General features: G+C 74.7%; 53 protein-coding genes, 1 rRNA gene and 1 riboswitch (1 of these 55 cut by a window edge). Of the genes, 27 read left to right on the plus strand and 27 right to left on the minus strand.

Features of this window, described 5'->3' with window-relative positions; genetic code table 11:
- The first annotated feature begins 2 nt into the window (after window positions 1-2).
- From rrf to SNE206_RS34280, 12 genes are all read left to right on the plus strand, one after another.
- Window positions 3-119, plus strand: a 5S ribosomal RNA gene (gene rrf / locus SNE206_RS34225).
- 104 nt (window positions 120-223) lie between these two features.
- Window positions 224-832 carry a CDP-alcohol phosphatidyltransferase family protein gene (locus SNE206_RS34230; protein WP_407917459.1) on the plus strand — a complete coding sequence of 203 codons (609 nt, stop codon included), beginning with the start codon at window positions 224-226 and terminating at the stop codon, window positions 830-832.
- 133 nt (window positions 833-965) lie between these two features.
- Window positions 966-3,461 (plus strand): sugar phosphate nucleotidyltransferase, encoded by a 2,496-nt coding sequence (locus SNE206_RS34235; protein WP_407917460.1) that lies wholly within the window; start codon window positions 966-968, stop codon window positions 3,459-3,461.
- Between the two features lie 148 nt (window positions 3,462-3,609).
- A complete protein-coding gene (locus SNE206_RS34240; RefSeq protein WP_407917461.1) occupies window positions 3,610-4,635 on the plus strand; it encodes a DUF881 domain-containing protein in 1,026 nt (341 codons plus the stop codon).
- Window positions 4,632-4,964 carry a small basic family protein gene (locus SNE206_RS34245; protein WP_405014288.1) on the plus strand — a complete coding sequence of 111 codons (333 nt, stop codon included), beginning with the start codon at window positions 4,632-4,634 and terminating at the stop codon, window positions 4,962-4,964. The genes SNE206_RS34240 and SNE206_RS34245 overlap by 4 nt, the downstream gene beginning before the upstream one ends.
- Before the next feature lie 101 nt (window positions 4,965-5,065).
- Window positions 5,066-6,007 carry a DUF881 domain-containing protein gene (locus tag SNE206_RS34250; RefSeq protein ID WP_407917506.1) on the plus strand — a complete coding sequence of 314 codons (942 nt, stop codon included), beginning with the start codon at window positions 5,066-5,068 and terminating at the stop codon, window positions 6,005-6,007.
- A 202-nt stretch (window positions 6,008-6,209) separates the two neighbouring features.
- Entirely contained in the window at window positions 6,210-7,085 is an 876-nt protein-coding gene (locus tag SNE206_RS34255; protein WP_407917462.1) for an FHA domain-containing protein, read from the plus strand.
- A 62-nt stretch (window positions 7,086-7,147) separates the two neighbouring features.
- The gene (locus tag SNE206_RS34260) at window positions 7,148-7,894 is read left to right on the plus strand and encodes a MerR family transcriptional regulator (protein WP_407917507.1); all 747 of its coding nucleotides are present in this window, start codon (window positions 7,148-7,150) and stop codon (window positions 7,892-7,894) included.
- A 304-nt stretch (window positions 7,895-8,198) separates the two neighbouring features.
- Window positions 8,199-8,672 (plus strand): bifunctional nuclease family protein, encoded by a 474-nt coding sequence (locus SNE206_RS34265; protein ID WP_405014291.1) that lies wholly within the window; start codon window positions 8,199-8,201, stop codon window positions 8,670-8,672.
- A 302-nt stretch (window positions 8,673-8,974) separates the two neighbouring features.
- Complete coding sequence (locus tag SNE206_RS34270; protein WP_407917463.1) at window positions 8,975-9,652, plus strand: MerR family transcriptional regulator; 678 nt, start codon at window positions 8,975-8,977, stop codon at window positions 9,650-9,652.
- A gap of 195 nt (window positions 9,653-9,847) precedes the next feature.
- The gene (locus tag SNE206_RS34275) at window positions 9,848-10,546 is read left to right on the plus strand and encodes a vancomycin high temperature exclusion protein (protein WP_407917508.1); all 699 of its coding nucleotides are present in this window, start codon (window positions 9,848-9,850) and stop codon (window positions 10,544-10,546) included.
- Window positions 10,547-10,688: 142 nt separating this feature from the next.
- A complete protein-coding gene (locus SNE206_RS34280; protein ID WP_407917464.1) occupies window positions 10,689-12,065 on the plus strand; it encodes a DNA polymerase IV in 1,377 nt (458 codons plus the stop codon).
- Window positions 12,066-12,231: 166 nt separating this feature from the next.
- On the opposite strand, the gene SNE206_RS34285 is transcribed toward SNE206_RS34280, so the two are convergent.
- Entirely contained in the window at window positions 12,232-13,734 is a 1,503-nt protein-coding gene (locus tag SNE206_RS34285; RefSeq protein WP_407917465.1) for an MFS transporter, read from the minus strand.
- A 272-nt stretch (window positions 13,735-14,006) separates the two neighbouring features.
- Window positions 14,007-15,302 carry a DUF2382 domain-containing protein gene (locus SNE206_RS34290; protein ID WP_407917466.1) on the minus strand — a complete coding sequence of 432 codons (1,296 nt, stop codon included), beginning with the start codon at window positions 15,300-15,302 and terminating at the stop codon, window positions 14,007-14,009.
- Between the two features lie 175 nt (window positions 15,303-15,477).
- Window positions 15,478-15,581, plus strand: a riboswitch (glycine riboswitch).
- Window positions 15,582-15,804: 223 nt separating this feature from the next.
- On the opposite strand from SNE206_RS34290, the gene gcvP reads away from it, so the two are divergent.
- Window positions 15,805-18,678 carry an aminomethyl-transferring glycine dehydrogenase gene (gcvP, locus tag SNE206_RS34295; RefSeq protein ID WP_407917467.1) on the plus strand — a complete coding sequence of 958 codons (2,874 nt, stop codon included), beginning with the start codon at window positions 15,805-15,807 and terminating at the stop codon, window positions 18,676-18,678.
- A gap of 78 nt (window positions 18,679-18,756) precedes the next feature.
- Here gcvP and SNE206_RS34300 read toward each other — a convergent pair whose 3' ends face one another.
- The gene (locus SNE206_RS34300; protein WP_405014297.1) at window positions 18,757-18,948 is read right to left on the minus strand and encodes a DUF5999 family protein; all 192 of its coding nucleotides are present in this window, start codon (window positions 18,946-18,948) and stop codon (window positions 18,757-18,759) included.
- Between the two features lie 317 nt (window positions 18,949-19,265).
- Window positions 19,266-19,841, minus strand: a complete 576-nt coding sequence (locus SNE206_RS34305) for a hypothetical protein (RefSeq protein WP_407917468.1) — start codon at window positions 19,839-19,841, stop codon at window positions 19,266-19,268.
- 337 nt (window positions 19,842-20,178) lie between these two features.
- Between SNE206_RS34305 and SNE206_RS34310 the strand changes: the two genes are divergently transcribed.
- Together SNE206_RS34310 and SNE206_RS34315 are read left to right on the plus strand one after the other, a co-directional pair.
- A complete protein-coding gene (locus SNE206_RS34310) occupies window positions 20,179-21,678 on the plus strand; it encodes a glutamate--cysteine ligase (RefSeq protein ID WP_407917469.1) in 1,500 nt (499 codons plus the stop codon).
- A gap of 121 nt (window positions 21,679-21,799) precedes the next feature.
- Window positions 21,800-22,588 carry a CPBP family intramembrane glutamic endopeptidase gene (locus tag SNE206_RS34315; protein ID WP_407917470.1) on the plus strand — a complete coding sequence of 263 codons (789 nt, stop codon included), beginning with the start codon at window positions 21,800-21,802 and terminating at the stop codon, window positions 22,586-22,588.
- A gap of 49 nt (window positions 22,589-22,637) precedes the next feature.
- Here SNE206_RS34315 and SNE206_RS34320 read toward each other — a convergent pair whose 3' ends face one another.
- The 9 genes from SNE206_RS34320 to SNE206_RS34360 all read right to left on the minus strand — a co-directional run bounded on the left by SNE206_RS34320 (window position 22,638) and on the right by SNE206_RS34360 (window position 32,363).
- The gene (locus SNE206_RS34320) at window positions 22,638-23,525 is read right to left on the minus strand and encodes a PhzF family phenazine biosynthesis protein (protein ID WP_407917471.1); all 888 of its coding nucleotides are present in this window, start codon (window positions 23,523-23,525) and stop codon (window positions 22,638-22,640) included.
- Window positions 23,526-23,591: 66 nt separating this feature from the next.
- Complete coding sequence (locus SNE206_RS34325; RefSeq protein ID WP_407917472.1) at window positions 23,592-24,104, minus strand: HAD domain-containing protein; 513 nt, start codon at window positions 24,102-24,104, stop codon at window positions 23,592-23,594.
- Between the two features lie 61 nt (window positions 24,105-24,165).
- Entirely contained in the window at window positions 24,166-25,464 is a 1,299-nt protein-coding gene (locus tag SNE206_RS34330; RefSeq protein ID WP_407917473.1) for an MFS transporter, read from the minus strand.
- 94 nt (window positions 25,465-25,558) lie between these two features.
- Complete coding sequence (locus tag SNE206_RS34335) at window positions 25,559-26,254, minus strand: dienelactone hydrolase family protein (RefSeq protein WP_407917474.1); 696 nt, start codon at window positions 26,252-26,254, stop codon at window positions 25,559-25,561.
- Between the two features lie 193 nt (window positions 26,255-26,447).
- Window positions 26,448-27,923, minus strand: coding sequence for a sugar porter family MFS transporter (locus tag SNE206_RS34340; protein WP_407917475.1), 1,476 nt, complete (start codon window positions 27,921-27,923; stop codon window positions 26,448-26,450).
- A gap of 64 nt (window positions 27,924-27,987) precedes the next feature.
- Complete coding sequence (locus SNE206_RS34345; protein ID WP_407917476.1) at window positions 27,988-28,611, minus strand: FMN-binding negative transcriptional regulator; 624 nt, start codon at window positions 28,609-28,611, stop codon at window positions 27,988-27,990.
- Window positions 28,605-29,276: a pyridoxamine 5'-phosphate oxidase family protein gene (locus SNE206_RS34350; RefSeq protein ID WP_407917477.1), complete on the minus strand. Its 672-nt coding sequence runs from the start codon at window positions 29,274-29,276 to the stop codon at window positions 28,605-28,607. Before SNE206_RS34350 ends, SNE206_RS34345 begins: the two co-directional genes overlap by 7 nt.
- A gap of 162 nt (window positions 29,277-29,438) precedes the next feature.
- A complete protein-coding gene (locus SNE206_RS34355; RefSeq protein ID WP_407917478.1) occupies window positions 29,439-30,854 on the minus strand; it encodes a glycoside hydrolase family 47 protein in 1,416 nt (471 codons plus the stop codon).
- 141 nt (window positions 30,855-30,995) lie between these two features.
- Window positions 30,996-32,363 carry an NAD(P)/FAD-dependent oxidoreductase gene (locus tag SNE206_RS34360; protein ID WP_407917479.1) on the minus strand — a complete coding sequence of 456 codons (1,368 nt, stop codon included), beginning with the start codon at window positions 32,361-32,363 and terminating at the stop codon, window positions 30,996-30,998.
- 126 nt (window positions 32,364-32,489) lie between these two features.
- Here SNE206_RS34360 and SNE206_RS34365 point away from each other — a divergent pair, with 126 nt between their 5' ends.
- The 4 genes from SNE206_RS34365 (at window position 32,490) to purB (ending at window position 35,675) form a co-directional block, all read left to right on the plus strand.
- On the plus strand, window positions 32,490-33,245 hold the full coding sequence (locus SNE206_RS34365; protein ID WP_407917480.1) for a HipA family kinase: 756 nt from the start codon (window positions 32,490-32,492) through the stop codon (window positions 33,243-33,245).
- Window positions 33,245-33,619, plus strand: coding sequence for a DUF3037 domain-containing protein (locus SNE206_RS34370; protein WP_407917481.1), 375 nt, complete (start codon window positions 33,245-33,247; stop codon window positions 33,617-33,619). Before SNE206_RS34365 ends, SNE206_RS34370 begins: the two co-directional genes overlap by 1 nt.
- Window positions 33,620-33,734: 115 nt before the next feature.
- On the plus strand, window positions 33,735-34,175 hold the full coding sequence (locus tag SNE206_RS34375) for a MarR family winged helix-turn-helix transcriptional regulator (RefSeq protein ID WP_407917482.1): 441 nt from the start codon (window positions 33,735-33,737) through the stop codon (window positions 34,173-34,175).
- A gap of 60 nt (window positions 34,176-34,235) precedes the next feature.
- Window positions 34,236-35,675, plus strand: a complete 1,440-nt coding sequence (gene purB, locus SNE206_RS34380) for an adenylosuccinate lyase (RefSeq protein WP_407917483.1) — start codon at window positions 34,236-34,238, stop codon at window positions 35,673-35,675.
- A gap of 86 nt (window positions 35,676-35,761) precedes the next feature.
- Here purB and SNE206_RS34385 read toward each other — a convergent pair whose 3' ends face one another.
- Window positions 35,762-37,270: an MFS transporter gene (locus SNE206_RS34385; protein ID WP_407917484.1), complete on the minus strand. Its 1,509-nt coding sequence runs from the start codon at window positions 37,268-37,270 to the stop codon at window positions 35,762-35,764.
- Window positions 37,271-37,494: 224 nt separating this feature from the next.
- Between SNE206_RS34385 and SNE206_RS34390 the strand changes: the two genes are divergently transcribed.
- The gene (locus tag SNE206_RS34390) at window positions 37,495-38,289 is read left to right on the plus strand and encodes a VIT1/CCC1 transporter family protein (RefSeq protein WP_407917485.1); all 795 of its coding nucleotides are present in this window, start codon (window positions 37,495-37,497) and stop codon (window positions 38,287-38,289) included.
- A 39-nt stretch (window positions 38,290-38,328) separates the two neighbouring features.
- On the opposite strand, the gene SNE206_RS34395 is transcribed toward SNE206_RS34390, so the two are convergent.
- The gene (locus SNE206_RS34395; RefSeq protein ID WP_407917486.1) at window positions 38,329-39,258 is read right to left on the minus strand and encodes an AurF N-oxygenase family protein; all 930 of its coding nucleotides are present in this window, start codon (window positions 39,256-39,258) and stop codon (window positions 38,329-38,331) included.
- 128 nt (window positions 39,259-39,386) lie between these two features.
- Between SNE206_RS34395 and SNE206_RS34400 the strand changes: the two genes are divergently transcribed.
- A complete protein-coding gene (locus SNE206_RS34400) occupies window positions 39,387-40,382 on the plus strand; it encodes a PHP domain-containing protein (RefSeq protein WP_407917487.1) in 996 nt (331 codons plus the stop codon).
- Window positions 40,383-40,416: 34 nt separating this feature from the next.
- On the opposite strand, the gene SNE206_RS34405 is transcribed toward SNE206_RS34400, so the two are convergent.
- On the minus strand, window positions 40,417-41,211 hold the full coding sequence (locus SNE206_RS34405; protein ID WP_407917488.1) for a tyrosine-protein phosphatase: 795 nt from the start codon (window positions 41,209-41,211) through the stop codon (window positions 40,417-40,419).
- A gap of 253 nt (window positions 41,212-41,464) precedes the next feature.
- Between SNE206_RS34405 and SNE206_RS34410 the strand changes: the two genes are divergently transcribed.
- Window positions 41,465-42,031: a DJ-1/PfpI family protein gene (locus SNE206_RS34410; protein ID WP_407917489.1), complete on the plus strand. Its 567-nt coding sequence runs from the start codon at window positions 41,465-41,467 to the stop codon at window positions 42,029-42,031.
- A gap of 25 nt (window positions 42,032-42,056) precedes the next feature.
- Here SNE206_RS34410 and SNE206_RS34415 read toward each other — a convergent pair whose 3' ends face one another.
- The gene (locus tag SNE206_RS34415; RefSeq protein WP_407917509.1) at window positions 42,057-43,037 is read right to left on the minus strand and encodes a carbohydrate kinase family protein; all 981 of its coding nucleotides are present in this window, start codon (window positions 43,035-43,037) and stop codon (window positions 42,057-42,059) included.
- Between the two features lie 87 nt (window positions 43,038-43,124).
- On the opposite strand from SNE206_RS34415, the gene SNE206_RS34420 reads away from it, so the two are divergent.
- Window positions 43,125-43,739, plus strand: coding sequence for a TIGR03086 family metal-binding protein (locus SNE206_RS34420; RefSeq protein WP_407917490.1), 615 nt, complete (start codon window positions 43,125-43,127; stop codon window positions 43,737-43,739).
- Between the two features lie 87 nt (window positions 43,740-43,826).
- The gene (locus tag SNE206_RS34425; RefSeq protein WP_407917491.1) at window positions 43,827-44,093 is read left to right on the plus strand and encodes a DUF2630 family protein; all 267 of its coding nucleotides are present in this window, start codon (window positions 43,827-43,829) and stop codon (window positions 44,091-44,093) included.
- Between the two features lie 93 nt (window positions 44,094-44,186).
- Here SNE206_RS34425 and SNE206_RS34430 read toward each other — a convergent pair whose 3' ends face one another.
- The 6 genes from SNE206_RS34430 to SNE206_RS34455 all read right to left on the minus strand — a co-directional run bounded on the left by SNE206_RS34430 (window position 44,187) and on the right by SNE206_RS34455 (window position 49,019).
- A complete protein-coding gene (locus SNE206_RS34430) occupies window positions 44,187-44,735 on the minus strand; it encodes a ferritin-like domain-containing protein (protein WP_407917492.1) in 549 nt (182 codons plus the stop codon).
- Window positions 44,736-44,901: 166 nt separating this feature from the next.
- Window positions 44,902-45,684 (minus strand): SGNH/GDSL hydrolase family protein, encoded by a 783-nt coding sequence (locus tag SNE206_RS34435; protein ID WP_407917493.1) that lies wholly within the window; start codon window positions 45,682-45,684, stop codon window positions 44,902-44,904.
- Window positions 45,685-45,797: 113 nt separating this feature from the next.
- Window positions 45,798-46,649 carry an alpha/beta fold hydrolase gene (locus SNE206_RS34440; protein ID WP_407917494.1) on the minus strand — a complete coding sequence of 284 codons (852 nt, stop codon included), beginning with the start codon at window positions 46,647-46,649 and terminating at the stop codon, window positions 45,798-45,800.
- Window positions 46,650-46,789: 140 nt separating this feature from the next.
- Complete coding sequence (locus SNE206_RS34445) at window positions 46,790-47,707, minus strand: DUF2797 domain-containing protein (protein ID WP_407917495.1); 918 nt, start codon at window positions 47,705-47,707, stop codon at window positions 46,790-46,792.
- Between the two features lie 95 nt (window positions 47,708-47,802).
- Window positions 47,803-48,492 carry a LysE family translocator gene (locus SNE206_RS34450; protein WP_407917496.1) on the minus strand — a complete coding sequence of 230 codons (690 nt, stop codon included), beginning with the start codon at window positions 48,490-48,492 and terminating at the stop codon, window positions 47,803-47,805.
- 50 nt (window positions 48,493-48,542) lie between these two features.
- Entirely contained in the window at window positions 48,543-49,019 is a 477-nt protein-coding gene (locus tag SNE206_RS34455; protein WP_407917510.1) for a MarR family winged helix-turn-helix transcriptional regulator, read from the minus strand.
- A 235-nt stretch (window positions 49,020-49,254) separates the two neighbouring features.
- Between SNE206_RS34455 and SNE206_RS34460 the strand changes: the two genes are divergently transcribed.
- Entirely contained in the window at window positions 49,255-50,940 is a 1,686-nt protein-coding gene (locus SNE206_RS34460) for an FUSC family protein (protein ID WP_407917497.1), read from the plus strand.
- A complete protein-coding gene (locus tag SNE206_RS34465) occupies window positions 50,937-51,446 on the plus strand; it encodes a MarR family winged helix-turn-helix transcriptional regulator (protein ID WP_407917498.1) in 510 nt (169 codons plus the stop codon). The genes SNE206_RS34460 and SNE206_RS34465 overlap by 4 nt, the downstream gene beginning before the upstream one ends.
- 132 nt (window positions 51,447-51,578) lie before the next feature.
- On the opposite strand, the gene SNE206_RS34470 is transcribed toward SNE206_RS34465, so the two are convergent.
- The 4 genes from SNE206_RS34470 to SNE206_RS34485 all read right to left on the minus strand — a co-directional run bounded on the left by SNE206_RS34470 (window position 51,579) and on the right by SNE206_RS34485 (window position 55,278).
- Complete coding sequence (locus SNE206_RS34470; RefSeq protein ID WP_407917499.1) at window positions 51,579-52,769, minus strand: globin domain-containing protein; 1,191 nt, start codon at window positions 52,767-52,769, stop codon at window positions 51,579-51,581.
- Between the two features lie 137 nt (window positions 52,770-52,906).
- Window positions 52,907-53,350 (minus strand): RrF2 family transcriptional regulator, encoded by a 444-nt coding sequence (locus SNE206_RS34475; protein WP_407917500.1) that lies wholly within the window; start codon window positions 53,348-53,350, stop codon window positions 52,907-52,909.
- A 37-nt stretch (window positions 53,351-53,387) separates the two neighbouring features.
- On the minus strand, window positions 53,388-54,476 hold the full coding sequence (locus SNE206_RS34480; RefSeq protein WP_407917501.1) for a 2-dehydropantoate 2-reductase: 1,089 nt from the start codon (window positions 54,474-54,476) through the stop codon (window positions 53,388-53,390).
- A 178-nt stretch (window positions 54,477-54,654) separates the two neighbouring features.
- On the minus strand, window positions 54,655-55,278 hold the full coding sequence (locus SNE206_RS34485; protein ID WP_407917502.1) for a TetR/AcrR family transcriptional regulator: 624 nt from the start codon (window positions 55,276-55,278) through the stop codon (window positions 54,655-54,657).
- A 224-nt stretch (window positions 55,279-55,502) separates the two neighbouring features.
- Here SNE206_RS34485 and SNE206_RS34490 point away from each other — a divergent pair, with 224 nt between their 5' ends.
- Window positions 55,503-55,969, plus strand: the start of a protein-coding gene (locus tag SNE206_RS34490; protein ID WP_407917503.1) for an aldehyde dehydrogenase family protein. Its footprint extends 952 nt past the window's final position; the window shows 467 of its 1,419 coding nt (coding positions 1-467); it begins with the start codon at window positions 55,503-55,505; its stop codon lies off the right edge, out of view.

Here is a 55,969-nt window from a genome sequence, read left to right on the forward strand (position 1 = left end):
GTTTCGGTGGTCATAGCGTGAGGGAAACGCCCGGTTACATTCCGAACCCGGAAGCTAAGCCTCGTAGCGCCGATGGTACTGCAGGGGGGACCCTGTGGGAGAGTAGGACGCCGCCGAACAATTCTTCATGGCAAAGCCCCCACCCGCTCGGGTGGGGGCTTTGTTGTTGTAAGGTCATGCCGCACACAGTCGCAGCGCGGTACAGGTATCAGGAGGGCCCTCGGTGGAGGTTCAGGAGACGCGCGTACAGACCGACCGCGTCCTCACCATCCCCAACCTGTTGAGCATGGGCCGGCTGGTCGGAGTGCCGATCTTCCTCTGGCTGATCCTCTGGCCGGTGTTCGGCGGGCCCGAGAACGACGGGTGGGCCATCCTCGTCCTGATGCTGAGCGGCATCAGCGATTACCTCGACGGAAAGCTGGCCCGGCGGTGGGGCCAGATCAGCCGGCTCGGCCAGATCCTCGACCCGGCGGCGGACCGGCTGTACGTCCTGTCGACGCTCGTCGGTCTGACCTGGCGCGAGATTCTGCCGTGGTGGGTGACGGCTCTGCTGCTGGCCCGCGAGGTCTTCCTGGCGCTGCTTCTTCCCATTCTGAGTCGGCACGGTTACGGGCCGTTGCAGGTGAGTTTCCTGGGCAAGGCGGCGACCTTCAATCTGATGTACGCCTTTCCGCTTCTGCTGTTGGGCAGCGGTGACGGATGGCTCGCCACGGTTGCCGAACCGGTCAGCTGGGCATTCATCTGGTGGGGCACGACCCTCTACTGGTGGGCGGGCATCCTGTATGCCCTCCAGGCTCGTCAGCTTGTGAAGGCGGACCGCATCGCGGTTTGAGCGCTGCTGACAAGATCTCCACGTCCGATTCGCCGTCCCTCGGTGAGTCGGACGTTTTTATCCGGGTAGAGAAGCCCTGGAACGGTTTGATGGATCTGCAGGGTTCACCACCGCGAAGGAGGACGCACCCGAAATGAAAGCCGTTGTGATGGCGGGCGGCGAGGGCACCAGGCTCCGTCCGATGACGTCGAGCATGCCCAAGCCGCTGCTGCCGGTGGCCAACAGGCCGATCATGGAACACGTACTGCGGCTGCTACGGCGGCACGGTCTCACGGACACCGTGGTGACCGTCCAGTTCCTCGCTTCCCTCGTGAAGAACTACTTCGGGGACGGCGAAGAGCTGGGGATGCACCTCACCTATGCCAACGAAGAGACCCCGCTCGGTACCGCGGGCAGTGTGAAGAACGCCGAGGACGCGCTCAAGGACGACTCGTTTCTCGTGATCTCCGGTGACGCGCTCACCGACTTCGACCTGTCCGAGCTGGTGGCCTTCCACCGGGAGAAGGGCGCCCTGGTCACCGTCTGTCTGACGCGGGTGCCGAACCCGCTCGAGTTCGGGATCACGATCACGGACGACGAGGGCAAGGTCGAACGGTTCCTGGAGAAGCCGACCTGGGGACAGGTCTTCTCGGACACCGTGAACACCGGCATCTACGTGATGGAGCCGGAGGTCTTCGCCTACGTCGCGGCCGGCGAGTCCGTCGACTGGTCCAGCGACGTCTTCCCGCAGCTGCTCAAGGAGGGCAAGCCGGTCTACGGCTACATTGCCGAGGGCTACTGGGAGGACGTGGGCACCCACGAGAGCTACCTCAAGGCGCAGGCCGACGTCCTGGAGGGCAAGGTCGACGTCGAGCTCGACGGGTTCGAGATCTCGCCGGGCGTCTGGGTGGCCGAGGGCGCCGAGGTGGATCCGGAGGCCGTCCTGCGCGGCCCCCTCTACATCGGCGACTACGCCAAGGTCGAGGCCGGCGTGGAGATCCGCGAGCACACCGTGCTGGGCAGCAACGTCGTCGTCAAGCGCGGGGCGTTCCTGCACAAGGCCGTGATCCACGACAACGTGTACGTGGGGCCGCAGAGCAACCTCCGCGGCTGCGTCATCGGCAAGAACACGGACGTCATGCGGGCCGCGCGGATCGAAGAGGGCGCGGTGATCGGCGACGAGTGCCTGATCGGCGAGGAGTCGCTGCTCGCGGGCAACGTGCGGGTGTACCCGTTCAAGACCATCGAGGCCGGCGCGGTCGTCAACACCTCGGTGATCTGGGAGTCCCGCGGGCAGGAGCACCTGTTCGGCGTCCGCGGCGTCTCGGGCATCCTCAACGTGGAGATCACGCCGGAGCTCGCCGTCCGGCTGGCCGGGGCCTACGCCACCACGTTGAAGAAGGGGGCGACCGTCACCATCGCGCGTGACCACTCCCGTGGTGCCCGTGCACTCAAACGAGCGATGATCTCGGCGCTGCAGACGAGCGCCATCGACGTGCGCGACCTGGAGAACGTCCCGATGCCGGTCGCCCGGCAGAACACCGCGCGGGGCAGTGCCGGCGGGATCTTCCTCCGGACCACCCCCGGTGTGCCGGACTCGCTGGACATCCTCTTCTTCGACGAGACCGGCGCGGACCTCTCGCAGGCCGGGCAGCGCAAGCTGGACCGGGTCTACGCCCGCCAGGAGTTCCGCAGGGCCTTCCCGGGCGAGATCGGCGACCTGCTGCACCCGTCGAGCGTCTTCGACTCGTACGCGCGCAACCTGCTGCGTTCCATCGACATCTCGGGGGTCCGCGAGGCGGGCCTCAAGGTCGTGGTCGACGCCGCGCACGGCAGCGCCGGGCTCGTGCTGCCCAGCATCCTCGGCCGCCTCGGCGTCGAGGCGCTCACGGTCGACAGCGGTCTCGACGAGGCCCGGCCGACGGAGGACGCCGACGAACGGCGCGCGGCGCTCGCCAGGCTCGGCGAGCTCGTGTCGTCCTCGCGCGCGGCCTTCGGCGTGCGCTTCGACCCCGTCGGCGAGCGGGTCTCGTTCGTCGACGAGCTGGGCCGGGTGATCCAGGACGACCGGGCACTGCTCGTGCTGCTCGACCTGGTCGCCGCCGAGCGCCGCAGCGGCCAGGTGGCCCTCCCGGTGACGACCACCCGCATCGCGGAGCAGGTCGCGGCGTACCACGGGACGCAGGTCACCTGGACGACCACCTCGCCGGACGACCTGGCGAAGGCCTCGGCTGCCGAGGGCACCGTCTTCGGCGGTGACGGGCGGGGCGGCTACGTGGTGCCGGAGTTCAGCGGTGTGCTGGACGGCCCGGCCGCGTTCGTACGGCTGGTGGGCCTGGTGGCCCGTACGCAGCTCACGCTGAGCCAGATCGATGCGCGGATCCCGCAGGCGCACATCCAGCGCCGGGACATCGCCACCCCGTGGGCGGCCAAGGGCATGGTCATGCGCTCGGTCGTCGAGGCGGCCGGCAGCCGGAAGCTGGACACCACGGACGGCGTGCGTGTGGTCGAGCCGGACGGCCGCTGGACGCTGGTGCTGCCCGACCCGGCCGAAGCCGTCACGCACCTGTGGGCGGAGGGGCCGGACGAGCAGGCCACGGAGCAGCTCCTGGACGAGTGGGCGGCCGTGGTGGACTCGGCCGGCCGCTAGGCCGGAGGGCGCCGCGGGGATCCCGCCCGTCGACGGGCCGGGGTGAGGTGGCAGCAGCCGCCCCGCCCCGGCCCGTGCTGCGTTCTGATGGTCACCCGGACGGGTGATTGCGGGGGCTGTGCGTACGCCGCCGCAGCGACGTGCGACGATGTCCGGCATGCCAGCAACTCCGACACCGAGCAACCGGAGCGGGCGGTTCGACCGTCCGGACGCCTCGATGTCCCTGCTGACCAACGTGATGGACCACAGCCTGGACGAGGGCTACGCGGAGGCCGCGCGCGGCGCCGACGGGCCGCGGAGGCTGCCGACCACCCAGCGGGGCCGGCTGGTCCTCGCACTCGGGCTCGCGCTGGCCGCGACCGTGGTCACCGTGGGCGGGGTGAACGCCTCCAAGGCGGAACCGACCCTCGCCAAGGAGCGCGACGCCCTCGTGCACCGGGTCGGCGATTCGACGCGTACGGCCGACGACCTGCAACGACAGGTCGAGCAGCTGCGGCAGGAGGTCGACCGGACGCAGCAGCAGGCGCTTCCCGCGGACGGCGACGGCGGGCTCGCCCAGCTCCAGGCCCGGACGGGCACGGGAGCCGTCACCGGTCACGGTCTGAAGCTCGTCCTCGACGACGCGGCGGACACCGCCGCGGGCGGCTCGGCGAACAAGCCGCGCGAGGCCGAGGGCTTCAGCGACACCGGCCGACTGCGCGACCGCGACCTGCAGCTCATCGTGAACGGGCTGTGGTTCGCCGGTGCCGAGGCGGTGTCGATCAGCGGGCAGCGGCTGACCACGCTGTCCGCGATCCGCGCGGCCGGTGACGCCGTACTGGTGGACAACCGTCCGCTGGTGCCGCCGTACACGGTGCTGGCGATCGGTGACGGGGAGCGGTTCAAGCAGGCCTTCGAGGCGAGCTGGGCCGGCCGGTACCTGGGGCTGATCGGGGACAGCTACGGGATCAGGTCGACCCTGTCGGTGCAGAACAAGCTGACGCTGCCCGCCGCGGTCGGCGTGACCCTGCGCACCGCCCGGCCCGGCAGTGCGGAGCCCTCGCCGAGTCCCTCGCCCAGTTCTTCGTCCAGCCCCGCGCCGAGCGGTGGGGCCCCGGGCAGCCCCACACCGCGTCGCACCGCCGCCACGGCCGACAAGTCGTCCGCCACCAGGACAGGAGTACCTTCACCGTGATTGCCGTTCTGGGCCTTGTGATCGGCGTCGTCGTCGGTCTGTTCGTCCAGCCCGAGGTGCCCGATGCCGTGGTGCCGTACCTGCCGATCGCGGTGGTCGCGGCGCTGGACGCGGTGTTCGGTGGGGTCAGGGCCATGCTGGACGGGATCTTCGACGACAAGGTCTTCGTCGTCTCGTTCCTCTCCAACGTGGTCGTCGCGGCGCTCATCGTCTTCCTCGGCGACCAGCTCGGCGTGGGGGCGCAGCTCTCGACGGGCGTCGTCGTGGTGCTCGGCATCCGGATCTTCTCCAACGCTGCCGCGATCCGGCGGCACGTGTTCAGGGCGTGAGGGGAACAGGCGTGGAACAGCACGACAGCGCCGCGGGCGGACCGGAACCGCGGGAGCCGCTCGGCGGCCCGGCGGAGCAGCCTTCCCCGGCCCGGGAGCCGATGCCGGAGGTGCCCGCGGAGGTGCCCCGCCCCGGGCTGCCCGGCCTGCCGCCCCCGGTGGGTGAGCCCCGGGAGCCGGCCGGACGTGCCGGATCCGGGCCCGCCGTGCCCTCCGAGCCGGTGGCGGCCGGGGCCGCGGATCCCGGTGCCGAGGACGTCGAGGACGTCCAGGATGTCGAGGCCGTGCCTGTCGGGCACGGAGCCGCCGAGGACGACGGTTTCGACGCACGAAGGAGGCTCCGTGCGGCCCTGTGGCCGCTGCGGGTGTCCCGCGGCCAGCTGGTCGTGGCGGTGCTGCTCTTCGCGCTGGGCCTCGGCCTCGCCATCCAGGTGCGCTCCACCAACGACCACAACCAGCTGCGCGGCGCCCGCCAGGAGGATCTCGTCCGCATCCTCGACGAACTGGACAGCCGCCAGCAGCGTCTCCAGCAGGAGAAGACGCAGCTGGAGCAGTCCCTGATCCAGTTGGAGAACAGCTCCAACCAGGCCAGGGAGGCCAAGGAGCAGACCCTGAGGAAGGTGGCGGAGTTGGGCGTGCTGGCGGGCACCGAGCAGGCGACCGGACCGGGCATCGTCCTGACGATCAATGATCCCCGGGGGCAGGTGAAGGCGGATATGCTGCTGGACACCCTGCAGGAACTCCGAGCGGCGGGAGCGGAGGCGATTCAGATCAACGACGTGCGCGTGGTGGCCGGTACCTACTTCACCGACGGCGCCATCAGCGGTGTCCAGATCGACGGCAAGGACGTCGCCCAGCCGTTCCGCTTCACCGTCGTGGGCAACCCGCAGGACCTGACGCCCGCGCTCAACATCCCGGGCGGTGTCGTCCGGACCCTGGAGAAGCAGCAGGCGACCGCCGTCATCACGCAGCAGCAGAAGGTCGTCGTCGACGCGCTGGCCTCGCCGGCGCCGCTGCAGTACGGCAAGCCGGCGGCGAAGTGACGGGCCGACCTCCTCACATGCCGTCAGGTCTGCGCCGCCCCCGGTTGCCCGTCCTCACCGGGCCTGATGCACACTGGGACGTTCCACCCCGGCGGTACGCCCCGCCGGCTGCTCGGGCCCGGCCGGATGCCGGGCACGCTGTCTGTCCGAGCCTGTCACCCTGCCCCGCGGGCGGGTCTGTCACACGCAAGGGGATTCGCCCGTGAGTCTGTTCTCGAAACTGTTCGGCCGCAACAACCGCCAGGGCGCCGCGGAGGCGCCCACCGCCCGCCACCGTGCGGGCGACGAGGCGGCCGTGCCCGGCATGCGGCCCGCCCCCGAGGCGGACCGGTACGCCGAACGCCCGACGTACCTCGACGGCCGGGCCGCGGCTCCGTACGAGGGGAATGCGCCGGGCTACGGCGCGTCGGTTGAAACCGGTGGCGCGCCGCGCATAGGTTTCCCGGCAGCACCCTCAACCCCTGGTGGAGGGTTTTCCCCGGACCCCTACGCGGGGCACGTCCAGCAGGGTGTGCCGAGCCAGGAGGCTGTGACGATGGCCGGCACCTTCCCGTGTCCGCACTGTGGCAACCAGAGCCCGGTCACGGCCCGGTTCTGCTCGAACTGCGGGTCGGCGCTGCGTACCGCGCCGCTGCCCGAGGGTGCGGCCGAGACCACCTCGACCATCTCGATCTCCGGCATCGAGTCGTACGACCCCAACGCCACGTCGACCGGCGCAACCCCCGCGCTGTCCGCCGAGGTGCTGGCGGCGATCGACGCGCTGCCGATGGGTTCGGCGCTGCTGATCGTGCAGCGCGGGCCCAACTCCGGCAGCCGCTTCCTGCTGGACTCCGACGTCACCACGGCGGGCCGGCACCCGCAGGGCGACATCTTCCTGGACGACGTGACGGTCTCCCGTCGGCACGTGGAGTTCCGGCGCCTGCCCGGCGGCGGCTTCTCGGTCGCGGACGTGGGCAGCCTCAACGGCACGTACGTCAACCGGGAGCGGATCGACGAGGTGACGCTCAGCAACGGTGACGAGGTGCAGATCGGCAAGTACCGGCTGGTGTTCTTCGCCGGCCACGTCCGGGGGTACTGAATCCGACTTCGGCAGGAGCCCGAGTGACCGCGAATCCTCCCACCACTCTCGGGGCCTCCCCCGTGCCCGCCACACGCCGTGCGGCCGAGGTGCGGGGGAGGGGTGACGAACTGCTCTCGATCGGGGCCGTCCTGGCCTTCCTGCGGGACGACTTCCCCGAGGTCACGATCTCCAAGATCCGTTTCCTGGAGGCCGAGGGCCTGGTCGATCCGCAGCGCACGCCCTCGGGCTACCGCAAGTTCAGTGCCGGTGACGTGGAGCGGCTGGCGTACGTGCTGCGCATGCAGCGTGACCACTACCTGCCGCTGCGGGTCATCCGGGAGCACCTGGACGCCATCGAGCGCGGTGAGGCGCCGCCCGCGCTGCCCGCACCGGAGGCCCGTCCGGGCCCGCTGGAGGAGGCCGACCGGGAGCTGGTCGCCGCCGCGGGCAACGCCACCGGGGTCCGGCTGGGACGGGCCGAGCTGCTCGCCGCCGCCGAGGCCGGGGAGACCGAGCTCGGCGAGTGGGAGGCGTACGGCCTGGTCATGCCGGGTCCGGACGGCGGCTACGACGGCGAGACCCTGCAGATCGCCCGGCTGGTCGCCGAACTCGGGCGGTACGGGCTGGAGCCGCGGCACCTGCGCGCGATGAAGGCCGCGGCCGAGCGCGAGGTGGCCCTGGTCGACCAGGTGGTCGCCCCGCTGCGGCGGCACCGCAACCCGCAGACACGCGCGCACGCCGAGACGACGGCGCGGGAGCTGGCGACGCTCTCCGTGCGGCTGCACGCCGCGATGGTGCAGGCGGGGCTGCGCGCCCGCCCGAGCTGAGCCGTCCGGCGCCGGCCGCTGCCGCAGACGCCGACGACGCCGTTCGCGGCCGGACCGGACACCTCCGGACCGGGCACCCGGACCGGACACTGCCGGCGGGTCGCTGTGCGGTCCGTCGTCGTCCCCGTCCGTCGTCACCCCCGTCCGCCGGGTCGCCCGTCGGGCGGCCCGGGGCGGTGCGGTGCCCGGCCGACTCCGCCGGGTGGTGCGTACCTGAGGCTGCGACACCCCCGGGACGCGGCCCTGACCAGCGGGTGAGGGGCTGCGCTTTCCTATCGGCGGCGTGAGCCATAGGGTTGCGAGTGTGAATGAGCTCGACGTCGTGGGTGTCCGGGTGGAGATGCCTTCCAACCAGCCGATCGTGTTGCTCCGGGAGGTCGGGGGCGACCGGTACCTGCCGATCTGGATCGGCCCCGGCGAGGCGACGGCGATCGCCTTCGCCCAGCAGGGCATGACCCCGGTCCGACCGCTCACGCACGACCTCTTCAAGGACGTGCTCGACGCACTCGGCCAGCAGCTCACCGAGGTGCGCATCAGCGACCTGCGGGACGGGGTGTTCTACGCGGAGCTCGTCTTCTCCGGCGGCGTCGAGGTCAGCGCCCGCCCGTCGGACGCCATAGCGCTCGCCCTGCGGACCGGCACCCCGATCTTCGGCAGCGAGGACGTGCTCGCGGAGGCGGGGATCGCCATCCCGGACGAGCAGGAGGACGAGGTCGAGAAGTTCCGCGAGTTCCTCGACCAGGTCTCGCCGGAGGACTTCGGCGGCGGCCAGCAGTAGCGGGGACGGCAGCTGCCAGGGGACGGCAGGGGCGGCGCCGGGCCCTGCGGAACGGCGAGGACGGCGGAGGGCTCCCGGCATCGTCCGGATCGGATGACGCCGAGCGCGCCGCTTTGCAAAAGCGTTGTTCCATATCCACACTAAGGGCACGAAAAACCACTCTCCGGAGTGACTTTCAGCGGGAGCCGCGGCGTGGCGATCGTTGACGGGCCATGGGTGACTGCCTACCGTCAAGGGTGACTGGGGTCGAAAAGCGCCGTTCGGCGCCCGGAGACCCGCAGGCCGAGTGGACGGAGGAAGGCATGAGCGGTACGGGCGACGACGCTGCCGCCGGGGCCCTGTGCGCCGTGCACCTGCCGCGGGCCGCCCGCAGCGGTCGCGTCTGGGAGGCCCCGGCCGAGCCCGTCGAGAGGGACCTGCCCCGGGTCGGCCGTTTCCCGGCCGTCCAGGCGGGCCAGCCGGCGATCGAGCGCATCCCTCCGACCTCCGCGCTCGTCGGCTTCCGCGGCCCGACCGCCTGCGCGGCGGCCGGCATCACGTACCGTCAGCTCGACTACTGGGCGCGGACGGGCCTGCTGGAGCCGAGCGTGCGCACCGCGTACCCGGCCGGTGCGCAGCGGCTGTACAGCTTCCGCGACATCCTCCTGCTGAAGATCGTCAAGCGGCTGCTCGACGCCGGTGTCTCCCTGCAGAACATCCGGGTCGCGGTGGCCCATCTGCAGGCCGCCGAGCCCGGTGACCTGACCGGCCTCACACTGATGTGCGACGGTGCCACCGTCTACGAGTGCACCAGTCCGCAGCAGGTCGTCGATCTGCTCGGCGGCGGACAGGGCATGTTCGGCATCGCGGTCGGAGCGGTCTGGCAGGAGCTGGAGACCACGCTCGGACGGCTGCACGCCGAGCGGACCGACACCGGCGAGACACTGCCCGGCCACGACCCGGCCGACGAGCTGGCACAGCGCCGCAACCGGGCCGTCTGACCCCGGCGCCGCCCGCGACGACCGGCGCGACCTGCGCGACCGGCGTGACCGGGAACCGTACGGCAGGCCGTCGGCGTCCCGTCAGGTGTGTCGATCAAGGATGTGAAGGTGCTGCGCCGGGCGAAGCGTGCCGCCGCGGCGAGACTGCTGCGGAGGCCCGCGCCCCGGCGGGCGGTGCGGGTGCTGGCGGGACCTCTGCGGGCGCTGTCCGGTGCCCTGCGCGGCCTGCGGGTACCGGTGAGCCGTGCCGGCCGTCGGCGGTGGTTCCAGGCCGCGGTGCTGCTGACCGCGGTCGCCCTGCTGCCCAGCGCCTGGCTGTGGACCGGCTCCGACGACCGGGTGCGGACGGTCGCCGACGCGCCCGCGGCCCCCGTGGCGGTGGTGTTCGGAGCGGGCCTCTTCGACGGCGAGCCGTCGCCGTACCTCGCGCACCGGCTCGACGCGGCGCTGACGCTGTACCGGCAGCACAAGGTGCAGGCCATCCTCGTGACGGGCGACAACAGCCGCACCGACTACGACGAGACCGACGCCATGCGGGGCTACCTGACGGCCCGTGGTGTGCCGGAGGTGCGGGTCGTCGGCGACTACGCGGGCTTCGACACGTGGGACTCCTGCAGCCGGGCGCGGCGGATCTTCGGTGTGGACCGGGCGCTGCTGGTCAGTCAGGACTTCCATGTCCGCCGTGCCCTGGCGCTGTGCCGGGCCGCGGGCATCGACGCGTACGCGGTGGCGGTGGCCGAGGCCCACAACGTCACCTGGTACTACGGCGGCCTGCGGGAGATCCCGGGCGCCGGCAAGGCGCTGATGGACGCGGTGCTCCGTCCCGACCCGCAGTTCCTCGGTGTCCGCGAGACCGGGATCGGGCGGGCCCTGGCGGACGGGCCCACCGGCTGAGGCGGCCGGCTGGCCGGCCGCCGCGCTGCCGGGCGGCCGGATGGCATGGTTGCCGGATTCTCGTCCTGCCGTCCTGCCGTCCTGCCGCGGCGCGGCGGGTCGCCTCGAACGCATTGTCAGAGCCGTGCGCAATGATCGCCCTGTGCGGACTGTGCCGAGCATCATCCACCTCGACATGGACGCCTTCTTCGCGGCGGTGGAGCAGGCGGCCAAGCCCAGCCTGCGCGGCAAACCCGTCGTCGTGGGCGGCCTCGGCGGCCGCGGCGTCGTCTCCACCGCCTCCTACGAGGCCAGGGCCTTCGGGGTGCACTCGGCGCTCCCGATGGCCCAGGCACGCCGGCTCTGCCCGAACGCCGCCTTCCTGGCAGGCAGGTTCGCGGCCTACCGCGAGAACAGCGACATCGTGATGAGCCTGCTGCGCGAGCGTTCGCCGCTGGTCGAGCCGCTCAGCCTGGACGAGGCGTTCGTCGACCTGGAGGCCGGCCCGTACGCTCCCGCGCTCGCCGACGCGGGCCCGGCCGAGGGCGCGCAACTGGTGCTCGCGGTCGCGGAGGACCTGCGCGCCGACATCCTCGCCCGGACCGGCCTGACCGCGTCGGTCGGGGTGGCGGGCTCGAAGCTGATGGCCAAGATCGCCTCCGAGCAGGCGAAGCCGGACGGCCTCGTGCTGGTGGAGATCGGGTCGGAACGGGCCGTCCTGAGCCCGATGCCCGTGCGGGCGCTGCCGGGCATCGGTCCGGCGACCGAGCAGGCGCTGCGGCGGGCCGGTCTGACGACCGTGGCGGACCTGGCCGACGCGGGGGAGGCGGAACTCGTCCAGCTGCTCGGGCGCGCGCACGGCAGCGGTGTCCACCACATGGCTGTGGGGCTGGACGGGCGTCCCGTGGTGGCGGACCGGGACGCGAAGTCCGTCTCGGTCGAGGACACCTTCGAGGTGGACCTCGCCGACCGCGACCGCATCCTGCGGGAGATCGACCTGCTCGCGGCGCGGTGCGTGCGGCGGCTGCGCGCGGCGGGCCGCTCGGGGCGCACGGTTGTCCTGAAGGTCCGCCGCTTCGACTTCTCGACGCTCACCCGCTCGGAGACGCTGCGCGCGCCGACCGACGACGAGACGGTGATCGCGGACACGGCCCGCCGGCTGGCGCTCCAGGTGGACACGACGGGCGGGGTGCGGTTGCTCGGTGTGGGTGTGGCGCAGCTGGCCGACTACACGCAGGAGGACCTCTTCGCGCAGGCGGCGCACGCCGCCGGGGAGGCGGTGGAGGCCGAGGCGGGTCCGGCGGTGGAGGCCGAGCCGGTGCTCCCCCCGGCCGGGCCCGCGGCGGCGCGCCGCTGGCTGCCGGGGCAGGACGTGCTGCACGCGGAGCACGGGCCGGGCTGGGTGCAGGGCAGCGGGGTCGGCCGCGTCACCGTCCGCTTCGAGACGCCGTACGGGCCGCCGGGGCGGGTGCGGACCTTCGCGATCGAGGATCCCGCGCTGGAGCCCGCGGATCCGCTGCCGCTGCGCCCGCCGTCGTAGGGCGGGTCGTGGTGGTGCCGGGCGCGGAAAGGCCGAGTGGCCCCGCACCGTCCCTGGTGCGGGGCCACTCGGCGGGCCGGGCGGGTGCCGTGGGGGCGATGCCCACCGTCCCCACGGTGCCCCGGCCGTTCCCGCGCCCTGTCCCTGGGCGCGAGCGGGCGCCTCGTCAGGCGCCGGTCGTGGCGGGCTCGCCGACGGCGGCCGCGGTGCCGGCACCGTCGGGGGTGCCGGGGGTGGTGGTCTCCGCCGTGCCGGCCTTGATCCGCCGGATGCCGAACGGCACCAGACCTGCGACCAGGCACATGGCGGCGGCCGTCCAGTACGCGTGCTCGTACGCGGTGAGGGTGGGCAGGGAGACCGGGATCGGGAGCTTCATGGTGTCGCCGGTGAGGATCGCGGCCATGACGGCGGTGCCGATGGCGCCTCCGACGGTGCGCAGCACCGCGTTCATGCCGTTGGCGATGCCGCTCTGCTCGGCCGGGACGGCGCCGTTGATGTACGCGGGCATGGCGGCGTACGCGAGGCCGACACCGAGGCCGAAGACGGCGGACGCGAGGTAGAAGTCGATCTCGGCGCCGTGCCGGACGGCGAGGTAGACCATGCTCGCGCCGCCCAGGACGCCGCCGAGGACGAGCGGCAGGCGCGGCCCGCGGCGTGCGATGAGGAGGGCGCCGATCGGTGCGGCGGCCATCGAGCCGAGGGCGGACGGCAGCAGCATGACACCGGCGTGCAGCACGGTGGCGGTGAAGCCGTAGTGGGCGAGCTTCTCCGGGGTCTGCGCGAAGTTGCTGATGACCATGAAGGAGCCGTACATCCCGAAGCCCATGAGCAGGCCGGAGAGGTTGGTGAAGGCGACCGCGGGGCGCGCCATCATCTTCATGTCGACCAGCGGGTGCGCGACCCTGGCCTCGATGACGACCCAGACGAGTGCGATCACGGCGGCGACGGCGAAGAGGCCGAGGGTGCGGTTGGAGGTCCAGCCCCAGGCGTTGCCCTGGCTGACGGCGACCAGGAGTGCGGAGAGCCAGCCGGCGAGGGTGACGGCGCCCAGCGGGTCGGCGCCGCCGGCCTTGTCGACGACCGGGTCGGTGGGCACCCGCAGGGCGACCAGCAGGACGGCGAGCAGACCGAAGCCGAGGCCCATCCAGAAGATCGACTTGTAGCTCCAGTGCTCCAGCAGCACACCGGTCACGACCAGGCCGAGGCCGCTGCCGACGCCCATGGAGGCGCTGATGGCGGCGACGCCGCCGGTGACCTTGGCCTTGGGCAGCTCGTCGCGGACGATGCTGATCGCCAGCGGCAGCACGCCGCCGCCGGCGCCCTGCAGCACGCGGGCGATGACGAGCCAGGTGAAGGAGTGCGTGCTGACGGCGATCGCGGAGCCGGCGACGAGGCCGCCGAGGGCCACGAGCAGCATCGGCTTGCGACCGCGCAGGTCGCCGAAGCGGCCGAGCATCGGGGTGAGGACGGCTGCGGACAGCAGGTTGGCGGTCATCAGCCAGGTGACGCTGGAGCCGGAGACGTCGAGTTCCTCGGCCAGCGACGGCAGGATCGGGACGACCGCGGTCTGCACCACGCTGAAGGCCAGCATGGCGAGGACGAGCGCGGGGAGTACGCGCGCACTGCTCGGCCGGTGTGCCGTGGTGGCGGGCTGTGGGGCCTCACTCACGGTGGTTCCTCCTGTCGTGCTGCCCGGAGCCGACTGCTTCAGGCATGCGATAGTGAATCAGCTGAAGTAACGATGCAGGTAGATACTTCAGCCTGTCAAATATCGACTGGTCAATCTTTGGGAAACACCTCGGCCCCGGCCCGCAGAAGCGGACCGGGGCCGGGGCGGCGACCGAAGGCGGCGGCCGGAGAAGCCGCCGGAGAAGCGGCCGGAGAGACGACCGCGGGCTGCCGTGACGGCGGCCCGCGAGACGCTGCCGGGGGCGCGGCGGCTCAGGACGGGCGCAGCGGATCCGGCCGCACCGGGCCGGAGGCCGTCCGCGCCGCGATCGGCGTCGCGACCGGCCCGGCCGCCAGCCCCGCGGCCTGCCCGGCCATCGCCGCGCTGCGCATGCCGCCCGAGGCCTCCGCCGTGTTGACCTGCTGCGGTTCGGACGGCTGCTGCGCGGTGCCGTCGTGGACCTCGACCTGCTCGCGCCGCAGCTCCTCGCGGACGAGCTCCTCCTCGGTGTAGCGCTCGACCACCAGGCGGACGCGCTCGATCGGCGCCAGGTACTTGCGGATCACCGGACGCTCCTCCCGGAGCGTCACCTCCTCCATGGCCTCGGCGATCTCCTGCTCGCTCAGCGCGGCCCGCTCGGCGTCGCCGACCGGCACCCGCTCCACCCGGACGCGCTCGCGGACCACCGGCACCCGCCGCTCGACGGCCTCCGACGTCACGTACTTGCGCAGCCGCGCGGTGCCCAGCACGTGCCACTCGGTGCTGATGTCGAGGCGCTCCTCGCGGCAGGTGATCTCCACCGGGCCGCTCGGCCCCGCCTCGGCAGCCTGCTTCGGCGCGAGCTGCGCCGCCGACGGGCCGTGCTGTGCAGCGGACGGCTGGACCAGGCGGCGGACGTTGTTCGACACCGCCGGCGGGGTCGAGGCCGCCGGAGCCGAAGCCGGTGCCGTCGCCGCCCGCTCGCCGTCGCCGCGGTCATGGCGGTCGCCGCGGTCGTGGCGGTCGGTGTGCCCGCCGTCCCGGTCGGTCCGCCCGTGCGGGTGCGCGTGTGCGTCCGTGGCCGGGGCGGTGCGCGCCGCGCCGCCGGAGACCGCGCCGAAGTCGGCGTCGGCGGGTGCCGCGGCAGGTGTCGCGGCGGACGCTGCGGCGGTGGCCGCCGGAGCGGTCGGGCGGCCGGTGCCCGAGGTGTCGAGGCCGTAGTAGCGGTAGAGCTGGAGCTCCTGGGCGGGCGAGAGGTGCTGGCCCACCCCGAAGTCCGGGGACTCCTTGATCAGGGACTTGTCGTACGGGACCTTGAGCTCCTCGCCGGAGAACTCGCTGGTCGTCAGCGGGACGAAGGCGTCCCTGCCGAAGATGCCGGTGCGGACCGCGGCCCACTCGGGCTCACCGGTCGCGTCGTCGAGGTACACCTCGTCAACCGTGCCGATCTTGTCACCGTTCCGGTCGACCGCCTTGTGTCCGATCAGGTCTCGCGGATCGATATCGGTCTGCACGCTGTTCTCCTCCGGGGCGACTGCTCCTGCGGCGCTCGGTTCGGCGGACGGCTGGAGGAGCTGGCCAGACGCCATCTCACACGAAACGGTATGAACCGGACACCCGCGAGCCGGGGAGGGCCGTCCGGGCGGCGGATGGTCCGTCCGGCGGACGGCCGTCCGGACGGCAGCCCCGGCGGAAGCCCGTGCGACGGCCGTCACAGCGACCGTGATCCACGCCTCTCCCGCTGGTATCCTGGGCGGCGACCGCCGAGCCCGCGCGGGAGAGTCCCCGACCCCGCTGAGCTGGGAAAGGGGCGCCGAAGGAGCAACTCCTCCCCGGAATCTCTCAGGCATCCGTACCGCGTGGGATAGGTCACTCTGGAAAGCAGGGCAGGGCCGATGGCGCAGGAGCCGCCGGCACCACTCTCACCGACGGTGCAAGTCGACAGGATGCCCCCGGGCACCGATGCGGCGAAGCTCTCAGGTACCGATGACAGAGGGGGAGGCCTGACGGGCTCGTACGTCTCCGGCTCCCCATGGCGGCCGACCGGCGTGCGCGCCCCCGCCGGTCCGTGACCAGGAGGCCTCGACCCCCATGAACGCCCAGCCGAACCTCACCGAGCTCGAGCAGGCCAGCCCCTTCGAGACCCGCCACATCGGCCCCGACGCCGCCGCCCAGGAGAAGATGCTGGCCCACGTGGGCTACGCCTCCCTGGACGAGCTCTCCGACGCGGCCGTGCCCGAGGCCATCCGCAGCCTGGAGGCGCTCGGCCTGCCCGCCGGCCGCAGCGAGGCCCAGGTGCTCGCGGAGCTGCGCGACCTGGCCGACCGCAACGAGGTCCTCACCTCGATGATCGGCCTGGGCTACTACGGCACCTTCACGCCGCCGGTGATCCTGCGCAACGTGCTGGAGAGCCCCGCCTGGTACACCGCCTACACGCCGTACCAGCCGGAGATCTCGCAGGGCCGCCTGGAGGCGCTGCTCAACTTCCAGACCGTCGTCTCCGACCTGACGGGCCTGGCCACCTCCGGCTCCTCGCTCCTCGACGAGGGCACCGCCGCCGCCGAGGCGATGGCGCTGGCCCGGCGCGTCACCAAGGTCAAGGGCGGCGTCTTCCTGATCGACGCCGACACCCTGCCGCAGACCGTCGCGGTGATCGAGACCCGCGCCGTGCCGACCGGCGTCGAGGTCGTCGTCGCCGACCTGTCGGGCGGCATCCCCGCGGAGATCGCCGAGCGCGGCGTCTTCGGCGTGCTGCTCCAGTACCCGGGCGCCTCCGGCGCGGTCCGCGACCTCGCCCCCGTCGTCGAGCAGGCGCACGGCCTCGGCGCGGTCGTCGCCGTCGCGGCCGACCTGCTGGCCCTCACCCTCCTGAAGTCGCCCGGCGAGCTCGGCGCCGACATCGCCTGCGGCACCTCGCAGCGCTTCGGCGTGCCGATGGGCTTCGGCGGCCCGCACGCCGGCTACCTCGCCGTGCGCGCCGAGTACGCCCGCAACCTGCCCGGCCGCCTCGTCGGCGTCTCCGTCGACGCCGACGGCACCCGCGCCTACCGCCTCGCGCTGCAGACCCGCGAGCAGCACATCCGCCGCGAGAAGGCCACCAGCAACATCTGCACCGCCCAGGTGCTGCTCGCCGTGATGGCCTCCATGTACGCCGTCTACCACGGCCCGGACGGCCTCGCGGACATCGCCCGCCGCACCCACCGCTACGCCGCGGCGCTCGCCGAGGGCCTGCGGGCCGGCGGGGTCGAGGTCGTGCACGGCGCGTTCTTCGACACCGTCACCGCCCGGGTGCCGCAGCGCGCCGACGCGGTCGTCGGGGCGGCCCGCGCGGCCGGCGTCAACCTGTACCGGGTGGACGCCGACACCGTCTCCGTCTCCTGCGACGAGACCACCACCCGCGCGCACCTGGCCGCCGTCCTCGGCGCGTTCGGCGTCACCGGCACCGAGCTGGCCGAGACCGCCGACACGCTGCCCGCCGCGCTGCTCCGCGAGGACGAGTACCTCACCCACCCGGTCTTCCACAGCCACCGCTCGGAGACCGCCATGCTGCGCTACCTGCGCCGCCTGTCGGACCGCGACTACGCGCTGGACCGCGGCATGATCCCGCTGGGCTCCTGCACCATGAAGCTCAACGCCACCACCGAGATGGAGCCGGTGACCTGGCCGGAGTTCGGCCAGCTGCACCCGTTCGCCCCGGCCGACCAGGTGCAGGGCTACCTCAGCCTGATCCACGGCCTGGAGCAGCAGCTCGTCGAGGTGACCGGCTACGACGCCGTGTCGATCCAGCCGAACGCCGGCTCCCAGGGCGAGCTCGCCGGCCTGCTGGCCGTCCGCGCCTACCACCTGGCGAACGGCGACGGCCGGCGCGACGTCTGCCTCATCCCCTCCTCCGCGCACGGCACCAACGCCGCCTCCGCGGTGATGGCCGGCATGCGGGTCGTCGTGGTGAAGACCCTCACCGACGGCGACGTGGACGTCGAGGACCTCAAGGCCAAGATCGCCCAGCACCGCGACCAGCTCTCCGTGCTGATGGTCACCTACCCGTCGACCCACGGCGTGTTCGAGACCGAGATCACCGAGATCTGCGCCCTCGTCCACGAGGCCGGCGGCCAGGTCTACGTCGACGGCGCCAACCTCAACGCGCTGGTCGGCCTGGCCAAGCCGGGCAAGTTCGGCGCGGACGTCTCGCACCTCAACCTGCACAAGACCTTCTGCATCCCGCACGGCGGCGGCGGCCCCGGCGTCGGCCCGGTCGCGGTGCGCGCGCACCTCTCGCCGTACCTGCCGAACCACCCGCTGCAGCCGGAGGCCGGCCCGGCCACCGGCGTCGGCCCGATCTCGGCGGCGCCGTGGGGCTCCGCGGCGATCCTGCCGATCTCCTGGGCGTACGTCCGGCTGATGGGCGGCGAGGGCCTCAAGCGCGCCACCCAGGTGGCCGTGCTGAACGCCAACTACATCGCGAAGCGGCTCGCCCCGCACTTCCCGGTGCTCTACACCGGCCCCGGCGGCCTGGTCGCGCACGAGTGCATCATCGACCTGCGCCCGCTCACCAAGGAGACCGGCGTGACGGTGGACGACATCGCCAAGCGCCTGATCGACTACGGCTTCCACGCGCCGACCATGTCGTTCCCGGTGGCCGGCACGCTGATGATCGAGCCCACCGAGTCCGAGGACCTGCACGAGATCGACCGCTTCTGCGAGGCCATGATCGAGATCCGCGCGGAGATCGAGAAGGTCGGTTCCGGTGAGTGGCCGGCCGCGGACAACCCGCTGCGCAACGCGCCCCACACCGCGGCCCGCCTGACCGGCGACTGGGAGCACGCCTACACCCGGCAGGAGGCCGTCTTCCCGGCCGGCGTGAACCCGGCGGACAAGTACTGGCCGCCGGTCAGCCGGATCGACGGCGCGTACGGCGACCGCAACCTGGTCTGCTCCTGCCCGCCGCTCGACGAGTACGGCGTCTGACGCCCCCGCCCCGTACGGGGACGGCCCCGGAGGACCACTCCTCCGGGGCCGTCCCGCTGTCGGCCGGCGGTGCCGGCGTCAGGCCACGACGGCCAGCGGGCGCCGCGGCGCGATCACCCGGCCGTCGGGCAGCAGCTCGCCGGTGTCCTCGAAGAGCAGGACGCCGTTGCAGAGCAGGCTCCACCCCTGGTCGGGATGGCGCGCCACGGGGACGGCCGCCTCGCGGTCGGCGGATTCCGCCGAAGGGCATTCAGGATGGTGCTGGCACATGGCTCGTACCCTCGCTTCGCTTGCGATCCCGCCCCGCCGCACGGCACCTCACGGGCGTGCCGCCCTGCCGGCGGATCATCCTCTTCGCCGGCCCAGGTGTGAACCGACGCTCCAGTGGGTACGACATCCCCCCACTCGTGCTGGTTCCCAGTGTCGGTGTCCCAGGTCACTTCCGCAGCCGTTTCGTGACATGCGCCACAACCTGTCGGTCCGGACCACCCGTTCAGGCGGCACCGGGTCGGGCGGGCAGCCGGAAGGGCCACCGGCGGCCGACCCGAACGGGTCAGTGCCGATGGCCCTTCCGGCTGCCCGCCGTGTCAGCTGCGGCCGAGCGCCATCGCCGCCCCGCCGAGCGGCGGCCGCTCCAGCGCGGCCAGCAGCTCGGCGGCCTGGTAGGTGCGGTGGGCGGTGACGCCCAGCGGTGCGGGGGAGAGCGGGATCAGCAGGTCGTCCGCGGCGCCGGGGTCGCCGCCGCTGAGCCAGAGCGCCGTGGCGTAGTGGCCCGGCATCGACAGCAGCCGGGGCCGGCGCGGCGTGCGCGAGCCCTGGGCCAGCTGCCAGGCCTGCCGCAGGGCGTGGACGGTCGAGTCGAGGTAGGGGCCGGCGGCGAAGTGCGAGAAGACGTGGCCCTGGCCGGCCGCCTCGACGACGTCCGCGGCCGCGACGATGTCCGCCGGGCCGTGCTTGATCAGGAACCGCCAGCCGGTGCGGCGTGCGGTGGCGAGAGCGGACCCCTCCAGGACGTACACGGCCAGTGGGTGCGCGGGCAGCAGCGGGCCGGGGGCATGGCGCAGTGCCGCCGCTGCGGGCTTGCTCAGTGCGCTCTCGTCGTCGAGGGCGGCGAGCACGGCGCGCAGGGCGCTGGGCGGGGGCTGAGGGGTCTGCAGGGTCATGGTGGGTCGCCTCTCCATGCGAGATCGGCGTGCGAGTGCGGCATACCGGCGTGGCGTGACCTGGCCGTGTCCGGTTGGGCATGATCGCGGTGCGGGCGCGGTCCCACGCGACACGACGGAGCCGTGCGACGGGGAGACCGGGCATAAGCGCAGTGCGAATTCTACTCGAACAGGTGCGCAGGGTGACCTTCTTATCACGTTCGGTTCCGAGCGGCAAGTCGGATATCGGCTGAGGGACCGTCAGGATCCCGGCCCGTCGGCCCGTTCCGGTGCCGGGCTATCGATCTTCCGGATGGGCATGATGCTTGCACGGTCGACCTAGGGGAGGAGGACGCTCATGGGCGAGAAGGTCGTTGCCACGCGCGCTGAACTGTCCGACCGGCAGCTGTACCGGCGCAAGCTCCAGTCCTGTCTGGACGTGCTGGAGCGGATGCTGCGCGAGGACCGCTTCGACCGCCCGAGAGCGATGATGGGCCTGGAGATCGAGCTCAACCTGGCCGACGAGCAGGGCATGCCGGTCATGCGCAACGCCCAGGTGCTGCAGGCGATCGGCTCCACCGACTTCCAGACCGAGCTGGGCCGCTTCAACATCGAGATCAACGTCGCCCCGCGCCGGCTCGGCGGCCACGTGCTGGAGGAACTGCGCGAGGAGATCGACACCTGCCTGCGCTACGCCGACCGGCAGGCCGCCGAGGCGGGCGCCCGGATCGTCATGGTCGGCATCCTGCCGACCCTCGACATCGACCACACCGGCCTCGACAGCATGTCCCACAACAACCGCTACAGCCTGCTCAGCGACCAGATACTCGCCGCGCGCGGCGAGGACATCGCCCTCGACATCGAGGGCGTCGAGCACCTCGCCGTCGAGTCGGTGTCGATGGTCGCCGAGGCCGCCGCCACCTCGCTGCAACTCCACCTCCAGGTCACCCCCGAGCGGTTCGCCCCGGTCTGGAACGCCGCGCAGGCGATCTCCGCGAGCCAGGTCGCCCTGGGCGCCAACTCGCCGTTCCTGTTCGGCCGGGAGCTGTGGCGCGAGACCAGGCCGGTGCTGTTCCAGCAGGCCTGTGACACCCGTTCGGCGGAGCTCAAGGCGCAGGGCGTGCGCCCCATCACCTGGTTCGGGGAGCGCTGGGTCGACTCCGCGCTCGACCTCTTCGCCGAGAACCTCCGCTACTTCCCCGCCCTGCTGCCGATCTGCGACGACGAGGACCCGGTCAAGGTGCTCGCCTCCGGCGGCGTCCCCAAGCTCGCCGAGATGCGCCTGCACAACGGCACCGTCTACCGCTGGAACCGGCCGGTGTACGACATCGCCGACGGCATCGCCCACCTGCGCGTGGAGAACCGCTGCCTGCCGGCCGGCCCGACCGTCGCGGACACCCTCGCGAACGCCGCCTACTACTACGGCCTCGTCCGGGTGCTCGCCGAGCAGTCCCGCCCGGTCTGGACCCGGCTGCCGTTCGAACGCGCCGACGAGAACTTCCACACCGCCGCCCGCCACGGCATCGACGCCGTCCTCCACTGGCCCCGCCACGGACGCACCGGCCGCGGCACCGCCCCCGTCGCCGTCACCGACCTCGTCCTGGACGAACTGCTGCCGCTCGCCCACCAGGGCCTCGACGCCTGGGGCGTCGAGCCGGCCGACCGCGACCGCTACCTCGGCATCATCGAACAGCGCTGCCGCCGCCGCACCAACGGCGCCTCCTGGCAGGCCGCGACCGTCCACCGGCTGCGCGACCACTTCGGCATGGACCGCACCGCCGCCATCGCGGCCATGACCAGGAGGTACGTCGAGTACATGCGGACCGGCGAACCCGTCCACACCTGGCCGGTCGGCTGACCGGACCGTCGCGACGGCACCGCGGACGCGGTGTGGAAGGATGATCGGCCCGGAGCCGTTCCACGGCTCCGGGCCCCCGGCCGGCCGGCCGCGGGAGCACGGCCCGCGGGCGGGAGACCAGGTGACCACCGTTTCGACCGAGCCCGAGACCGGCACCCCGGCACGCCGCCTGCTCGGCGTCGAACTCCTCATCGTGCTGGGGCTCTCGCTCGGCGCGAGCGGCATCGGCGCGCTGATCAGCTTCGCCGACTCGCTCACCCAGCCCATGGCGCTCGGCCAGCAGGTCGCCACCCTCAACGGCTCGCGCGCCCCCGGCCGCCCCTGGATCGACCTCGCCTGGCAGCTCTACTACATCGCCCGCGGCCTCATGCCCGTCGTCCTGGTCGGCTACCTGCTCGTCCGCGAGGGCACCTCGCTGCGGGTGCTCGGCTTCGACCTGCGCGACAAGGCCCGCGACCTCGGCCGCGGTGCCGCCGTCGCCGCCCTGATCGGCGGCACCGGCCTCGGGCTGTACCTCGCCGCCCAGGCCGCCGGGTTCAACCTCACCGTGGCACCGTCCGGGCTGCCGGAGGTCTGGTGGCGCATCCCCGTCCTGATCTGCTCGGCCTGGCAGAACGCCATCCTGGAGGAGGTGGTCGTCCTCGCCTACCTGCTGCGCCGGCTCGGCCAGCTCGGCTGGTCGTGGCCCGCCGCGGTGGTCGCCAGCTCCGTGCTGCGCGGCTCGTACCACCTCTACCAGGGGGTCGGCGGCCTGGTCGGCAACATGGTGATGGGCCTGGTCTTCTGCCTGCTCTACCGCCGCTGGGGCCGGGTGATGCCGCTCGTCGCGGCCCACGCGCTGATCGACACCGTCGCCTTCGTCGGCTACGCGCTCCTGGCCGGCCACGTCGGCTGGCTGCCCACGGCCTGAGCCGCTCCACCTCCGCGGGCACGACCGGCAGCGGATGCCCCTGCAGGCGTCAGCCGAGCGCGGCGGCCTCCCCGACCAGCGTCCCGTCCAGCACGGTGACCGCCCGGCCGGACAGCAGCACCCGGTCACCCGCCACCTCGCACGCCACCACCCCGCCACGGGCGGACAGCTGGCGCCCGGTCACCACGGACCGGCCGAGCCGCTGCGCCCAGTACGGAGCCAGGGCGGTGTGGGCGCTCCCGGTGACCGGGTCCTCCGGGATGCCGATCGCCGGACCGAAGAAGCGCGAGACGAAGTCGTGGCCGTCACCGGCCCGTTCGGCCCGGCCGGGCTGTTCGGGGTGTTCGGGCCGGCCGGGCTGTTCGGGGTGCCGGGCGCCGGCGGTGACGATGACACCGGGCGCCTCCAGCCGGGCGACGGCTTCGAGGTCCGGGGCGAGCCCGCGGACGGCCTCCTCGTCGGCCAGCAGCACCAGCAGGTCGCCGAGCGCTCCCGTGTCGTACACGGCCACGACCGGTGCGCCGAGCGCCTCGGCGAGGCCGGGCGGCGCCCCGACCGGGACGGCCGGCGCGGCGGGGAGGTCGAGGGTGATCGTGCCGTCCGCCCCGACCGCGGCGGTGAGGACGCCGCTGCGGGTCGTGAAGCGGACCCGGCCCCCGGCGAGCAGGCCGTCCGCGTGCAGGGCGTGCGCGGTGGCGAGGGTGGCGTGGCCGCACAGGCCGACCTCGGCCGTCGGGGTGAACCACCGCAGGCCCCACGCAGGGTCGCCGCCCGGGCCGGGCGGGAGGGCGAAGGCCGTCTCGGAGAGGTTGAGTTCGCCGGCGATCCGCTGCATCGGGGTGTCCGCGGGCCAGTCCGGCCCGTCGAGGAGGCAGACCGCGGCCGGGTTGCCGGCGAACGGCCGGTCGGTGAAGGCGTCGACGGTCCTGATCCTCATGGGCCGACTGTAGGCGCGCCCGGCCCTGCGGGCACGCAGGCCGACCGGTGGCCGGTGGCCCGGTCGTCAGCGCCGCCGCCACCGCGGGGCGGGCGGGCGACGCAGCAGGCGGTCCACGTGGTGGCGCTCCAGCCCCTGGTGCGGATCGGTGCGGAGCAGCAGGCGGTCGCTGCGCAGCAGGGAGTTGCGGACCAGCCGCGGCGGGATCACGTCGTCGACCCAGGCGAACGGCCGGCCGGCGGCGTGGCGCAGGAGCGGCGCCCACTTGTGTCCGGAGATCAGTTCCGCGAGCCGGATCCGCGGGTCGCCCGCCTGCCGGGCGTAGCGGTTCACGGTGACCACCGGGAGTTCGGGCAGGCCGAGGAGCGGGCCGAGGTGCTCGTTGGCGGAGCCCTGCCAGGTGGTCGCCCAGCAGAGGTCGTACGTGTCCGCGAGTTCGCGCAGCCAGTCGCCGTGCACGGGGGAGAGCAGCACGTCGTGGCCGAGCAGGCGGTGGTGGCCGTAGCCGTCGGCGGGCCAGGGGTCGGCGGGGTTGAGCACGCCGTCGACGTCGACGAAGAGCAGCGGTCGTCCGGTCATGCGCGCCCCCGGCGTGTCGGTGTGCCCGGGGGGACGCCCGTGCGGCGGGCGGCGGTTGCCGTCAGGCGGCGGCGGGTTCGTCGACGGGGGCCGGCCCGGCGGTGGGTCCGGCAGTGGGCCCGGCGGTGGGCAGCGCGCGGGTGAGCCGGCGGACCTCCGGCACGACGAGGACGGCGGCGGCGAGCGCGAGGGTGCCGACGGCGCAGGTCCACAGGGCGCCGTCCAGTCCGAGGGCGTCGGCGGCCGGGCCGGCCAGGGCGGTGCCCAGCGGGGTGAGGGCGATCGAGCCGAGGTGGTCGTACGCGGAGACGCGCGAGAACATCTCGGCGGGCACCTCCTGCTGGAGGGCGACCATCCAGTTGACGCCGAAGACGGTGACGCCGGCGCCGGAGACGAACATGGCGGCGACGAGGACGGGCAGCCCCGCCCGCAGGGCGAGGGCGAGGGCGGGGAGGGCGAAGAGGAAGACGCCCCAGTTGCCGACGAGCAGGATCCGGCGGGGGTGCCGGCGGGCGGTCAGCACGCCGGAGACGAGCATGCCGATGCCGAACGCCGCCATGGCCGCGCCCCAGGCGCGGGCCCCGCCGAACCGCTGGGCGGCGACCACGGGCCCGTACACGGTCTCGACCGCGCTGATGCACGCGACGACGACGGAGAACTGCAGCACCACCGCCCAGAGCCACCGTCGGGATGCGAACTCCCGCCAGCCGAGCCGGAGTTCATGCACCATGCCGGGGCGGGCGGTGCCGTCGGTCCGCCGTTCGACGCGGAGGAGGACGCGGAGCGCGCCGGCGAGGGCGAAGCCGCCCGCGTCCAGGAGCAGCACCCAGCCCGGGCCGATCGTCGCGGTCAGTGCCCCGCCGAGGGCGGCGCCGCCGATCTGCGAGCCGTTCATCGCCATCCGGTACACGGAGAACGCCCGGCCCGCGTGCTCGGCGGCGACGCTCGTCATGATCATGCCTTCGGAGGCGGGCGCGTAGAAGGCCTGTCCGGCGCCGCCCGCCGCGGCGAGCGCGACCAGGGCCCACAGCGAGGTGCTGCCGGTCAGCACCAGCAGGGCGAGGACGGCCTGGGAGGCCGCGTTGAAGAGGTTGGCCGCGACCATCACGTGGTGGCGCGGCATGCGGTCGGCCAGTGCCCCGCCGACCAGCAGGAACACCACCAGCGGCACCGTGCGCGCCGCCGTGACGTAGCCGACGTCGGCGGTGGAGCCGCCCGCCTCCAGCACCGCGAACGCCGTGGCGATCGGTGCCGCCGCGTTGCCGAGGCCGCTCACCACGGTGGCGGCGGTCTGGATCCGGAAGTTGCGTCCGGCCCAGGCGAGCGGGCGGGGTGTGGCGGGGGCGGGGGCGGCGGTCACCCGGAGACTATGCGGGCTCGCTGCGGCGGTTGTCCATCCGGTTTCCGGACCCGGGTGTCCGATTCCGGCCCGGTCGGAAGGCGGGCGCGCCGCCTCACCCCAGGTGGCCCCGGAGGAAGCTGAGCGTGCGCTGCCAGGCGATCCGCGCCTGCAGCGGGTCGTACGTGCCGGTCGGGTTCTCGTCGTTCATGAAGGCGTGCCCGGCCGGGTAGAAGTGGATCTCCGGCCGCCGGTCGGTGGCCTCGCCGATGAGCATCGCCGCCTCGTCGACCCGCTGCTGGCCGATCGAGCGGTCCTCCTCGCCGTAGTGTCCGAGCACGTGCGCGGTGAGGCCGCCGTACGCGAAGCCGGGGATCTTCGGCAGGCCGTAGAAGGGCACCACCGCGGCGATCCGGTCGGCCTCCTGCGCGGCCAGGACGAGGGCGAGGCCGCCGCCCATACAGAAGCCGACGGCGCCGACGGCGTCGCCCACGACCTCGGGCCGGCCGAGCAGGTGGTCGACCGCGCCGTGCAGGTCGCGGGCGGCCCGGTCGGCGGGCAGCGCCGCGAGCATCCGGGCCGCCTCCTCGCGGTCGTGCGTGGTGGCGCCGCCGTACAGGTCGGGGGCGAGTGCGACGAAGCCCTCCGCGGCGAAGCGGTCCACCATCGACACGATGTGCGTGGTCAGGCCCCACCACTCCTGGACGACGATCAGGCCGGGGCCCGTTCCCTGCGGCGGGAGCGCGAGGTAGCCGTGCGCCGTGCCGCCGTTGCTGGGGAAGGTGACGTTCTGCGGGGAACTGCTGCCCATGGCCTCTCCGGGGGGCGGGCCGCGTGCGCGCGGCGGTCGGCCGGCGCGGATCGGGTGCGCCGGGCAGGTGCGGGAGCCGGGGCCGCGGGGCGGGGTCCGGTCACCCGGGAGCCCGGCCCTGCGGGGCCCGGCGGTGCAGTGGTGAGTGGTGGTGTGCAGTGATGCGGTGGTGGTGCGGTGCGGTAGTGGGCGGTCAGCCCATCTCCTCCAGGGCGCGCCCCTTGGTCTCCTTGATGCAGAACGCGACGAACGGGATCGACAGCAGGGCGAAGCAGGCGTAGATCACGTACGTCGCCGACAGGTTCCAGTCCGAGAGGTCGGGGAACGACACGGTGATCGCCCAGTTGGCGATCCACTGGGCGGAGGCGGCGACCGACAGCGCCAGGGCCCGGATCGCGTTGGGGAACATCTCGCCGAGCAGCACCCACACCACCACGCCCCAGGAGAAGGCGAAGCAGAAGACGAAGACGTGTGCGGCGACCAGTGCCACGGTGGCGTAGGTGTCGTCCAGGGTCGCGTTGTCGCCGGTGCCCTGCCGGAAGGAGAACGCCCACGCGGCGGTGCCGAGCGCGAGCGCCATGCCGGCGGAGCCCGCGAGGGCCAGCGGCTTGCGGCCGATCCGGTCGACCAGGGCCATCGCGACGACGGTGCCGACGACGTTGACGATCGAGGTGGAGAGGCTGATCAGCAGCGAGTTGGACTCGTCGATGCCGACCGACTGCCAGAGGAACGACGAGTAGTAGAAGATCACGTTGATGCCGACGAACTGCTGGAACACCGAGGCGCCGATGCCGACCCAGACGATCGGCAGCAGGCCGAACCGGCCGCCGGTGAGGTCCTTCAGCCGGGGCTTGTGCGCGGTGTGGAGGACGGCGCGGATCTCGGCGATCCGGGCGTCGAGGTCGATGCCCGGCCCCTCGACCTCCGCGAGCACCGCGCGTGCCTGGTCCTCGCGGCGGTCGGCGATCAGGAAGCGCGGCGACTCGGGGATGGAGAGCGCCATCAGCCCGTACACCAGGGCGGGGACCGTCTCCACGCCGAGCATCCACTGCCACGCCTGGATCCCGCCGAGGTGGTTGGTGGACTCGCCGCCGGCCGCCTGGTTGAGCCCCCAGTTGGCCAGCTGGGAGATGGTGATGCCGAGCACGATCGCCAGCTGCTGGAACGAGGCCAGGCGGCCGCGGTAGGCGGTCGGCGCGACCTCGGCGATGTACGTCGGCGCGATCACCGAGGCGATGCCGATCGCGACGCCGCCGACGACCCGCCAGAAGGCCAGCACGCCGATGCTCGGGGGGAACATCGAGCCGACGCCGCTGATCGCGAACAGCACGGCGGCGAGCAGCATCGTCCGCACCCGGCCGAGGTGGTCGGCGAGCCGGCCGGCGACGACGGCACCGGCGGCCGAGCCGAGCAGCGCGATCGCGACGACGAACGCGGTCTCGCTGTTCCCCACCTCGAAGTGCTTCTGGATGCCCGTCACGGCGCCGTTGATGACGGCGCTGTCGTATCCGAAGAGGAAGCCGCCCATCGCGGCAGCCGCCGAGATGAAGACGACGTGGCCGAGATGGTCCTCGGCGTGCGACGGGGAGGAGGTGGTCACGGTGAGCGGCTCCTCGCGGCTCGGGCCCGCCTGCTCGGCCGGTCGGACAGGGTACGTCCCACAGTCCATCAGCCCGTCCGGGGCTCCGCCCGCGGGGCGGGCCGACGGAGCGACAGGCCGCCCGGCGGCCGGGTCAGTCGCGGGTGCGCAGCGCGTTGCGGCGCAGCAGCTGGGCGCGGGCTCCGGCGTCGGGTGCCGCGCCGCGCCCGGCGAGACGGTCGGCGAGGGCGGCCTGTTCGGCGGCGGGCTTCTTGTCGTCGTACTTGAACTTCGCGCGGACCTCCTGCACCGTCAGCCGCAGCCCGCGGATCCCGCTCAGGAGCGGGCCGAAGGGCGCCTCGCCGGGGGTGACGGTCTGCGGGTCCTCCGGCTGGAGGCGGGCGAGCTGCCGGGTGAGGATCGCGGCCTTGCCGGCCGGGTCGTCGACGATCTCGGCGGTGCACGTGAAGTGCACGGACGCGTAGTAGCTGGTGGGGGTGCCGGGCGGGCCGCGCCAGCGTCCCGGTACGAAGGCGTGGTCGCCGGTGACGGCGAGGGTGGCGTGCGGGTCGGCGCGCAGGGCCGCCCAGACGGGGTTGGGGGCGGCGAGGTGCAGCAGGATCTCCCCGCGGTCGGCGTCGAGCAGGAAGTGCGTGGGCACCAGGACGGGGCCCCGGCCGCCGGTGCCGTTGGCGGCGAGCAGGCCGAAGTCCCGGCCTTCGGCCAGCCACTGCCGCCACTCGTCCTCGGTGCCGCGGTCCCAGGGGCGGATCAGCACGGCTGCTCCGTGCGGCCGAGCCGGGCGAGGTGGCCGGGGAGGGGGACGGTCGTGGAGGGGTGCGGCTCGGGGGCGCCGTAGGCGGTCCGCACCGGCACGACGCCCGACCAGAAGGGGAGGGCGAGGTCGGCCTCGTCGTCGTTCGCGCCGCCGGTCCGGGTCTTGACGGCCACCTCGTCGAGGTCGAGCCGGATGACGGCGGTGGCGGCGAGCTCCCTGGCGTTCGCCGGGCGGACGTCCGCCGAGCGGCCGGGCACCGCCTGGTCGACGATCGCGTCGAGGGCGACGGCCAGCTCGGCCTCGTCGGTGACCTGGTGGGCCGTGCCGTGGGCGACCACCGAGCGGTAGTTGACGGAGTGGTTGAACGCGGAGCGGGTGAGCACGAGGCCGTCGACGAGGGTGACGGTGACACAGACGGGCAGGCCGGCGTCGGCCCCGGCGGCGCGCAGCGGGCGGCTGCCGGTGGAGCCGTGCAGGTAGAGGCGGTCGCCGACCCGGGCGTAGACGGTGGGCAGGACGACGGGGGCGCCGTCGGCGACGAAGCCGAGGTGGCAGAGCCAGGTGGCGTCGAGGACGGCGTGCACGGCCTCCTTCTCCCAGCTCGCGCGGTCGCGGTAGCGGGTCGGGGTGGTCCGCGCGCTGCGGTGGTAGGCGGTCTCCGACATGGCGATCCTTTGAACTAGTGCATAATTTCTTTTGCGCTAGGATGGTATCGGATGCCTGTGCGGGCGGCCAAGGGGATTGCGGCGGCGCAGCGCGACGGCCGCCGCCCCGGGGGAGCGCCCGCCGGACGGCGGATCCCCGGGACGGCGGCCGTCGGCCCGCCGTCAGCGCACCGCGCCGCGCACCACCTTGCCCTCCGTCGACAGCAGGCCCGAGCGGTAGTCGAAGCGCGGCGCCGCCGCGAACATCAGGTAGAGGTACTTCGGGTTCTCGGCGAACCAGTACCCCGGCGTCAGGTCGCCGCGCTGCAGGGGCGACGCCGTGACGTCCTCGGCGACGGTGTAGCCGCCGGGCACCCGCAGGTGCTCGCGCAGCCCGGCGAAGTACGTGTACGCGGTCTCCTTGAAGCGCCGCTCCCCGGTGAGCATCCACAGGTCGTAGGCGGCGTTGACGTACTCGGGCCGCAGGTCGTTGCGGGCCGAGCGGACCGTCGCGCTGCCGTAGTCGATCGCCTCCGGCACCACCGGGTTGTTGGCGAGCAGCATCGACCAGGTGTCGTAGTAGGCGAGGGCGGCATCCAGGTCGCCGCCCTTGCCCAGCAGGCCCGGGTAGAAGGAGCCCAGCTCGGAGGCGGTGCGGCCGGTCGTGAGGCCGGTGGCGTAGTCGACCTGCCGGTACCAGGCGTACCCGCCCTGCACCTCCAGCTGGTGGCGGAGCACGGCATCGGTCAGCAGCCGGTACCAGTCGCCGAGTTCGCGGTCGCCGAAGAGCTCGGCACCGGCCCACAGGTACTCGTAGTACGAGTCGACCGGAGGGTTGGGGGCGCAGGAGGTGGTGTCCGTCCAGCGGCCGGTCTCGATGTCGAGCGTCGTGCCGAGCAGCCCGAGCGCCGAGCGCCGGTCGAAGACCGCCCGCATCGCCCGCTTCGCGGCGTCCCAGTACTTCTGATCGCCCGTCAGCTGCGAGAGCAGGCCGAACTCGACGATGTTGGAGCCGATCTCGGCGAGCGGGCTGGTGTGGCCGCCGACCGCCCCGCTGCGCAGGTTGACGTAGCGGTAGGGCATGCCGGTGGGGGAGCGGGTGAAGGCCGGCAGCAGCCGGTCCGCCAGCTCGCGGCAGCGGTCGAGCAGGGCGGTGCGCCCGGTGCACAGGTGGCCCGCGAGCAGTCCGCCGACCAGGCGGATGACGGCCTCGAAGACCTGGACGTCGGCGTCCTGCGCCGGGTCGAGGTGCTCCTCGATCCAGTCCGCGGAGAGGGCCACCTCGCCGTCCAGCTCCATCAGCCACAGGGTGTCGAGGGCCTCCACGATCGACAGCCCGAAGGTGCGGCCGCTCGCGAAGAAGTCGTTGCGGCCGCCGGAGACCGGGCGGACCTCGTCGTAGCCCCAGGCGGCCCGCTTGTACCCCTCCCAGCTGTGGACGAACTCCTCGCGGATCTCCCGGGCGGCCGTCGCGTCGCCGGGCAGGTCGAGGGCGGGTGCCGCGGCGGCGGCGGAGGGTCGGGCGAGCGCGGCTCCGGTGGTGGCCACGGCAGCGGCGGAGAGCACGGTACGGCGGCGTGGCAGGGAGAGTGATCGCATGCTGCCGGACGGTAGCGGCGGCGACGCCTGCGGTCCGACCATCACGGAATATGCGTGTCGGCGCTACCGCCCAGGTCAGGGCGGTAGCGCCGGGTGCCGGACGGCGGCGGGATCCACCCTGCGGGTGACCCCTGCGGTCCGTCAGGTGGCGGAGCCGCGGGCCAGCAGCGACCGGGCGTGCTCGCGCACCTGGTCCCGCGTCAGGTACGCGTCGGTGTACTCGAAGTCCTCCAGCCGGGCGGGCTGCCGGGCGAGGAAGCCGGTCCGTACGAAGTCGTCCCCGGCGGTCGCGTTGAGCAGCCAGTTCGCGCCGACCCGGAACTTCCCGGCGTTGGTGCGCATGGCCATCAGGTGGTAGCCGCGGGCCACCAGCTGCGCGGGCAGGCCGTGGAGTTCGACACCGATCGGCTTGGAGACGGCGTCCCGGCCGCCGAGGTCCACCACCAGGCCGAGGTCCTTGTGGTAGTACGGCTCCAGCGGCTGGTTGCGCATCGCGGCGACCACGTTGTCGGCGGCCGCCCGGCCCTGGCGGGCGGAGTGCTGGGCGGTCGGCGGGCAGACCGCGCCGTCGCCCTTGGCGAGGTCCGGCACGGCGGCCGCGTCGCCCAGGGCGAACACGCCGTCGAACTGCGGCACCCGCATCTCCGCGGTCACCGCGACCCGCCCGCGGACGGTCTCCGCGTCGAGCGTCGCGACGAGCGGGCTGGCCGTGACGCCCGCCGTCCAGATCAGGGTGCGGCTGGGCAGCACCCGGCCGTCGGTGAACTTCACGTTCTCCGCGCCGACCTCGGCCACCGACACGCCCAGCGACACCTCGACGCCGCGGCCCCGCAGGATCTCCAGCGCCGTCGTGCCGAGCTTGTCCCCGAGCTCGGGCATGAGCTTCGGCGCGATGTCGATCAGGTGCCACTTGATCAGGCCCGGGTCGAGCCGCGGGTAGCGGCGGATCGCCGCGGTGGTCAGGCGCTGCAGGCAGGCCGCCGTCTCGGTGCCCGCGTAGCCGCCGCCGACCACGACGAACTGCAGCCGCGACTCGCGTTCGCGCTGGTCGAGCGTGGTGGAGGCGAGGTCGAGCTGCGCGATCACGTGGTCGCGGATGTACGTCGCCTCGGCGAGCGTCTTCATGCCCCGCGCGTAGTCCTTCAGCCCGGGGATGTCGAACGTCCGGGTGACGCTGCCCGGCGCCAGCACCAGGTAGTCGTACTTCTCGGCGACCACCTCGTCGGTGATCTTGCGGACGACGATCACCTTGGACCGGGGGTCCACGCCGATCGCCCCGCCCGGCACGATGTGCGTCCGGCGCAGCGTCCGGCGCAGCGACACCGCGACCGACTGCGGGGTCAGCACCCCGGCGGCGACGTGCGGCAGCAGCGGCAGGTACAGCTGGTAGCTGAACGGTGTGACCAGCGAGATCTCCGCCTCCGCCGGCGCGAGCTTGCGCTCCAGACGGCGTGCGCACTCCAGGCCGGCGAAGCCGCCGCCCACGATGAGGATTCGGGGTCGCTCCATCGTCCATCCCTTACGTGCCGGTCCGTGGCGTGTCAGGACAACTGCCCCGCCACACTCGCACGGACCAACGGGGGCTGCCACCGCAGCGCGGCACGGCGGTCCCGGCGTCGTCGGTAGGCTGGCCGGATGCTCCCCGAGGTGACGGCGGTCCGGTACGTGACGCCACTGCGAGAAGGCGGCTCGATGCCGGGCCTGGTCGAGGCGGACGACCGCCGCCTGTACGTCCTGAAGTGGGTCGGCGCGGCCCAGGGACGCAAGGCGCTGGTCGCCGAGGTGCTGGCCGGCGAACTCGGGCGCGCCCTCGGACTGCCCGTGCCGGAACTCGTCCTGCTCGACCTCGACCCGGTGCTGGCCCGCAGCGAGCCGGACCCGCAGATCCAGGAGCAGATGCGGGCCAGCGGCGGCGCCAACCTCGGCATGGCCTTCGTCAGCGGCGCCCTCAACTTCGACCCGCTCTGCTTCGAGGTCGACCCGCTGCTCGCCGGCCGGGTGCTCTGGTTCGACGCGCTGATCGGCAACGTCGACCGCTCCTGGCGCAACCCCAACATGCTCGTCGCGGCCGGCGGGCTGCGGCTCGTCGACCACGGCGCCAGCCTGATCTTCCACCACGCCTGGTCCGGCGCCGCCGCCTGGATCACCCGCCCGTACGACGCGGCCGGCCACGCGCTGCTGCCCGCCGGGCCCGACCTCAAGGCCGCCGACGCCGAACTCGCCCCGCTGGCCGCGGAGGCCGTCGGGGCGGCTGTCGACGCGATCCCCGAGGTGTGGCTCACCGACGAGCCCGGCTTCGACTCCGCCGACGCGGTCCGCGCGGCGTACCGCACCCAGCTGACGGCCCGTCTGGCGGGCCCCCGCGCCTGGCTCCCGGAGGTGGCCGCCTGATGGACGACTACGAGTACGCGGTGATGCGGGCCGTCCCCCGCGTCGAGCGCGGGGAGTTCGTCAACGTCGGGGTGCTGCTCCACTGCCGGCGGAGCGGCTACCTGGGCGCCCGCACCCACCTCGACCAGAGCAGGCTGCTGGCGCTCGACCCGGTCGCCGACGTCGCCGGGGTGCGCCGCGCGCTGCACGGCGTGGAGGCGCTCTGCGGCGGCGGCGACGGGGCCGGCCCGGCGGCCGGCGACAGCCCCGGGCAGCGCTTCCGCTGGCTGACCGCGCCGCGCAGCGCCGTGCTGCAGCCGGGGCCCGTGCACACCGGGCTGACCGCCGACCCGGACGCCGAACTCCGCCACCTCTTCGGCCAGCTGGTGCTCTGACCGCCCGTGCCCGGCGGGCCCGCGGCGGGGCCTCCCACCGGCGCCGGGGAGGGCGCGCGACCCTTGCCGGGGTCGAAGCTTGAGCCGGTGAAGCATCCGGGCGTACCCTGCCCCCATGGGCACGACAGCGACCACCACCGCACCGTCTGCCGCCGACCTCATGGAGGCGGTGGCGGCCGTCGGCGCCGCGTACTTCCAGGACTTCGCGGCCGCGGCCGCGGGGCACGGGCTCAGCCCGTCCCAGGCGAAGGCGCTGAAGGCGGTGCAGGAGCCGGTGCCGATGCGTGCCCTGGCCGGCCGGCTCGGCTGCGACGCCTCCAACGTCACCGGCATCGTCGACCGGCTGGAGTCGCTCGGCCTGGCGCACCGGGAGGCGGCCGCCGGCGACCGCCGCGTGAAGATCGTCGGCATCACCGGGCAGGGACGCGAGGTGCTGGACCGCATCCGCGCCGACATGGTGCGCACCCGCGACGCCTTCGCCGGGCTCGACCCGGAGCAGCGGACCGCCCTGGCCGACCTCTGCCGCCGGGTGCTGCCCGTGCCGGCCGTCCGGTAGGCGGGACGGCCCGGGCTGCGCCCCGGCCGGGGACGGCCCGGCCGACCTGGACTGTTAGGCTTGCGAAGCGTGAGCGCGAAGCCCCAGATCCCCAATGTCCTGGCCTCCCGGTACGCCTCGGCGACCCTGGCCCAGCTGTGGTCCCCCGAGCACAAGGTGGTCCTTGAGCGCCACCTGTGGCTCGCCGTCCTGAAGGCCCAGCAGGACCTCGGCATCGAGGTGCCCGCCGGCGCCGTCGCCGACTACGAGCGCGTCGTCGACCAGGTCGACCTGGAGTCGATCGCCGCGCGTGAGCGCGTCACCCGGCACGACGTGAAGGCCCGGATCGAGGAGTTCAGCGACCTCGCCGGCCACGAGCAGATCCACAAGGGCATGACGTCCCGGGACCTCACGGAGAACGTCGAGCAGCTGCAGATCCGGCAGTCCCTGGAGCACGTGCGCGACCGCACCGTCTCCGTCCTCGTCCGCCTGGCCCGGCTCTCCGCGCAGTACGGCGAGCTGGTCATGGCCGGCCGCTCGCACAACGTCGCCGCGCAGGCGACCACCCTCGGCAAGCGGTTCGCCACCGTCGCCGACGAGCTCCTGGTGGCGTTCGCCCGCCTGGAGGAGCTGATCGCCCGCTACCCGCTGCGCGGCGTCAAGGGCCCGGTCGGCACCGCCCAGGACATGCTCGACCTGCTGGGCGGCGACGCCGACAAGCTCGCCGAGCTGGAGCGCCGGGTCGCCGGCCACCTCGGCTTCGACAACGTGTTCACCAGCGTCGGCCAGGTCTACCCGCGCTCGCTGGACTTCGAGGTCGTCACCGCCCTCGTCCAGCTCTCCGCGGCGCCGTCCAGCCTGGCCAAGACCATCCGCCTGATGGCCGGCCACGAGCTGGTCACCGAGGGCTTCAAGGCCGGCCAGGTCGGCTCGTCGGCGATGCCGCACAAGATGAACACCCGCTCCTGCGAGCGCGTCAACGGCCTCGCCGTCATCCTGCGCGGCTACGCGTCGATGACCGCCGAGCTCGGCGGCGACCAGTGGAACGAGGGCGACGTCTCCTGCTCGGTCGTCCGCCGGGTGGCCCTGCCGGACGCGTTCTTCGCGTTCGACGGCCTGCTGGAGACCTTCCTGACCGTGCTCGACGAGTTCGGCGCCTTCCCCGCCGTGATCGAGACCGAGCTCGACCGCTACCTGCCGTTCCTCGCCACCACCAAGGTGCTGATGGGCGCGGTGCGGGCCGGGGTCGGCCGCGAGACCGCGCACGAGGCCATCAAGGAGCACGCGGTGGCCTCCGCGCTCGCCATGCGCGAGGGCGCCCGCGAGAACGCGCTGCTCGGCCGCCTCGCCGACGACGCGCGCATCCCGCTCGACCGGGCCGCGCTGGAGGCGCTCCTCGCCGACCGCCTCTCCTTCACCGGTGCGGCGGGCGCCCAGGTCGCCGAGATCGTCCGCCGGGTCGAGGCCGTGGCCGACGCCCACCCCGAGGCCGCGAAGTACGCCCCGGGCGACATCCTGTAGGACCGGCCGGGCCGGTGCAGGGCTTGTGCCGGTACGGGGCTTGTACAGGGGGCGGTGCGCCGTGGCGCGCCGCCCCCCGTCGTTCCTCACGGCTCCGGGGTCTGCCGGTGGCCGGCCCGGTGGCCCGGGTCCATGGGCGGGGTGGTCGTGTCGCACCGCCACGTGCAGCTCGGTTCGGCGACCTCCCGCTCCGGCTCGGGCGCCAGCGCGTCGCCGCGGACGGTGGCCGCCGCCAGCAGGCCGCCCGCCGCCAGCAGGCCCGCGCAGATCAGCATCGCCGTCCCGAACGCGTCGTCGACCTCCGCGGGCACCCGGTACGCGTCGCCGCTCAGCCCCGCCAGGGCGGGCAGGGCCGCCACCGCGAGCAGCCCGGCCGCGCGGGCCGCGGCGTTGTTGACGCCGCTGGCGATGCCGGCCCGACGGACGTCCACCGCGGCGAGCACCGTCGCCGTCAGCGGGGCGACCAGCAGCGTCATGCCCGCGCCCAGCACCGTCACGGCCGGCAGCACGTCCGTCCAGTACGAGGCGCCCGGGCCGATGCGCAGCATCAGCAGCACCCCGCCCGCGCAGATCAGCGGGCCGAGGCTGAGCGGCAGCCGCGGGCCGATCGCCCGGCCGAGGCGTCCGGCGCGGGCCGAGAAGGCCAGCATCAGGACGGTGATCGGCACCAGGGCGACGCCCGCCGTCAGCGGGCTGAACCCGGAGACGACCTGGAGCTGCACGGTCAGCAGCAGGAAGATCCCGCTGAAGGCGCCGTAGACGCAGAGCGTCACCAGGTTGACCGAGGTGAACAGCCGCGAGGAGAAGAGCTCCAGCGGCAGCATCGGCGCCGCCGCCCGCCGTTCCACCAGCACGAACGCGACCGCGCACAGCACGCCCAGCACGGCCGCCGCGGGCGCGAGGGCGGCGGAGGCGTCGGTGAGCGCGTACGTCACGCCGGCCAGGGCCAGGGCCGCGAGGACGGCGCCCGGCACGTCGAACCCCTTCGGCCGGACCGGGTCACGGGTCTCCGGCACGTGGCGGGCCGCCACGGCCACCACCACGGCCGCCACCGGCACGTTGAGCAGGAAGATCCAGCGCCAGCCGGGCCCGTCGACCAGCCAGCCGCCGAGGAACGGTCCGATCGCCGCCGCGACACCGCCCAGCCCCGACCACGCACCCACCGCGCCGGCCCGGTCGTCGGGGTGGAAGACCGCCTGCAGCATCGCCAGCGACCCCGGTGTCAGCAGGGCCCCGCCGACGCCCTGCAGGGCGCGTGCGGCGATCAGCACCCCGATGGTCGGCGCGGCCGCGCAGACCGCGGAGGCCACGGCGAACCAGGCGACGCCGATCAGGAAGACCCGGCGCCGCCCGTACCGGTCGCCGAGCGAGCCGCCCAGCAGGATCAGCGAGGCGAGGGTCAGCAGGTAGGCGTTGACCGTCCACTGGAGGGCGGCCAGCGAGGCGTCGAGGTCCTCGCCGATCCGCGGCAGCGCCACGTTGACCACCGTGCCGTCCAGCATCGCCATGCCGGAGCCGAGGACCGTCGCCAGCAGCACCCAGCGCCCCCGCGCCGTGCCGAGGCGGATCGCCTGTGCCGTGCCGTCGCCGCTCATTCTTCGATCCTGCGCCGCCCCGGCCTCCCTCCGCACCCCGCCGGGCGGCGGGCGTCACCGCCGGACGCCGGCGAGCCGCTCCGTGCCGGAGGCGCCGGTGCCGCGGCTGCGGTTCGGGCCGCCCCGGCGGGGCGCCCCCGCTCGTCCTCGCCGGGCCCCGTCGGCGACACACCGCGATCGGTCCGTCCCCCGGCGTGACCGCCGCCCCGTCCTACGCTGGGCGCATGTCCCTCCCCGGCCCCGACTGGGCCCGCATCGCCCCGGGCTGGGATCCGGCCGCCCGCACCGACCGCGACGACGAGGCCGCGGAGGCCGGGCTCGACGCACTCGGCCGCACGGCCGACCGGGTCGCCGGCGGCGGCATCCGCGCCGCCGTCCTCGGCGTCAACGACGGACTCGTCACCAACCTCTGCTTCATCCTCGGCATCTCCGGCGCCTCGGTGGACGCCGCGACCGTGCGCCTCTCCGGCCTCGCCAGCCTCATCGCCGGGGCACTCTCGATGGCGGCCGGCGAATGGGTGTCCGTCCGCGGCCAGCGCGAGGTCGCCCAGGGCATGGAGGGCGCCCTCCAGGACGCCTGGCGGCGGTCGCCGCCGGTCGTCATGGCCCACCTCGCGCAGAGCATGCGTCGGCGCGGACTCGACGCCGAGACCGCCGCCCGCGCCACCCGCGGCGTGGTCTCGGCCGGCCGCACGGCCCGGCAGACCAGCCTGCGGATCCTCTTCGGCGTGAGCGCCCAGGACGCCGGCTCCCCGGCGGTGGCCGCGGTGAGCTCGCTGCTGCTCTTCGCGGTGGGCGCGCTCGTGCCGCTGGTGCCGTGGTTCGTCACCGAGGGGGCCGCCGCGGTGGCCGCCTCGGCCGTGGTGACCGCGCTGGCCTCGCTCGCCGTCGGCGGCGCGCTCGGCCGCGGCTCGGGCCGCAGCGCCGTCCGTACCGCGCTGCGCCAGCTGCTGATCGTCGCCGCCGCCTCGGCCGTCACCTACGGGCTGGGCACCCTGGCCGGCGACGCGGTGCTGTGAGCCGCCGCCGACGACGCGGTGCCGCGGGCCGCCGGTGCCTCAGCCGAGCAGGCCGGCCCGCCGCCAGCGCGGCGCCGTCCGGCGGTCGATCACCCCGAGCTCGGTGAAGAACTCCACGGCCTTGCGGGCCCAGTCGATCCGGGCCTGCCGCCAGTGCGGGTTCTCCGCGGCGGCCTGCCGGGCGGCCCGCGCGTCGAGCCCGGCGAGCGTGTAGACCCGCGGGTGGACGAGCTCCGCGACGGCCAGCCGGGCCAGCACCAGCAGGCCCCGCCGGAACACCGCCCGCCGGGCCGGGCCCATCGCCGCCCAGCGCCGCTCCAGCTCGGGCCTGGCGTAGCCGATGTGCCGGGCCTCCTCGATCACGTGGATCCGCGCCACCGCGCGGGCCAGCGGCTGCAGGGTCTCGTCGCGCACCATCTCGCGCTGCATCGCGTCGGTGAACTCCTCGACGAAGATCGCCCCGGCGAACGTCAGCGTGGTGTCGTTCAGCAGGAAGTGGAGCTTGCCGCGGCGGTGCGCCTGCGGTGTCGGCCGGGCCGACGGGTAGCCCGTCGCGGTGATGTAGCGCGCGAACATCGTCGAGTGGCGGCACTCGTCGGCGACCTCGGTGAGCGCGTACTGCGCGTGCCGGGTCGTCAGGTCGCCGTCGTACACGTGCCGGATCAGGCCCTCCATCAGCACCAGCTCGAACCAGATGCCGGCGGACGTCACCGAGGCCAGCTGGTGCACGCTCAGTTGCGCCTGTCGCCGGGCGTCGAGCGACTCCCACAGCGGTGTGCCGTAGAGGGCGACCCGATGGGCGGGCAGCGCGAAGAGGTCCGGGTCGATCGGGGCGTCCCAGTCGATCTCGGTCTCCGGGTCGAAGGAGTGGCGGGCGGAGGCGCGCAGCAGCCGGGCGGCGTTCTGCTCGCGGTCCAGGGTGCGGGCCGGGGCGCGCTCGCGGACCGGACGGGCGGGGGTGTCACGCATCGAGGGCTCCGGGTGGGGGCGAGGGGGCACCGACGGGAGCAGTGAACCAGTTAGACGAGATGTCAACAAGAGGCCCCGTCGCACCTTCCCGGGACGCGCGCCCCCGCCCGCGCGCCCACACTGGGCCCATGGAGCCGGTCGCCGCCCTCGAACGCATCGCCTTCCTCCTGGAGCGCGAGGACGCCTCGCCGTACCGGGTCAGGGCGTTCCGCACCGCGGCCGAGGCCGCGCGCAGCCTGCCCCCGGGCCCGGTCGACGCCGCGGCGGCCGCCCGGCTGCCCGGCGTCGGCCCCAGGACCGCGCAGGTCATCGCCGAGGCCTCGGCCGGGCGCACCCCCGGCTACCTCGCCGAGGCCGAGGACCGCGCCGGCCCGCTCGCGGAGGGCGGCGCGGAGCTGCGCGCCGCCCTCCGCGGCGACTGCCACCTGCACTCGGACTGGTCCGACGGCGGCAGCCCGATCGAGGCGATGGCCCGCACCGCCCGCGACCTCGGTCACGCGTGGGCCGTGCTCACCGACCACTCGCCCCGGCTCACCGTCGCCCGCGGCCTGAGCGCCGAACGCCTCCGCGAGCAACTCGCCGTCGTCGCCGGCCTCAATCGCACGCTCGCGCCGTTCCGGCTGCTCACGGGCATCGAGTGCGACATCCTCGGCGACGGCTCGCTCGACCAGGAGGACGGGCTGCTCGCCGAACTCGACCTCGTCGTCGCCTCGGTCCACTCCGGACTGCGGATGGAGCGCGCCGCGATGACCCGGCGCCTGCTCGCCGCCGTCCGCAACCCGCTCGTCGACGTGCTCGGCCACTGCACCGGCCGCCTGGTGACCGGCCGCACCCGCCCGGAGTCGCAGTTCGACGCCGGCGCGGTCTTCGCCGCCTGCGCGGAGTCCGCCACCGCCGTCGAGATCAACTGCCGCCCCGAGCGCCGCGACCCGCCGACCCGCCTGCTGCTGCAGGCCGTCGAGGCCGGCTGCGTCTTCAGCATCGACAGCGACGCCCACGCACCCGGCCAGCTCGACTGGCAGGCGTACGGCTGCGCGCGGGCCGCCGGGGCCGGGCTCGGCCCGGAGCGGATCGTCAACACCCGGTCGGCGGACGACCTGCTCGCCCGGGCCTTCGCGGCCTGAGTGCCCGCCCCGGGGCCACCGGTCCGGGGACGGATCAGGCGACGAGGTTCTCGCGCAGGTGGCCGATGGTCTCGTCCTTGAGGCCGAGGCCGGCGCGGGCGTAGCTCTCCACGTCGCCCCAGCCGTCCGCGACCGCCTGGAGCGCCGCCCGCAGGTAGGCCGGGCGGACCCCGACCACCGCGTCCGCGATCTCCGGGTCGCCGCCCGCGGCGGTGAAGGCCGCCACCAGGGCGGTGAACTCGGCGCGCACCGCCTCGTCGACCGCGAGGTACTCCGCGGTCACGGTGGACTCGTCCGCGCCGAGCAGCAGCAGGACGAGCGCCGCGCCCCAGCCCGTGCGGTCCTTGCCGGCGGTGCAGTGGAAGAGCACCGGACCGCCGTCGCGGTGCGCGAGCGCGGTGAGCAGGTGACGGTACGACTGCCGGGCCGACTCGGCCGTCACGAACGCGCGGTAGTCGGCCGCCATCGCCGCCGCCGCCCGCCCGTCGCCGAACTCCTGCTCGGCGAGCCGCGGGTCGGCCAGGGCGGCGGCGAGCCGGGCGACGGTGCCGGTGCCCGCCGGGTCGGCGAGGACGTCTGCCACCAGCAGGTGCGCGCCGCCGGGCATCCGGTCGGGCCGCACGGAGCGCTCGCGGGCGGTGCGCAGGTCGACGACGGTGCGGATGCCGAGTGCGGCGAACGCCGGGTCGGCGCGGGCGTCCAGCCGGTGGAGCCCGCCCGAACGGAAGGCCAGCCCGGGGCGGACGCGATCGCTGCCGGAGAGCGCGACACCGCCTAGATCGCGCAGGTTGGAGACGGTGCTGGAGCCCACGATCTGAGAGCACTGCATGGCTACCTCCAGGGCCGGGGACGCGACTCACCTGCACGCTAGGCGCTGCGGTGACCGGCCGCTCGCGGAGCGCGTCCGGGCGGCGCACCCGGAGGGGCGCGACCCGGCGCAGGGTTGCATAGGAGGCGCACAACGGCGCACCCGGCGCACGGGGTGCGTGCTTCGCGCGCCGCATTGTCCGACGGGCCGTCAGACGGCAGTGTGTGTCCGGGCTCACACCGGGTGGGCCGAACGAAGGGCGGTACCGCCGGACATGGCAGCCAAGATCCTCATCGTCACCGGTGACGCGGCGGAGTCGCTGGAGGTGTTCTACCCCTACCAGCGCCTGCGCGAGGAGGGCTACGAGGTGCACATCGCCGCCCCCACCAAGAAGACCCTGCAGTTCGTCGTGCACGACTTCGTCGACGGCTTCGACACCTACACCGAGAAGGCGGGCTACACCTGGCCGGCCGACCTCGCCGTCGCCGACGTCGACCCCGCCGACTACGTGGCGCTGGTCATCCCCGGCGGACGCGCACCCGAGTACCTGCGCAACAACGCCGACGTGCAGCGGATCACCGCGCACTTCTTCCAGGCCGACAAGCCGGTCGCGCAGATCTGCCACGGCCCGCTGATCACCCTGGTCGGCGGCACCCTGGCCGGCCGCACCACCGCCGCCTACCCCGCGCTGGAGCCCGACGTCACCTCCGGCGGCGCCTCCTTCGTCGACAGCGAGGCCGTCGTCGACGGCGTCGTGGTCTCCGCCCGCGCCTGGCCCGACCACCCGGCGTGGATGCGGGCCTTCGTCGAGGTGCTCCGCGAGAAGGCGCCCGTCGACTAGGACGCGCCGCCCGGCCCGCGCCGCGTCAGACCTGATCCGCCCAGGGCGGGTTCGGGCCCGGCGCGGCGCAGGTCAGCGCCGCCACCCGCACCGCGTACCGGCACGCCTCGGCGACCTCCGCCGGGGTGAGCCGGTCCGGCCGGCCGCCGAGCCGGCCGAGCCCCCCGAGATGGTGCAGCAGCCCCGCGGTGAAGGCGTCCCCCGCACCGACCGTGTCGACCACCGCGACCCGCCGGGCCGCCACGGTGATCCGCTCGCCGTTCAGCGACGCGAGCGCCCCGCCCGGGCCCAGGGTGACCACCACCAGCGGCACGCCGTCCGCGTGGAACCGGTCGACGACGGCCTCCACCGGCTCGCCCGGGAAGAGGTGCCCGACGTCGTCCGCACTCAGCCGCAGGACGTCCGCGAGCGCGCACCACCGCGGCAGCCGCGACCGGTACACGGCCGGATCCACCAGCAGCGGACGGACGTTGGGATCGATCGACACCGTCGCCGCGGCACCGGCCCGCGCCAGGTACGCCTCGATCGCCCGGCCGCCCGGCTCACGGGCCAGCGCCAGCGAACCGGTGTGCACACAGACCGACCCCGCCGGGTCCACCGCGTCCAGCTCCGCCGCCGACCACTGCCAGTCCGCCGTGCCCTCCGCATGGAACGAGTACGTCGCCCGGCCCTCCCCGTCGACCTGCGCGACCGCCAGCGTGCTCGGCTCCCCGGCGGCCACGCACCCCGACAGGTCGACCCCCGAACCCGCCAGCTGCGCCCGGAAGAGCCGCCCGAAGACGTCGTCCGCCAGCCGCCCCCGGAACCGCACCGGCGTGCCGAGCCGGGCCAGCGCCACCGCCGTGTTCGCCGGCCCGCCGCCCGGGTGCACCCGCAGGGCCAGCTCGCCGGGACCGCTGCGGGCGGCGTCGGTGAAGGCGTCGGCGACACACTCGCCGATGACGGTGACCGGGCTGTGCGGCACGGGGCAGGACCTCCTGGGTGCGCGGGGCGGAACGGCGTCCATCATGCCCGCCCGGCCGCCCGCCGGGCAGGGGCCCGCACCGACGGGCCCCGGGGTGCTGGGGCGGTCGATCGGGTGAAGGCTGGAGGCATGGCAGAGCGAACCGACACGCTGCTGCGGCTGCACGCCGCCGCGCAGGACGCATTCGGCCGCCACGTGCGGCGCGCCGCGGCCGACGGCAGCTGGCAGGCCGCCACCCCGTGCACCGAGTGGACCGTCCGCGACCTGGCCAACCACCTCGCCGCCGAACAGCTCTGGGTGCCGCCGCTGCTGGCGGGCCGGACGATCGCCGAGATCGGCGACCGCTTCGACGGCGACGTGCTCGGCGACGACCCGCCCGCCTCCTGGGCCTCGGCCGCCGCCGGTGCCCGCGCGGCGTTCGCCGCCCCCGGAGCCCTCGACGGCACCGTCGTGCTCTCCTACGGGGAGCGGCCCGCCCGCGACTACTGCAGCGAGATGACCGTCGACGCGATCGTCCACACCTGGGACCTCGCCGTCGGCGTCGGCGCGGACCCGGCCATGGACCCGGAGGCCGCCGCCTTCGCCCTCGCCGCCCTCGCCCCGTACGCCGACGAACTGGCCTCCTCCGGCGTCTTCGGCCCGCCCGTCCGCGTGCCCGACGGCGCCGGCGACCAGGCCAGGCTGCTCGGCCTGACCGGCCGCGACGCCGCCGACCCGCTGCGCGGCCGGCACCGCGCCGCCTGACACGGCGTCGGGACCGCGGCCGGCCCGCCCGGCAGCGGTCGCGCGCCGCTCCGCCCGTTCCTAGGCTGGGGAACGAGGAGGTGCCCGGTGGACACGCAGACGAGTGGGAGCACGGACCGGCGGATTCTCGACCGGATCGGCGAGATGGTGGCCGCCGAGCGGGAGCTGCGTGACCTGCTCGCGGACGGGCGGATCGACCCGGAGAGCGAGCATCGCCGCCTGCAGGAGCTGGAGGCCGAACTCGACCAGTGCTGGGACCTGCTGCGCCAGCGCCGGGCCCGGGCCGACGCCGGTGACGACCCCGACCTGGCGGCGGTGCGCAGCATCGAGGAGGTCTCGCGCTACGAGTCGTGACCGGCCGCCGTGGCGGGCGGGGTGGCAGGCGGGGCGGCGGGTCTTGGTGCCGCCGGTCGTTCAGGTGGGCGGCTCGTTCAGGCGTCCGGTCGTTCAGGTGGGCGGGACGGAGCGGTCGGCGAGCAGCGCGGCCAGGGCGTCGGTGGTGGCGCGGACGTCCTCCGCGAGCGACTCCAGCAGGGCCCGGCTCTCCGGGTCGCGCTCGCCCAGCCAGCCGGCGATCTCCTCGTACGAGGCGAGCACGATGTGCTCGGCCCGCAGGTTGCGGGCGATGGTCGCGTGGAGGGCCGCACCGCCCGGCACCGAGTAGTCGGTGTGCGCGCGCTGGGCGAGGGTGTCGGGGTCGAAGTTGGCGTGCCCGCCCAGCACCACGATGCGGTCCGCGGCGGACACGGCGTGGCGCATGCCCCGCTCGGCGCGGTCCGAGAGCAGCGCGGCGGCGCGCGTGTCGCCCGCGCCCCGGGCGGCGACCGCGTCGCGGGTGTAGCGCAGCCAGCCGACCACCTCGGTGGCGACGACGTCGTTGAGCACGCTGATCACGCGCTCCTCGTCGAGCCGGGGCGCGTCCGCGGCGTCCACGGCCATCGTGCGGTGGGCCTCGCGGCTGATGCGGGTCACGTCGACGGCGAAACTGTCGGCCATGGCTGCCTCCTGCGGACGGGGATCCGTACGACCGACCGTATGCCGCTCCGCGGCGCGCCGAAACCGGGCGGGCGTGCCGGGTGCCGTTTCCGGACGGACGGAGCGGGCCGCCTCCGGACGGGCCGAGCGGGCCGGCCCGGCGCGCGGGGGCGCCGGGCCGGTGCGCTCAGAGCGGCAGCAGGTCGGGGCGCTTGGCCTCGACGTGGTCGCCGGACGACTCGCCGCGCAGGCGGCGGCCGACCCACGGGATGAGGTGGGCGCGCGCCCACTGGAGGTTCTCGCGGCGCTGCTCGGCCGGGCTGGGCTCCGGGCGCTGCGGCCACGGGGCTTCCGGGTCGCCCTCGACGGGCAGGCCGAGTGCGCGGGCGGCGAGCAGGGCGACCCGCTGGTGCCCCTCGGGGGAGAGGTGCAGCCGGTCGTCGCTCCAGGCGCGGCGGTCGTGCACCGAGCGCAGCGACCACAGGTCGGCGACCTGCAGGCCGTGGCGGTCGGCGACGGCCCGCAGGTGGCCGTTGTACGTGGCGATCTTGCCGCGCAGGTGGCGCAGGACGGGCACGGTACGGGTGTCGAAGCCGGTGCAGACGAGCACCGTGCCGGCGTGCGCGAGCAGCTCCACCACGGCGGCCTCGAAGCGCTCGGCGACCTCGTCCGGGTCGCTGCCGGGGCGCAGGATGTCGTTGCCGCCCGCGCAGAAGGTCACCAGGTCGGGGCGGATGCGCCGGACCTCGGGCACCTGCTCGGCGACGACCTGGTCGAGCAGGCGGCCGCGTACCGCGAGGTTGGCGTAGCGGAACTCGCGGTCCGGGTGGCCTGCGGCGAGCATCCCGGCGAGGCGGTCGGCCCAGCCGGCGAACCGGCCGTCCGGGCCGGGGTCGTTGAGGCCCTCGGTGAACGAATCGCCGAGAGCGACGTAGGAGGTGGGGTCAAAGGGCTCCAGGAGATCAGGCATGTGGTGCATGTTTCACCCTGTGAAGTGACCTACGCCACCGTAGGTGAGCCGTCGCAGAGCGTGATTCTCGCCACCCGCGGAGCGGGAATGCGGCCGCGGTCGGGCGGGGGCGGTCAGGCGGGGGCGGCGGTGCCGGCCGCGCAGGTGTCGAGGATCACCCGGCCGACCAGCGCCGGATCGTCACTCATCGGCACGTGGCCGCAGCCGGGGAGCCGGACGAGCCGGGCGCCGGGCAGCCGCTCCAGCGCGCGGACGCCCTGCCGCCGCAGCAGGATGCGGTCGCGGGTGCCCCAGGCGATGGTGACGGGCACGCCCGCGAGGTCGCCGGACCAGTGCACGCGGCGCCCTGCGGCGAGGGTGGGGGCGAAGCCGGTGGCGCCGCGCAGCGCCCGGGTCTCCTCGGCGGCGCCCTCCGCGGAGCGGCGGCCCGGCCGGGCGTAGATGCTGCTGACGAGCAGTGCCCGGCCGGCGGCGGAGCGGGCGAGGCGTTCGACGGCGGGCTGCGGCAGGACCCGGGCGCCGAACCGCATGCCGCCGAGGACGGCGAAGGCGTAGCGGCGTTCGGCCTCGGACCAGAACCCGGCCGGGGCGAGCGCGGTGACCGAGCGGGCCAGCCCGGCGCGGCCGAGGCCGAGGGCCAGCAGGCCGCCGAGCGAGTTGCCGGCCACGTGCGGCCGGTCCAGTCCGAGGGCGGCGCACAGGGCGCCGAGGGCGGGGACGACCGCCTCCAGGTCGTACGGGACGCCGTCGGGCAGGGCGGGGGAGGTGCCGAAGCCGGGGAGGTCGACGGCGACGACGTCGTGCCGGGCGGCGAGGGCGGGCAGCACGGGCTGCCAGCCCTGCCAGTGGTGGCCGATGCCGTGCAGCAGCAGGAGCGGGCTGCCGGTGCCCTCGCGGTGGTAGCGCACGGTGGCGGTGCGCGGGCCGTGCGGGGCGGGGAGCGGGAAGGTGACCTCGGCGGGCATGCGGCTCCTTTGTCAGACGGTCTGTCAGCAAGCATTACCGAGCGGTAGCTTGCGGGCAAGGCCCTCGCCGCGGAGGCGCCTGTCCGTGGGGCCGCACCGCCCGGCCGCGGGCCGCAGCGTCCGCCTGCCGGGGCCGGCCGTCAGAACAGCGCGTGCTGGACGTCCGGTGCGGGCGGGCGCCGGTGCTCCCGCAGTTCGACGCCGCTGCACGGCCCGGGCGGGGCCGCCGCCAGGCCCCAGCCGGTCAGCCGGACGGCGTCCAGCAGCAGCGGTTCGCCGCCGTCCGGCGGGTCGAGGAAGAGCCGACGCCCGATCGGCGGCCGCAGCGTGCCGGAGACCGTCGCGCCGTCGGCCAGCGCCACCACCTCGCGGTACGCCGCCGGCGGCCCCGCCGTGAGGCCGAACAGCGCCACCTGGTCGACCACCGGCCCGTCGGCGAACGTCTCCACCGGGTGCCCGGCGAGCACCGCCAGCACCGCCGTCCGGGCCCCGGCGACCGTGGCGGCGCGTTCGGCCGCCGCGGGCAGGTGCCACCACTGCGCGGCCTTGGCGCGGGCCCCGAAGCGCTCCCGGGCGAGACCCGCCCCGGAGACCGTCAGCTCCGCGCGGCGGACGGCGGGCAGCGGCCCGCGCGCCACGAAGGTGAAGACCGGCGCGCCCTGCTCCAGGAGCCGGGCGCGGCCGCGGTGCTCGCCCGTCAGTCCGACCTTGAGCAGGTCGCCGCCGAACCACGCCAGGTACAGGAGGTAGGTCCGGCCGTCGTCGAGGACCTGGTCGCGGGCGAGGGCCAGGCCGCTGTCGACGGTCTGGCAGGGCGCGCACAGCACCGCGCCGCCCGCGGGCTCGATCTCGGCGCGGTGCGGGCACGGCCGGCGCTCCGGCTCACCGCTCAGCCACGGGCCGGAGCACAGGCGCGGCCCCCGTACCTGCCAGCTGACCGCCGTGCCGGCCTCGACCACCCGCTCGTGCCGGAGCGCGCCCCGTACGGCGCCGAGCACCGGCCGCCCGTCCTGCCACTGCAGCCCGGTGCACCGCCACGGTGCCCTGTGCGTGTCCATGTCCCCGGACCTCCCGACCGTCGTGCCCCGGACCATCCCATCAGGTGCCACCGACGGGCGGTCCCGGCCGCCGCCCGCCGCGGGCGGGACCGGTGTCAGTCGCCGACCGCCAGACGGACGCCGAACGCGGCGACGACCCCGCCGGTGATGCGGTCGAGCACCCGGCGGGCCCGGTCGCCGGCCAGCCAGTGCCGGACGGCCCGCGCGAACGCCACCAGCACCGCGGACCACGCCAGGCCGAGCGCGATGTGTTCGCAGGTCAGCAGCGTGCCGAAGGCCAGGTGCGGCGCGCCGGGCGGGATGAACTGCGGCAGCAGGGCCACGTAGAAGACGCCGACCTTGGGGTTGAGCAGGTTGGTGAGCGCTCCGCGGCGCCAGCCGGCGAGGAGGCCGTCACCGCTGTCGGCGGCCGGGCCCGGGCCGTCCGCCGCGGTGTCGGTGCCGGCCGCGGTGCCGGCCGCGAGGGCGGGGGCTGGGGCGGGGGCGGGGGAGCGGCGCCAGGAGTCGCGCAGCATCCGGCCGCCCATCCACACGAGGTACGCCGCGCCGGCCCACCGCAGCACCTCGTACGCCAGGTGGGAGGCGGTCAGGACGGCCGTCGCGCCGGCCGAGGCGAGCACGCCCCACGCCAGGGTGCCGGTCTGGATCCCGAGGACGACGCCCCACGCACGGCGGCGCCGGCCGAGGACGGCGGTGCGCAGGATCAGGGCGGTGTCGAGTCCCGGGGTGATCGTCAGCAGGCCCACGAGCAGGGCGAAACCCCACAGGGCGGTCGCGGTGTCCATGGGCGGCGAGCCTATCGCGCGGGCGTGTCGCGCAGGCCTGTCGCGCAGGCTTATCGCGCAGGCCGGAGGTCGCCGGTGGGGGCCGCGGCAGGGGCGGGCACGGGGGCGTCGGTGGGGCGCGGCCAGCTGCGGCCCTCGACGCGTTCGATGCTGGTGTTCAGACGGGTGAGGGCGCGGGCGAGGGCGGCGACCTCCTCGGCGGGCCAGTCGGCCATCACGGAGGCCAGGCCCGCGAGGGACCGGTCGCGGTCGTCGTGGAGGCGGCGCAGCCCGTCCTCGGTGATGCGGAGCTTGCGGGCGATGCCGCCGTCGGGGTCGGGGATGCGCTCCACGAGGCCGTTGCGCAGCATGGCGCCGGTCTGCCGGTTGACGGTCGAGGTGTCGAGCGCGAAGGCCTCGGCGAGCTGGCCGATCGACATCGGGCCCTCCGCCTCGATGCGGCTGAGCAGGGTGTAGGCGCTGCGCTCCAGACGGCCGGTGGGGACGGCGCGCAGTGCGCCGATGGCCTGGTGGCGGCCGACCAGCATGAGCTCGCGTTCGACGTCGGTGATCCCCTGGAGCACGGCTCTCCTCCCTCGTCCACGGATCGGAAGGGTCCAGTGAAGCGCATGTGCGTGGTGCATTCCATATGGGTGATGCACAGCGGCCGGGCCGGGCGCCCGCGGCGAACGCCCCGGCCTGGGGTCCGGCGAGGGGTCCGGCGGCGGTCGGCGGCGGTCCGTAAAATCTTTCACGAGTAAAACACTTGCTAAGCTTGTCTCCGTGAGCACCGCACCGACCCCCCTCGCAGCCTCCCGCATCCGGCCCCTCCCGGTCGTGGCGGCGCTCAGACTCGGCCGACCGTCCGACATCTGGTTCAAGCCCGCCCTCAGCGTCGTCGTCGCCACCGCCGTCCCCGACGGCGCGCTCCTCGCCGCAGGCCGCCTCGACCTCGCCACCGCCACCACGGCGGGCTCGCTCTGTGCGCTCTACGGCCACCACCTCCCCTACCGGGCACGCAGCCGCGCCGTCGGCGGGGTCGTGCTCGGCATGCTCGCCGGCAGCGCCGCCGCCATGACCGCCGCCGCGCTCACCACCTCCGTCGTCGTGCTCGTCGCGATCGGCGCCCTGCTCGCCGCGGTGCAGAAGGCCCTCTGCGACGCCACCCGGATCGGCCCGCCCGGCCACGTGATCCTCGCCTTCGTCAGCTCCGCCACCCTCTTCGCCCCGGTCACGCCCGGACAGATCCCCGGCCGGCTCGCCCTCACCGCCGCGGCCGGCGCCCTCGCCTGGCTGGTCTGCCTCGCCCCCGCCCTCGTCCGCCGCGACGGCCCCGAGCGGTACGCCGTCGCCCGCGCCCTCGACGCCGCCGCCGCCCTCACCCTCGCCGCGGACGCCCCGGCCCGCGACCGCCACCGGGCCGGCCTCGCCGCCGCCGTCCACGCCGCCTGGCAGTGCCTGCTCGCCGCGGGCCCCCGCACCGACGACCGCGCGTCCCTCGCCCGCCTGGTCGTGCACGCCGAGAACGCCCTCGCCGACGACCGCGACACCCGGGCCGCCCGCCTGCCCGCCGCCGCCCTCACCGCGCACGCCCGTACGTTGCGCACCGGCCGCCCGGTGCCCGTCACCGGCGGCGGCGAGGACGAACTCCTCGGCCTCGCCGCAGAATCCGCCGGGCGTGCCGCGCCCGCCCGCTCGCCGCTGCGCGCCCTCGGGCCCGGCTCCCCGCTCCTGCCGACCGCCGCCCGCACCTTCCTCGGCTGCGCCCTGGCGGGCTGGGCCGCCGCCGCACTCGGCGTCGGCCGCCCCTCCTGGGCGATCGTCACCGCCGCCTCGCTGTACCAGGTGAACCTCACCCTCACCTGGAACCGCACGCTCCAGCGCGTGGTCGGCAACCTCCTCGGCCTGCTGCTGTTCGTCGCCGTCGCGCCGATCGCCCACCGGGGCGCCGTCCCGCTCGTGCTGTGCTGCCTCGCCGCGGGTTTCGGCGCGGAGGCGCTGATCGCGCGCAACTACTGGCTCGGCAGCGTCTGCGTCACCCCGATGGCACTGCTCGTCACCGAGTTCGGCCGCACCCAGCAGACCGGCGAACTCGTCACCGACCGGGTCGCCGACACCCTGACCGGCGCCCTGGCCGGCCTGGCCGCCGTGCTGCTCGTCACCAACCGCCGGGCCGGCGCCCGGCTCGAACACGCCCTCGCCGCCGCCGCCGACGCCCGCACCGCCGCCGACCGCCTGCTCGCCGGCCCGGCCCCCGCCCTCCCGCCGGCCGCGCTCGCCGTGGCCCGCCGCACCCTCACGGGCGCCCTCGTCGACCTGCGCACCGCCGCCGACACCGCCACCGGGGAGTGGTGGCAGCGCGCGCTGCCCGAACAGCAGGTGGTCGCCGAGGAGCGCGCCGGACACCGTACGCTCGCAGCGACGGTACGACGGCAGGGCCCGCCGGCCCGGGAGGGGGCGACACGGTGACGCAGCCGGCCCACATCGACACGGTCTCCGCGGTGGTCGGGCAGTGGCGGAGCGTCCACCCCGGCCTCGACACGGGCCCGATGGAGATCATCGGACGGATCAACCGCTGCGCCGCGCTGCTCCAGCAGTCCGAGGACGCCCCGCTGCGGCGTGCGGGCCTCAACCGCGCCGAGTTCGACCTGCTCGGCGCACTGCGCCGCACCGGCCACGAGCTGACGCCCGGCGAGCTCGCCCGGGAGACCTTCTCCTCCGGCGCCGCGGTCACCAAGCGCCTGCGCCTGCTGCAGGAACGCGGGCTGGTCGAGCGGCGCACCGACACCCGGGACCGCCGGGTCGCCCACGTGCAGCTCACGGCCGACGGGCAGGAGCTGGTCGACCGGATCCTGCCCGACCAGCTGGCGTTCGAGCGCGCGGCGCTGGCCGGGCTCACCGGTGACCGTCACGACGAACTCGCGGCGCGGCTCGCCGAGTTGCTCGGGCAGCTGGAGGGCCGCCTCGGCGGCTGAGCCCGGGCCCCGGTGCGACCGGCCGGTGCGACCGCCGCGCCGACCGGCCGGTGCGACCGCCGCGCCGACCGGCCGGGTGCGACCGCCGGGGCGGCCGACCGGCCGGGTACGGCTGCCGGGGCGGGCGGCCGGTCAGGCGTCCGCGCCGAGCCACAGGTCGGGACCGAACACCTCGTAGTGCACGTCCGCCGGCCGGACGCCCGCCGCGATCAGCTCGCCGCGCACCGCGCGCAGGAACGGCAGCGGGCCGCAGAGGTACGCGGTGGTGCCGGCCGGCACGTCGACGGTCGTGAGGTCGACCAGACCGGTCCGGTCGGCCGGGTGGTCGCCGAGCGGCCGCTCGTAGAAGACGTGCGCCTCGGCGCCGGGGAGCTTCGCGGTGAGCTGGTGCAGCTCGGCGCGGAAGGCGTGGGAGAGTTCGTCCCGGTCGCCGTGCACGGCTGTCACCCGCCGTCCGGAGCCGGTGGCGGCGAGGTGGGCGAGCATGCCGATCATCGGGGTGCACCCGATGCCGGCCGAGGCGAGCAGCACCGGGCCGTCGCCGTCGGCGAGGGTGACGTCGCCGAACGGCGGGCTCAGCAGCAGCACGTCGCCCGCGGTGACGTGCGCGTGCAGGTGGTCGGAGACCTCGCCGTCCGGGGTGCCGGCCACCCGCTTGACCGAGAACTGCAGCGCGCCGTCGGGCTGTCCGGAGAGGCTGTACTGGCGGATCTGCCGTGCACCGTCGGGGAGTTCGACCTGTACGGAGACGTACTGGCCGGGCCGGACGGCAGGTACCGGCCCGCCGTCGGCCGGGCGCACCAGGAAGGTGGCGACGTCGGCGGTCTCCAGCAGCCGTGCCACCACCGTGTACGGGCGGCGCGGTGCGCCCGGTGCGCTGCCCGCGGCCGCGTACAGGCCCTTCTCCAGGGCGATCAGGGCGTTGGCCATCAGCCAGTACACCTCGTCCCAGGCGGCCGCGACCTCCGGGGTGACGGCCTCGCCCAGGACGTCGACGATCGCGGCGAAGAGGTGCTCGTGGACGACCGGGTAGAGCTCCGGGGCGACGCCGAGCGAGGCGTGCTTGTGGGCGATCCGGGCGAGCATGCGGTCCGGCCGCTGGTCCGGGTGGGCGACGAGGGCCGAGGCGAAGGCGGCGATCGACCCGGCGAGGGCCTGCTGCTGGCTGCCGTTCGCCTGGTTGCCGCGGTTGAAGAGGTCGCGCAGCAGCTCCGGGTGGGCGGCGAAGAGCCGCTCGTAGAAGCGCTCCGTGATGTCGCCGACGGCGGCGCCGACGACCGGCAGCGTGGCTTCGACGACCGGGGCGTTCTGCGGGGAGAGCATCGTGTGACTCCTAATAGGTAAGTGATCTTCGCATTTTGATGGCTGGCTGCGGCTTCCGGGGCCGCCGCGTGGCGGCCCGGCGCCGCATCGTGCCGGGGGTCGTGCCGGGGGTCGTGCCAGGGGTCGTGCCGGGGTGCTCAGTCCGGCGGGCGGGCCGACAGCCCGAGCAGCACCGGGCCGGTCGGCGACGCCACGAGGTCCTCGACCGACAGCGGGTCGAGCACCGCGTAGAACGCCTCCTGTGCCTGCCGCAGCACACCGCGCAGCCGGCAGGCCGCCCGCAGCGGACACGGCGGATCGTCCTCGCAGCCCACCACGTCGCCCACGCCCTCCAGTTCGCGCAGCAGGGCGCCGAGCGAACCGGTGCGCCCGGCGAGCGTGAGCGCCAGGCCGCCGCTGCGCCCCCGCCGGGCCTCCACGACACCGAGGTGCTGCAGCCGGCTGACCACCTTCGCGGCGTGCGTGAACGGCACGTCCACGGCCGCCGCGACCTCGCGGGTGGTCGGGTTGGACGCCTCGTCCAGCACGGCCAGCCGCATGGCGATGCGCAGGGCGATGTCGGTGCTCTTGGTCAGCCTCACGTCGACAGCCTATCAAATACGCATCCAGCGTTCGTATTCAGGGGGTCTGGTGGCGGTGCGCGGCGGCGGCCGTCAGCTCGGCCAGCAGCTCCGCGCCGCCCAGGGCGGGCAGCCGCTCCGGGCCCGCGGCCTCCGCGGCGCGCACCAGCTCGATCAGGCGGGTGTTGGCGGGTGCGGGCAGGCCGTGCCGCGCCGCCATGGCGACGACTTCGCCCTGCAGGCTGTCGATCTCGGTGCGCCGCCCGCGTCGCAGGTCCTCCCAGGTCGACGACCTGGCTTCGGCGTCGACCTGCAGCGTCGCCGCGGCCAGCCGCCGGAAGATGCCGTCGGGCAGCGCCAGCAGGTGGGGCAGCAGTGCCGTCGGCAGTGCGCCGAGCCGGGCCGGCCGCACCCCGTCGGCGCGCATGGCGGCGAGTGCCTCGCGCTGGCAGAGCGCCAGGCAGCGCCGGTAGGCGCGGTGGCCGAGCTCCTCGCGCAACGGCAGCCCGGAGAGCGCGTTGACGGCGTTGTTGAGGTTCATCAGCAGCTTGCCGTGCTGCACCTCGCGCATGTCGGCGCGCTGTTCGAGGGCGAGGCCCGCCGCCCGGGCCGCGGCCGCGAGCGGGGCGCCGGCCGGCTGGTCGTCCGTCATCAGCGCCCCGCCGGAGCCCTGGTGGAAGACGCCGGGCCCGGTCTGCAGCACGTTGTAGGGCACCATGCCGGCGATCACCGGGCGGTCGCCGACCGCGGCGCGGATCGCGGCGGGGTTGTGCAGGCCGTTCTGGAAGCTGACCACGGCCGTCCGCGGCCCGAGCCGGTCGGCGACGGATGCGGCGGCCTCCGCGGTGGCGGCCGACTTGACCGTCACCAGCACGAGGTCGGCGCCCTCGACGGCGTCGGGCGCGGTCGCCAGGTGCAGCCGTGCGGCCGGCACGGTGACGGTCGCCCGGCCGCCGCCGGTGAGGGTCAGGCCGTGGGTGCGCAGCTCGTCCATCGCGGCCGGGCGGCCGATCAGGGTGACGTCGGCGACGGACGCCAGCAGCCCGCCGAGGTGGCAGCCGATGCTGCCCGCGCCGAGCACGGCGATGCGCAGGCGGGTGCCCGGACGGTGGCCGGCGGGGTGGGTGGCGTCGGTCGGGTCGTCCATCGCGCGGCCTTCCTGGGGGTGAGTGGCAGCACCCTAGCGCCCGGTCGCGCCGGGCCGGCGCCGGGCGTCCGGCGCAGGGGCAGGGCCGGGGGGCGGGACGGGGGACCGCGGCAGGGACTGGGACTGGGACAGGGGCCGGCGCAGGACGGTGCCGGTGCGGGCGCGGCCTGCCGGGGTGTCAGGCGGGCCCGGTCTGCGGTCCGGTCGGCGGTCCGGCCAGTGGTCCGACCAGGGCCGTCGCGGCCTGCGCGATCCGGGTGCGGGTGCCGGGGCCGTCGAGGTAGCCGCCGACCATCGCGCCGTCGCGCAGCAGGAGGAGCGTGCCTGCGCCGGCGGCCGGGTCCGGGTGGCCGCAGGCGGTGAGCAGGCCGGTGAGGGCGTCGAGGAACCAGCGGCGGTGCGCGGCGACCAGGAGCCGTACGGGGTGTGCGGGGTCCGGGTACTCGGCGGCGGCGTTGATGAAGGGGCAGCCGCGGAAGCCCGGCCCGCACACCTCGGCGGAGAGGGCCTCGACCAGCACGGCGAGGGTGCTGCGCGGGTCGGGTGCGGCGGCTGCCGCTTCGGCGAGCCGGCTGCGGACCATCCGGTCGCGGGCGTCGAGGTAGGCGAGGACGAGGGCGTCCTTGCCGGGGAAGTGGCGGTAGAAGGTGGCCTTGGTGACGCCGGCGGCGGCGATCAGCCGGTCGACCCCGACGGCCTGGACGCCCTCGGAGTAGAAGAGTTCGGAGGCCGTCGTGAGGAGCCGCTCGCGGGCCGCCGACCGTGGGGGAGCGGGGTCGGTGCGGGCTGTTCGAGCGTCCATGCGACCACACCCTACCGCCGGGGTGCGGCGCGGATCGCCGTCCGGGCGGCGGCCGGGGGCGACGGGGCGGCGGCTTCGGCGCGGGCCGGTGCGGGCCGGTGCGGGCCGGGGTGTGGCGTTGGTCGCACCCTGCGGGCGGTCCTGTCGGGTCTCTTGCGCCGGGCGCCCCCGCGCCACTTAACTATCACTGCTAGTTAAAGTCGGCGGACAGCGAGGAGCATCGGGTGCAGCACTACGCGGACCACTACATCGGCGGCACATGGCGGCCGGCCACCGGCCCGGACACCATCGAGGTGATCGACCCGGCCACCGAACAGCCGCTCGCCGCCGTCCCCGCGGGCACCCGCGCCGACGTGGACGCCGCCGTCGCCGCCGCCCGGGCCGCGGCCCCAGGCTGGGCCGCCACCACCCGCGAGGAACGCCTCGCCGCACTCACCCGGCTCCGCGACGGGCTGGTCGCCCACCGCGCCGAGATCGCCACCACCGTCACCGCCGAGCTCGGCACCCCGATCGGCTTCGCCGACGCCGTCCAGGCCGGCACCCCCATCGCCGTCGCCACGGCCTACCTCGACGTGCTGGCCTCGTACGACTTCGAGGAGAAGGTCGGCAACTCCACGGTCTACAGCGAGCCCGCGGGCGTCGTCGCCGCCGTCACACCGTGGAACTACCCGCTGCACCTGATCGTCGCCAA

The organism is Kitasatospora sp. NE20-6 (genome assembly GCF_045862635.1).

Bases quoted from the DNA above. Each gene is read 5' to 3' on its own strand.
- SNE206_RS34235 (WP_407917460.1), top strand. From the start codon at position 966: ATGAAAGCCGTTGTGATGGCGGGCGGCGAGGGCACCAGGCTCCGTCCG.
- SNE206_RS34240 (WP_407917461.1), top strand. From the start codon at position 3,610: ATGTCCGGCATGCCAGCAACTCCGACACCGAGCAACCGGAGCGGGCGG.
- SNE206_RS34250 (WP_407917506.1), top strand. From the start codon at position 5,066: ATGCCGGAGGTGCCCGCGGAGGTGCCCCGCCCCGGGCTGCCCGGCCTG.
- SNE206_RS34270 (WP_407917463.1), top strand. From the start codon at position 8,975: ATGAGCGGTACGGGCGACGACGCTGCCGCCGGGGCCCTGTGCGCCGTG.
- SNE206_RS34290 (WP_407917466.1), bottom strand. From the start codon at position 15,302: ATGGCGTCTGGCCAGCTCCTCCAGCCGTCCGCCGAACCGAGCGCCGCA.
- gcvP (WP_407917467.1), top strand. From the start codon at position 15,805: ATGAACGCCCAGCCGAACCTCACCGAGCTCGAGCAGGCCAGCCCCTTC.
- SNE206_RS34300 (WP_405014297.1), bottom strand. From the start codon at position 18,948: ATGTGCCAGCACCATCCTGAATGCCCTTCGGCGGAATCCGCCGACCGC.
- SNE206_RS34305 (WP_407917468.1), bottom strand. From the start codon at position 19,841: ATGACCCTGCAGACCCCTCAGCCCCCGCCCAGCGCCCTGCGCGCCGTG.
- SNE206_RS34310 (WP_407917469.1), top strand. From the start codon at position 20,179: ATGGGCGAGAAGGTCGTTGCCACGCGCGCTGAACTGTCCGACCGGCAG.
- SNE206_RS34320 (WP_407917471.1), bottom strand. From the start codon at position 23,525: ATGAGGATCAGGACCGTCGACGCCTTCACCGACCGGCCGTTCGCCGGC.
- SNE206_RS34325 (WP_407917472.1), bottom strand. From the start codon at position 24,104: ATGACCGGACGACCGCTGCTCTTCGTCGACGTCGACGGCGTGCTCAAC.
- SNE206_RS34335 (WP_407917474.1), bottom strand. From the start codon at position 26,254: ATGGGCAGCAGTTCCCCGCAGAACGTCACCTTCCCCAGCAACGGCGGC.
- SNE206_RS34340 (WP_407917475.1), bottom strand. From the start codon at position 27,923: ATGGACTGTGGGACGTACCCTGTCCGACCGGCCGAGCAGGCGGGCCCG.
- SNE206_RS34350 (WP_407917477.1), bottom strand. From the start codon at position 29,276: ATGTCGGAGACCGCCTACCACCGCAGCGCGCGGACCACCCCGACCCGC.
- SNE206_RS34355 (WP_407917478.1), bottom strand. From the start codon at position 30,854: ATGCGATCACTCTCCCTGCCACGCCGCCGTACCGTGCTCTCCGCCGCT.
- SNE206_RS34360 (WP_407917479.1), bottom strand. From the start codon at position 32,363: ATGGAGCGACCCCGAATCCTCATCGTGGGCGGCGGCTTCGCCGGCCTG.
- SNE206_RS34365 (WP_407917480.1), top strand. From the start codon at position 32,490: ATGCTCCCCGAGGTGACGGCGGTCCGGTACGTGACGCCACTGCGAGAA.
- SNE206_RS34370 (WP_407917481.1), top strand. From the start codon at position 33,245: ATGGACGACTACGAGTACGCGGTGATGCGGGCCGTCCCCCGCGTCGAG.
- SNE206_RS34375 (WP_407917482.1), top strand. From the start codon at position 33,735: ATGGGCACGACAGCGACCACCACCGCACCGTCTGCCGCCGACCTCATG.
- SNE206_RS34385 (WP_407917484.1), bottom strand. From the start codon at position 37,270: ATGAGCGGCGACGGCACGGCACAGGCGATCCGCCTCGGCACGGCGCGG.
- SNE206_RS34390 (WP_407917485.1), top strand. From the start codon at position 37,495: ATGTCCCTCCCCGGCCCCGACTGGGCCCGCATCGCCCCGGGCTGGGAT.
- SNE206_RS34395 (WP_407917486.1), bottom strand. From the start codon at position 39,258: ATGCGTGACACCCCCGCCCGTCCGGTCCGCGAGCGCGCCCCGGCCCGC.
- SNE206_RS34400 (WP_407917487.1), top strand. From the start codon at position 39,387: ATGGAGCCGGTCGCCGCCCTCGAACGCATCGCCTTCCTCCTGGAGCGC.
- SNE206_RS34405 (WP_407917488.1), bottom strand. From the start codon at position 41,211: ATGCAGTGCTCTCAGATCGTGGGCTCCAGCACCGTCTCCAACCTGCGC.
- SNE206_RS34410 (WP_407917489.1), top strand. From the start codon at position 41,465: ATGGCAGCCAAGATCCTCATCGTCACCGGTGACGCGGCGGAGTCGCTG.
- SNE206_RS34415 (WP_407917509.1), bottom strand. From the start codon at position 43,037: ATGGACGCCGTTCCGCCCCGCGCACCCAGGAGGTCCTGCCCCGTGCCG.
- SNE206_RS34420 (WP_407917490.1), top strand. From the start codon at position 43,125: ATGGCAGAGCGAACCGACACGCTGCTGCGGCTGCACGCCGCCGCGCAG.
- SNE206_RS34430 (WP_407917492.1), bottom strand. From the start codon at position 44,735: ATGGCCGACAGTTTCGCCGTCGACGTGACCCGCATCAGCCGCGAGGCC.
- SNE206_RS34435 (WP_407917493.1), bottom strand. From the start codon at position 45,684: ATGCCTGATCTCCTGGAGCCCTTTGACCCCACCTCCTACGTCGCTCTC.
- SNE206_RS34440 (WP_407917494.1), bottom strand. From the start codon at position 46,649: ATGCCCGCCGAGGTCACCTTCCCGCTCCCCGCCCCGCACGGCCCGCGC.
- SNE206_RS34445 (WP_407917495.1), bottom strand. From the start codon at position 47,707: ATGGACACGCACAGGGCACCGTGGCGGTGCACCGGGCTGCAGTGGCAG.
- SNE206_RS34450 (WP_407917496.1), bottom strand. From the start codon at position 48,492: ATGGACACCGCGACCGCCCTGTGGGGTTTCGCCCTGCTCGTGGGCCTG.
- SNE206_RS34455 (WP_407917510.1), bottom strand. From the start codon at position 49,019: ATGCTGGTCGGCCGCCACCAGGCCATCGGCGCACTGCGCGCCGTCCCC.
- SNE206_RS34470 (WP_407917499.1), bottom strand. From the start codon at position 52,769: ATGCTCTCCCCGCAGAACGCCCCGGTCGTCGAAGCCACGCTGCCGGTC.
- SNE206_RS34480 (WP_407917501.1), bottom strand. From the start codon at position 54,476: ATGGACGACCCGACCGACGCCACCCACCCCGCCGGCCACCGTCCGGGC.
- SNE206_RS34485 (WP_407917502.1), bottom strand. From the start codon at position 55,278: ATGGACGCTCGAACAGCCCGCACCGACCCCGCTCCCCCACGGTCGGCG.